Origin of the sequence: Nonomuraea sp. CA-218870 (genome assembly GCF_050936535.1) — a bacterium.
In the GTDB taxonomy this organism is placed as follows: domain Bacteria; phylum Actinomycetota; class Actinomycetes; order Streptosporangiales; family Streptosporangiaceae; genus Nonomuraea; species Nonomuraea corallina.
The window spans coordinates 998,680-1,053,386 of sequence record NZ_JBNJMN010000001.1; the positions used below are offsets into that span (position 1 = coordinate 998,680).

Annotated in this window: 61 protein-coding genes (2 of these 61 only partly in view); 41 read left to right on the top strand and 20 right to left on the bottom strand. The window is 70.8% G+C overall.

The genetic code is table 11. The features are described 5' to 3' along the window. The 6 genes from clpB to ACQEUU_RS05030 form a co-directional block, all read right to left on the bottom strand. Positions 1-794, bottom strand: partial view of an ATP-dependent chaperone ClpB gene (gene clpB, locus ACQEUU_RS05005; protein ID WP_433060909.1) — the beginning only. It extends 1,777 nt beyond the left edge of the window; 794 of the gene's 2,571 nt are visible here — the first part of the coding sequence; the start codon lies at positions 792-794; the stop codon falls past the left edge of the window. Continuing rightward, on the bottom strand, positions 795-1,145 hold the full coding sequence (locus ACQEUU_RS05010; RefSeq protein ID WP_433060912.1) for a heat shock protein transcriptional repressor HspR: 351 nt from the start codon (positions 1,143-1,145) through the stop codon (positions 795-797). A 4-nt stretch (positions 1,146-1,149) separates the two neighbouring features. Next, positions 1,150-2,328 (bottom strand): molecular chaperone DnaJ, encoded by a 1,179-nt coding sequence (gene dnaJ / locus ACQEUU_RS05015; protein WP_433060914.1) that lies wholly within the window; start codon positions 2,326-2,328, stop codon positions 1,150-1,152. Between the two features lie 19 nt (positions 2,329-2,347). Beyond that, positions 2,348-2,953, bottom strand: a complete 606-nt coding sequence (gene grpE / locus ACQEUU_RS05020) for a nucleotide exchange factor GrpE (protein ID WP_433060917.1) — start codon at positions 2,951-2,953, stop codon at positions 2,348-2,350. Then, on the bottom strand, positions 2,950-4,821 hold the full coding sequence (gene dnaK / locus ACQEUU_RS05025) for a molecular chaperone DnaK (RefSeq protein ID WP_433060920.1): 1,872 nt from the start codon (positions 4,819-4,821) through the stop codon (positions 2,950-2,952). The genes grpE and dnaK overlap by 4 nt, the downstream gene beginning before the upstream one ends. Before the next feature lie 207 nt (positions 4,822-5,028). After that, the gene (locus tag ACQEUU_RS05030; protein WP_433060923.1) at positions 5,029-5,493 is read right to left on the bottom strand and encodes a hypothetical protein; all 465 of its coding nucleotides are present in this window, start codon (positions 5,491-5,493) and stop codon (positions 5,029-5,031) included. 104 nt (positions 5,494-5,597) lie between these two features. Here ACQEUU_RS05030 and ACQEUU_RS05035 point away from each other — a divergent pair, with 104 nt between their 5' ends. Both ACQEUU_RS05035 and proC read left to right on the top strand, forming a co-directional pair. Further along, a complete protein-coding gene (locus ACQEUU_RS05035; protein ID WP_433060925.1) occupies positions 5,598-6,479 on the top strand; it encodes a proline dehydrogenase family protein in 882 nt (293 codons plus the stop codon). 52 nt (positions 6,480-6,531) lie between these two features. Continuing rightward, positions 6,532-7,326, top strand: coding sequence for a pyrroline-5-carboxylate reductase (gene proC / locus ACQEUU_RS05040; RefSeq protein ID WP_433060928.1), 795 nt, complete (start codon positions 6,532-6,534; stop codon positions 7,324-7,326). 12 nt (positions 7,327-7,338) lie between these two features. On the opposite strand, the gene ACQEUU_RS05045 is transcribed toward proC, so the two are convergent. From ACQEUU_RS05045 to ACQEUU_RS05060, 4 genes are all read right to left on the bottom strand, one after another. Next, entirely contained in the window at positions 7,339-8,079 is a 741-nt protein-coding gene (locus ACQEUU_RS05045; protein WP_433060931.1) for an ABC transporter permease, read from the bottom strand. Next, on the bottom strand, positions 8,076-8,966 hold the full coding sequence (locus tag ACQEUU_RS05050; RefSeq protein WP_433060933.1) for an ABC transporter ATP-binding protein: 891 nt from the start codon (positions 8,964-8,966) through the stop codon (positions 8,076-8,078). The genes ACQEUU_RS05045 and ACQEUU_RS05050 overlap by 4 nt, the downstream gene beginning before the upstream one ends. A gap of 81 nt (positions 8,967-9,047) precedes the next feature. After that, a complete protein-coding gene (locus ACQEUU_RS05055) occupies positions 9,048-9,713 on the bottom strand; it encodes a response regulator (RefSeq protein ID WP_433060935.1) in 666 nt (221 codons plus the stop codon). Then, positions 9,710-10,849, bottom strand: coding sequence for a sensor histidine kinase (locus ACQEUU_RS05060; protein WP_433060938.1), 1,140 nt, complete (start codon positions 10,847-10,849; stop codon positions 9,710-9,712). Before ACQEUU_RS05060 ends, ACQEUU_RS05055 begins: the two co-directional genes overlap by 4 nt. 107 nt (positions 10,850-10,956) lie before the next feature. Between ACQEUU_RS05060 and ACQEUU_RS05065 the strand changes: the two genes are divergently transcribed. The 8 genes from ACQEUU_RS05065 to ACQEUU_RS05100 all read left to right on the top strand — a co-directional run bounded on the left by ACQEUU_RS05065 (position 10,957) and on the right by ACQEUU_RS05100 (position 17,311). Further along, complete coding sequence (locus tag ACQEUU_RS05065) at positions 10,957-12,120, top strand: acetoin utilization protein AcuC (RefSeq protein WP_433060940.1); 1,164 nt, start codon at positions 10,957-10,959, stop codon at positions 12,118-12,120. 9 nt (positions 12,121-12,129) lie between these two features. Next, the gene (locus ACQEUU_RS05070) at positions 12,130-12,912 is read left to right on the top strand and encodes a phosphatase (protein WP_433060943.1); all 783 of its coding nucleotides are present in this window, start codon (positions 12,130-12,132) and stop codon (positions 12,910-12,912) included. Positions 12,913-13,224: 312 nt separating this feature from the next. Then, the gene (locus ACQEUU_RS05075; protein ID WP_026214222.1) at positions 13,225-13,428 is read left to right on the top strand and encodes a helix-turn-helix domain-containing protein; all 204 of its coding nucleotides are present in this window, start codon (positions 13,225-13,227) and stop codon (positions 13,426-13,428) included. Positions 13,429-13,602: 174 nt separating this feature from the next. Then, positions 13,603-13,701, top strand: a complete 99-nt coding sequence (locus ACQEUU_RS05080; protein ID WP_018654693.1) for a 30S ribosomal protein bS22 — start codon at positions 13,603-13,605, stop codon at positions 13,699-13,701. A 22-nt stretch (positions 13,702-13,723) separates the two neighbouring features. Continuing rightward, a complete protein-coding gene (locus tag ACQEUU_RS05085; protein ID WP_433060946.1) occupies positions 13,724-14,719 on the top strand; it encodes an NAD-dependent epimerase/dehydratase family protein in 996 nt (331 codons plus the stop codon). Continuing rightward, positions 14,716-15,636 (top strand): lysophospholipid acyltransferase family protein, encoded by a 921-nt coding sequence (locus tag ACQEUU_RS05090; RefSeq protein ID WP_433060948.1) that lies wholly within the window; start codon positions 14,716-14,718, stop codon positions 15,634-15,636. The genes ACQEUU_RS05085 and ACQEUU_RS05090 overlap by 4 nt, the downstream gene beginning before the upstream one ends. A gap of 92 nt (positions 15,637-15,728) precedes the next feature. After that, positions 15,729-16,313 carry an RNA polymerase sigma factor gene (locus ACQEUU_RS05095; RefSeq protein WP_433060950.1) on the top strand — a complete coding sequence of 195 codons (585 nt, stop codon included), beginning with the start codon at positions 15,729-15,731 and terminating at the stop codon, positions 16,311-16,313. 2 nt (positions 16,314-16,315) lie between these two features. Then, a complete protein-coding gene (locus ACQEUU_RS05100) occupies positions 16,316-17,311 on the top strand; it encodes an LCP family protein (protein ID WP_433060952.1) in 996 nt (331 codons plus the stop codon). On the opposite strand, the gene ACQEUU_RS05105 is transcribed toward ACQEUU_RS05100, so the two are convergent. The 3 genes from ACQEUU_RS05105 to ACQEUU_RS05115 all read right to left on the bottom strand — a co-directional run bounded on the left by ACQEUU_RS05105 (position 17,308) and on the right by ACQEUU_RS05115 (position 19,630). Then, positions 17,308-18,180 carry an HAD family hydrolase gene (locus ACQEUU_RS05105; RefSeq protein ID WP_433060955.1) on the bottom strand — a complete coding sequence of 291 codons (873 nt, stop codon included), beginning with the start codon at positions 18,178-18,180 and terminating at the stop codon, positions 17,308-17,310. The genes ACQEUU_RS05100 and ACQEUU_RS05105 overlap by 4 nt on opposite strands. Positions 18,181-18,190: 10 nt before the next feature. Then, complete coding sequence (locus ACQEUU_RS05110; RefSeq protein ID WP_433060958.1) at positions 18,191-18,916, bottom strand: DUF5667 domain-containing protein; 726 nt, start codon at positions 18,914-18,916, stop codon at positions 18,191-18,193. A 66-nt stretch (positions 18,917-18,982) separates the two neighbouring features. After that, on the bottom strand, positions 18,983-19,630 hold the full coding sequence (locus ACQEUU_RS05115; RefSeq protein ID WP_433060961.1) for a sigma-70 family RNA polymerase sigma factor: 648 nt from the start codon (positions 19,628-19,630) through the stop codon (positions 18,983-18,985). 178 nt (positions 19,631-19,808) lie between these two features. Between ACQEUU_RS05115 and ACQEUU_RS05120 the strand changes: the two genes are divergently transcribed. Next, positions 19,809-21,260, top strand: a complete 1,452-nt coding sequence (locus ACQEUU_RS05120) for an antibiotic biosynthesis monooxygenase (protein WP_433060964.1) — start codon at positions 19,809-19,811, stop codon at positions 21,258-21,260. A 3-nt stretch (positions 21,261-21,263) separates the two neighbouring features. On the opposite strand, the gene ACQEUU_RS05125 is transcribed toward ACQEUU_RS05120, so the two are convergent. Beyond that, positions 21,264-21,500, bottom strand: coding sequence for a glutaredoxin family protein (locus ACQEUU_RS05125; RefSeq protein ID WP_433060967.1), 237 nt, complete (start codon positions 21,498-21,500; stop codon positions 21,264-21,266). 130 nt (positions 21,501-21,630) lie between these two features. On the opposite strand from ACQEUU_RS05125, the gene ACQEUU_RS05130 reads away from it, so the two are divergent. The 7 genes from ACQEUU_RS05130 (at position 21,631) to hemL (ending at position 29,052) form a co-directional block, all read left to right on the top strand. Further along, positions 21,631-22,308 (top strand): redox-sensing transcriptional repressor Rex, encoded by a 678-nt coding sequence (locus tag ACQEUU_RS05130; RefSeq protein ID WP_270153980.1) that lies wholly within the window; start codon positions 21,631-21,633, stop codon positions 22,306-22,308. Then, positions 22,305-23,561 (top strand): glutamyl-tRNA reductase, encoded by a 1,257-nt coding sequence (locus ACQEUU_RS05135; protein ID WP_433060970.1) that lies wholly within the window; start codon positions 22,305-22,307, stop codon positions 23,559-23,561. The genes ACQEUU_RS05130 and ACQEUU_RS05135 overlap by 4 nt, the downstream gene beginning before the upstream one ends. Beyond that, a complete protein-coding gene (hemC, locus tag ACQEUU_RS05140) occupies positions 23,558-24,472 on the top strand; it encodes a hydroxymethylbilane synthase (RefSeq protein WP_433060973.1) in 915 nt (304 codons plus the stop codon). The genes ACQEUU_RS05135 and hemC overlap by 4 nt, the downstream gene beginning before the upstream one ends. Further along, complete coding sequence (locus ACQEUU_RS05145) at positions 24,469-26,013, top strand: uroporphyrinogen-III synthase (RefSeq protein WP_433060975.1); 1,545 nt, start codon at positions 24,469-24,471, stop codon at positions 26,011-26,013. Before hemC ends, ACQEUU_RS05145 begins: the two co-directional genes overlap by 4 nt. Further along, positions 26,010-26,993: a porphobilinogen synthase gene (gene hemB / locus ACQEUU_RS05150; protein WP_433060977.1), complete on the top strand. Its 984-nt coding sequence runs from the start codon at positions 26,010-26,012 to the stop codon at positions 26,991-26,993. Before ACQEUU_RS05145 ends, hemB begins: the two co-directional genes overlap by 4 nt. A gap of 130 nt (positions 26,994-27,123) precedes the next feature. After that, positions 27,124-27,753 carry a bifunctional DNA primase/polymerase gene (locus tag ACQEUU_RS05155; protein ID WP_433060980.1) on the top strand — a complete coding sequence of 210 codons (630 nt, stop codon included), beginning with the start codon at positions 27,124-27,126 and terminating at the stop codon, positions 27,751-27,753. Between the two features lie 9 nt (positions 27,754-27,762). Next, on the top strand, positions 27,763-29,052 hold the full coding sequence (hemL, locus tag ACQEUU_RS05160) for a glutamate-1-semialdehyde 2,1-aminomutase (RefSeq protein ID WP_433060982.1): 1,290 nt from the start codon (positions 27,763-27,765) through the stop codon (positions 29,050-29,052). A gap of 59 nt (positions 29,053-29,111) precedes the next feature. Here the strand turns inward: hemL and ACQEUU_RS05165 are convergent, their stop codons facing one another. Further along, entirely contained in the window at positions 29,112-29,726 is a 615-nt protein-coding gene (locus ACQEUU_RS05165; RefSeq protein ID WP_433060985.1) for an ATP-binding protein, read from the bottom strand. A gap of 242 nt (positions 29,727-29,968) precedes the next feature. After that, entirely contained in the window at positions 29,969-30,865 is an 897-nt protein-coding gene (locus ACQEUU_RS05170; protein ID WP_433060988.1) for an EamA family transporter, read from the bottom strand. 204 nt (positions 30,866-31,069) lie between these two features. On the opposite strand from ACQEUU_RS05170, the gene ACQEUU_RS05175 reads away from it, so the two are divergent. After that, complete coding sequence (locus tag ACQEUU_RS05175) at positions 31,070-31,990, top strand: LysR family transcriptional regulator (protein ID WP_433060990.1); 921 nt, start codon at positions 31,070-31,072, stop codon at positions 31,988-31,990. Here the strand turns inward: ACQEUU_RS05175 and ACQEUU_RS05180 are convergent. After that, entirely contained in the window at positions 31,983-32,843 is an 861-nt protein-coding gene (locus ACQEUU_RS05180; protein WP_433060993.1) for an EamA family transporter, read from the bottom strand. The genes ACQEUU_RS05175 and ACQEUU_RS05180 overlap by 8 nt on opposite strands. Before the next feature lie 88 nt (positions 32,844-32,931). Here ACQEUU_RS05180 and ACQEUU_RS05185 point away from each other — a divergent pair, with 88 nt between their 5' ends. From ACQEUU_RS05185 to ccsB, 5 genes are read left to right on the top strand one after another with little or no spacing between them, the layout of a single operon-like run. Next, positions 32,932-33,573: a histidine phosphatase family protein gene (locus ACQEUU_RS05185; protein WP_433060995.1), complete on the top strand. Its 642-nt coding sequence runs from the start codon at positions 32,932-32,934 to the stop codon at positions 33,571-33,573. Between the two features lie 55 nt (positions 33,574-33,628). After that, positions 33,629-34,195, top strand: coding sequence for a TlpA family protein disulfide reductase (locus tag ACQEUU_RS05190; RefSeq protein WP_433060998.1), 567 nt, complete (start codon positions 33,629-33,631; stop codon positions 34,193-34,195). After that, positions 34,188-34,910, top strand: a complete 723-nt coding sequence (locus tag ACQEUU_RS05195) for a cytochrome c biogenesis CcdA family protein (RefSeq protein ID WP_433061001.1) — start codon at positions 34,188-34,190, stop codon at positions 34,908-34,910. Before ACQEUU_RS05190 ends, ACQEUU_RS05195 begins: the two co-directional genes overlap by 8 nt. Next, positions 34,910-36,469, top strand: coding sequence for a cytochrome c biogenesis protein ResB (gene resB / locus ACQEUU_RS05200; protein WP_433061004.1), 1,560 nt, complete (start codon positions 34,910-34,912; stop codon positions 36,467-36,469). Before ACQEUU_RS05195 ends, resB begins: the two co-directional genes overlap by 1 nt. Continuing rightward, entirely contained in the window at positions 36,459-37,499 is a 1,041-nt protein-coding gene (gene ccsB / locus ACQEUU_RS05205) for a c-type cytochrome biogenesis protein CcsB (RefSeq protein WP_433061006.1), read from the top strand. The genes resB and ccsB overlap by 11 nt, the downstream gene beginning before the upstream one ends. A 140-nt stretch (positions 37,500-37,639) precedes the next feature. On the opposite strand, the gene ACQEUU_RS05210 is transcribed toward ccsB, so the two are convergent. After that, on the bottom strand, positions 37,640-37,936 hold the full coding sequence (locus ACQEUU_RS05210; RefSeq protein WP_433061009.1) for a PLDc N-terminal domain-containing protein: 297 nt from the start codon (positions 37,934-37,936) through the stop codon (positions 37,640-37,642). Positions 37,937-38,055: 119 nt separating this feature from the next. Here ACQEUU_RS05210 and ACQEUU_RS05215 point away from each other — a divergent pair, with 119 nt between their 5' ends. Together ACQEUU_RS05215 and ACQEUU_RS05220 are read left to right on the top strand one after the other, a co-directional pair. Beyond that, complete coding sequence (locus ACQEUU_RS05215; protein ID WP_433061011.1) at positions 38,056-39,033, top strand: hypothetical protein; 978 nt, start codon at positions 38,056-38,058, stop codon at positions 39,031-39,033. 10 nt (positions 39,034-39,043) lie between these two features. Next, a complete protein-coding gene (locus tag ACQEUU_RS05220; RefSeq protein WP_433061013.1) occupies positions 39,044-39,286 on the top strand; it encodes a hypothetical protein in 243 nt (80 codons plus the stop codon). Positions 39,287-39,460: 174 nt separating this feature from the next. Here ACQEUU_RS05220 and ACQEUU_RS05225 read toward each other — a convergent pair whose 3' ends face one another. Continuing rightward, complete coding sequence (locus ACQEUU_RS05225) at positions 39,461-39,682, bottom strand: BldC family transcriptional regulator (RefSeq protein ID WP_026214226.1); 222 nt, start codon at positions 39,680-39,682, stop codon at positions 39,461-39,463. Positions 39,683-39,939: 257 nt separating this feature from the next. Here ACQEUU_RS05225 and ACQEUU_RS05230 point away from each other — a divergent pair, with 257 nt between their 5' ends. Continuing rightward, a complete protein-coding gene (locus tag ACQEUU_RS05230) occupies positions 39,940-40,158 on the top strand; it encodes a DUF4229 domain-containing protein (RefSeq protein ID WP_270153962.1) in 219 nt (72 codons plus the stop codon). On the opposite strand, the gene ACQEUU_RS05235 is transcribed toward ACQEUU_RS05230, so the two are convergent. Continuing rightward, entirely contained in the window at positions 40,155-41,360 is a 1,206-nt protein-coding gene (locus ACQEUU_RS05235) for a hypothetical protein (protein ID WP_433061016.1), read from the bottom strand. The genes ACQEUU_RS05230 and ACQEUU_RS05235 overlap by 4 nt on opposite strands. A 78-nt stretch (positions 41,361-41,438) precedes the next feature. Here ACQEUU_RS05235 and ACQEUU_RS05240 point away from each other — a divergent pair, with 78 nt between their 5' ends. The 14 genes from ACQEUU_RS05240 to nuoL all read left to right on the top strand — a co-directional run. After that, positions 41,439-42,167, top strand: coding sequence for a demethylmenaquinone methyltransferase (locus ACQEUU_RS05240; protein WP_433061019.1), 729 nt, complete (start codon positions 41,439-41,441; stop codon positions 42,165-42,167). Positions 42,168-42,313: 146 nt separating this feature from the next. Next, positions 42,314-43,570 carry a geranylgeranyl reductase family protein gene (locus tag ACQEUU_RS05245; RefSeq protein WP_433061022.1) on the top strand — a complete coding sequence of 419 codons (1,257 nt, stop codon included), beginning with the start codon at positions 42,314-42,316 and terminating at the stop codon, positions 43,568-43,570. A 76-nt stretch (positions 43,571-43,646) separates the two neighbouring features. Then, the gene (locus tag ACQEUU_RS05250) at positions 43,647-44,042 is read left to right on the top strand and encodes an NADH-quinone oxidoreductase subunit A (protein WP_148036370.1); all 396 of its coding nucleotides are present in this window, start codon (positions 43,647-43,649) and stop codon (positions 44,040-44,042) included. A gap of 1 nt (position 44,043) precedes the next feature. Then, the gene (locus ACQEUU_RS05255; protein WP_270153958.1) at positions 44,044-44,595 is read left to right on the top strand and encodes a NuoB/complex I 20 kDa subunit family protein; all 552 of its coding nucleotides are present in this window, start codon (positions 44,044-44,046) and stop codon (positions 44,593-44,595) included. Next, positions 44,592-45,296, top strand: coding sequence for an NADH-quinone oxidoreductase subunit C (locus tag ACQEUU_RS05260; protein ID WP_433061026.1), 705 nt, complete (start codon positions 44,592-44,594; stop codon positions 45,294-45,296). The genes ACQEUU_RS05255 and ACQEUU_RS05260 overlap by 4 nt, the downstream gene beginning before the upstream one ends. Beyond that, positions 45,293-46,618 carry an NADH-quinone oxidoreductase subunit D gene (locus ACQEUU_RS05265; RefSeq protein ID WP_433061028.1) on the top strand — a complete coding sequence of 442 codons (1,326 nt, stop codon included), beginning with the start codon at positions 45,293-45,295 and terminating at the stop codon, positions 46,616-46,618. Before ACQEUU_RS05260 ends, ACQEUU_RS05265 begins: the two co-directional genes overlap by 4 nt. Next, a complete protein-coding gene (gene nuoE, locus ACQEUU_RS05270) occupies positions 46,615-47,271 on the top strand; it encodes an NADH-quinone oxidoreductase subunit NuoE (protein WP_433061030.1) in 657 nt (218 codons plus the stop codon). Before ACQEUU_RS05265 ends, nuoE begins: the two co-directional genes overlap by 4 nt. Then, a complete protein-coding gene (gene nuoF / locus ACQEUU_RS05275; protein ID WP_433061033.1) occupies positions 47,268-48,557 on the top strand; it encodes an NADH-quinone oxidoreductase subunit NuoF in 1,290 nt (429 codons plus the stop codon). Before nuoE ends, nuoF begins: the two co-directional genes overlap by 4 nt. Beyond that, on the top strand, positions 48,554-50,938 hold the full coding sequence (locus tag ACQEUU_RS05280) for an NADH-quinone oxidoreductase subunit G (protein WP_433061035.1): 2,385 nt from the start codon (positions 48,554-48,556) through the stop codon (positions 50,936-50,938). Before nuoF ends, ACQEUU_RS05280 begins: the two co-directional genes overlap by 4 nt. After that, positions 50,935-52,251 carry an NADH-quinone oxidoreductase subunit NuoH gene (nuoH, locus tag ACQEUU_RS05285; RefSeq protein WP_433061037.1) on the top strand — a complete coding sequence of 439 codons (1,317 nt, stop codon included), beginning with the start codon at positions 50,935-50,937 and terminating at the stop codon, positions 52,249-52,251. Before ACQEUU_RS05280 ends, nuoH begins: the two co-directional genes overlap by 4 nt. Next, on the top strand, positions 52,238-52,753 hold the full coding sequence (gene nuoI, locus ACQEUU_RS05290) for an NADH-quinone oxidoreductase subunit NuoI (protein WP_270153951.1): 516 nt from the start codon (positions 52,238-52,240) through the stop codon (positions 52,751-52,753). Before nuoH ends, nuoI begins: the two co-directional genes overlap by 14 nt. Then, a complete protein-coding gene (locus ACQEUU_RS05295; RefSeq protein ID WP_433061039.1) occupies positions 52,746-53,504 on the top strand; it encodes an NADH-quinone oxidoreductase subunit J in 759 nt (252 codons plus the stop codon). The genes nuoI and ACQEUU_RS05295 overlap by 8 nt, the downstream gene beginning before the upstream one ends. After that, positions 53,501-53,797: an NADH-quinone oxidoreductase subunit NuoK gene (nuoK, locus tag ACQEUU_RS05300; RefSeq protein ID WP_270153949.1), complete on the top strand. Its 297-nt coding sequence runs from the start codon at positions 53,501-53,503 to the stop codon at positions 53,795-53,797. The genes ACQEUU_RS05295 and nuoK overlap by 4 nt, the downstream gene beginning before the upstream one ends. A 58-nt stretch (positions 53,798-53,855) precedes the next feature. Further along, positions 53,856-54,707, top strand: partial view of an NADH-quinone oxidoreductase subunit L gene (gene nuoL / locus ACQEUU_RS05305; RefSeq protein WP_433071739.1) — the start only. It continues 999 nt past the right edge of the window; 852 of the gene's 1,851 nt are visible here — the first part of the coding sequence; the start codon lies at positions 53,856-53,858; its stop codon lies beyond the right edge, outside the window.

The window sequence follows — 54,707 nt, forward strand, 5'->3', positions numbered from 1 at the left end:
TCGGAGAGCACCGCCTTCAGCCGCTCCTCGAACTCGCCGCGGTACTTGGCGCCCGCGACCATCGCGCCCAGGTCGAGCGCGATCAGCCGCTTGTTGCGCAGCGACTCCGGCACGTCACCGGCCACGATGCGCTGGGCCAGGCCCTCGACGACGGCCGTCTTGCCGACGCCGGGCTCGCCGATCAGCACCGGGTTGTTCTTGGTGCGCCGGCTGAGCACCTGCACCACCCGCCGGATCTCGGAGTCGCGGCCGATGACCGGGTCGAGCTTGCCCGCTCGGGCCCGCTCGGTCAGGTCGACGCCGTACTTCTCCAGCGCCTGGTAGGTGTCCTCGGGCGTCTCACTGGTGACCCGGGCGTGACCGCGTACCTTCTCGAACGCGTCGAGCAGCGCCTGCGGCGTGGCCCCCGCGGCCTTGAGCAGCTCGGCGGCCTGGCCGCCGTCCGCCGCGAGGCCGACCAGCAGGTGCTCGGTCGAGACGTACTGGTCCTCCAGCCGGTTGGCGTGCTGGGCGGCGGTGTTCATGACCGTGAGCAGCTGGCGGGAGCTCGTGGGCGCCCCCACCGTCGCGCCCTGCGCCTTGGGCAGCGCCGCCAGCCGCTCCTCGGCCTTGGCCCGCAGCGCCTTCCAGTCGACGCCGACCGCCTCCAGCAGCGGGACGGCGGTGCCGCCGGTCTGCGCGAGCAGCGTGGTCAGCAGGTGGATCGGAGAGATCTCGGGATTGCCGTCGGCGGCGGCCCGCCGCATGGCTCCCGAGAGCGCCTCCTGACTTTTCTGAGTGAGCTTGTATTCCATCTACGCCCCCGGTGGCAACTCGTAGCGGATCAGCGCCTTCATCATCTGGAGTTCGGCGCGCAGCCGGTGAACCTCCTCGCGCAGCCGCAGCGACTCGTTCTCCAGCTCCAGAATCCGCTTGATGCCGGCGAGGTTGATGCCCTCCTCCTGGGAGAGCCGCTGGACCTCGCGCAGCTGGATGATGTCTCTGGTCGAGTAGAGGCGGCCGCGCCCCGCCGTGCGGCCAGGGCAGACCAGACCGAGCCGGTCGTACTGCCGCAGTGTCTGCGGATGCAGCCCCGACAGCTGCGCGGCCACCGAAATCACATAAACAGGAGTGTCATCGGACAGGTCGAAGTAGTTGGCGTCCATCGGCTCACTCGCTTCTGGCTCTCAATATGAGCTCGGCCCGCGGGTCCTCGGCCGCTGTGGCGGTGTTGAACTCCGTGAGCAGCTCCCGCGACTTGTCGTCGAGCGTCTTCGGCACCACGACCTCGACGCTGGCGAGCAGGTCGCCCTTGGTGCCGTCCTTGCGGGTGACGCCCCGGCCGCGGACGCGGAAGGTGCGCCCGTTCGGCGTGCCCGCGGGGATGCGCAGGGTCACCGGCATTCCCTTGAGCGTCGGCACCTTGATCTCGGCGCCGAGGGCCGCCTCCGTGAACGTCACGGGAACCGTGACGGTCAGATTGTCACCCGACCTGCCGAACACGGGGTGCGGCTTGACGTGCGTCACGATGTAGAGATCACCGGCCGGACCGCCGTTCTCGCCGGGCGCTCCCTTGGCCTTGAGCCTGACCCGCGCCCCGTCGGACACCCCCGCGGGGATGCGGGCCTGGATCGTGCGGATGCTCTTGGCCCGGCCGCTGCCCTCGCAGACGGGGCAGGGGTCGTCGACCAGCAGCCCGCGACCCTTGCAGTCGCGGCAGGGCTCGGAGAAGGCGAAGTTGCCCAGGTTGCGGCTGGCCGCGCCGGTGCCCTCACAGGTCGGGCAGACCCGCGGGGTGGTGCCGGCCTTGGCGCCCGTCCCGCTGCACGCGGTGCACGCGGCGGAACTGGTCAGCCTGAGCGAAACCGTGGTGCCCTCGGCAGCCTCCGTGAACGACAGCGTGACCTCTGACTCGATGTCCTGTCCGCGCCGCGGCCTGGTGGCGGAGGTGGTGCGGGTCGTGCTCCCGCCCCGGTTGAACAGCCCGCCGAACAGGTCGCTGAAGCGGTCGCCCGCCCCGGCACCGGTCTGCTGACCGGTGCCGCCGAACAGGTCGCCGAAGTCGAAGCCGAAGTTGCCGCCACCACCCGGACGCTGGCCGCCCACCCCGGACCCGAACAGTGTGCGCGCCTCGTCGTACTCCTTGCGGCGCTTGCTGTCGGACAGGACGTCGTAGGCCTCGGAGACTTCCTTGAACTTCTTCTCCTTGGCCGAGTCGCCCTGGTTGGTGTCGGGGTGGTACTGCCTGGCCAGCTTCCGGTACGCCTTCTTGATCTCGTCGGCGGTGGCTGACTTGGGCACACCAAGGACGGCGTAGTAGTCCTTCTCCAGGTAGTCCTTGGTGCTCATCTACGGCCCTTCGTCCTTGTCAGTTGTCGTCGTCATCGGACGCGGGCGCGTCCCCGGGCTCGGCCACGGCCACGCGCGCCGGACGCAGCACCCGCTCACCCATCCGGTAACCCAGCTGCAGCACCTCGATCGCCGTCGGCTCGGTCACCTCGGGCGAGTAGGTGTGCATCAGCGCCTCGTGGACCATCGGGTCGAACGGGTCGCCCTTCTGGCCGTAGGCGCTGAGACCCAGCTTGGTGAGCACCGCCTCCAGCGACTCCGCCACCTTCGCGAAACCCCCGGTGAGCTCGCCGTGCTCGCGGGCCCTGCCGATGTCGTCGAGCACCGGCAGCAGCTCCGCCAGCACCGCGGCGGTGGCCTGCTCGCGCACGGCCACCCGGTCGCGCTCCACGCGGCGGCGGTAGTTCTGGTATTCGGCCTGGACGCGTTGCAGGTCGGCGGTCCGCTCGTCCAGCTGGGCCCGCAGCTCGGCGTCGGCCGGAGCGGACTCCGCCGGCGCCTGCTGCTGATCCTGCTTGGGCGAATCGTCCTCGGGGCGCACCCTAACCTCCCCCGTCTCCGGGTCGATCTTGCGGTTGTCGCGGATCACCGGCTCCTCATGCCCGTTCTCACGCAACGGCCTCACTTGTCCTTCTTCGGCTCATCGTCCACGATCTCGGCTTCGACGACGTCCTCGTCGGCCTTCTGCTCCTGGCCGGCGGAGGCGTCCTGGGGAGCGCCCTCCGGGCCGCCCGCGGTCTGGCCCTGGTTCTGCGCGTAGATCGCCGAACCCATCTTCTGGCTGACCGTGGCGAGCTTCTCCGCCGAGTTGCGGATCGTGTCGGTGTCGGTGCCCTCCAGAGCCTTCTTCAGCTCGGCGAGCGCGTCGTTGACCTCGGCCTTGATGTCGCCGGGAACCTTGTCGTCGTTCTCGCGGAGGAACTTCTCCGTCTGGTAGGCGAGCCCGTCGGCGTTGTTGCGGACCTCGGCCTCCTCGCGGCGCTTGCGGTCCTCCTCGGCGTAGGACTCGGCCTCGCGCATCATGCGCTCGATGTCGTCCTTCGGCAGCGCGGAGCCGCCGGTGATCGTCATCGTCTGCTCCTTGCCCGTGCCCAGGTCCTTGGCGGAGACGTTGACGATGCCGTTGGCGTCGATGTCGAAGGTGACCTCGATCTGCGGGATGCCGCGCGGCGCCGGCGCGATGCCGGTCAGCTCGAAGGTGGCCAGCTTCTTGTTGTAGGCCGCGATCTCGCGCTCACCCTGGAAGACCTGGATCTGCACCGACGGCTGGTTGTCCTCGGCCGTGGTGAAGACCTCGGAGCGCTTGGTCGGGATCGTCGTGTTGCGCTCGATGATCTTGGTGAAGATGCCGCCCTTGGTCTCGATGCCCAGCGACAGCGGGGTCACGTCGAGCAGCAGGACGTCCTTGACCTCGCCCTTGAGCACGCCGGCCTGCAGGGCGGCGCCGATGGCGACGACCTCGTCCGGGTTGACGCCCTTGTTGGGGTCCTGGCCGCCGGTCAGCTCCTTGACCAGCTCGGTGACGGCGGGCATCCGGGTCGAGCCGCCGACCAGCACCACGTGGGCGATGTCGGAGACCTTGATGCCGGCGTCCTTGATGACCTGGTGGAACGGGCCCTTGCAGCGCTCGAGCAGGTCGGCGGTGAGCCGCTGGAACTCGGCGCGGGTCAGCTTCTCGTCGAGGTGCAGCGGGCCCTCGGACGAGGCGGTGATGTAGGGCAGGTTGATCGAGGTCTCGGACTGGGCCGACAGCTCGATCTTGGCCTTCTCCGCGGCCTCGCGCAGGCGCTGGAGGGCCATCTTGTCCTTGGACAGGTCGACGCCGTGCGCGTTCTGGAAGCGCTTGACGAGCTCGTCGACGACGCGCTGGTCCCAGTCGTCACCGCCGAGGTGGTTGTCGCCGCTGGTCGCCTTGACCTCGACGAAGCCGTGGCCGTCCTCCTGGCCGACGTCGAGCAGGGACACGTCGAAGGTGCCGCCGCCGAGGTCGAAGACCAGGATCGTCTGGTCCTGCTCCTTGTCGAGGCCGTACGCGAGCGCGGCCGCGGTCGGCTCGTTGATGATGCGCAGAACGTTGAGACCCGCGATCGTGCCGGCCTCCTTGGTGGCCTGGCGCTGCGCGTCGTTGAAGTAGGCCGGGACGGTGATCACCGCGTCGGTGATCTTCTCGCCCAGGTAGGCCTCGGCGTCCTGCTTGAGCTTCTGCAGGACGAAGGCGCTGATCTGCTGCGGCGAGAACTTCTTGCCGTCGATCTCCTGGGACCAGGTGGTGCCCATCTCCCGCTTGACCGATCGGATCGTCCGGTCGACGTTGGTGACGGCCTGCCGCTTGGCGACCTCGCCGACGAGGACCTCGCCGTTCTTCGCGAAGGCGACCACGGACGGCGTGGTCCGCGAGCCCTGCGCGTTGGCAATGACGGTGGGCTCACCGCCCTCGAGAATCGAGACGACGGAGTTGGTCGTCCCCAGGTCGATACCTACCGCACGTGCCATGAGTACGTCCTTGTAGTCAAAGTTGAGTCGGTTAAGCTCAACGTACGAATTCGAGCAGGCTTTGTCAAACGACTTGAGCCTACTCGACTCAACCCCTGACAAGGGCGTTTTGTTCCCTGAGATGTCCCTTAGGGGTCCGCCTCCGGGTACGCCCCACCGGCCGTGCGCGGCGGGTCTCCCGGGGGCGGAGGGCAGGGGAACGGGGTGTCAGCTCTTGGCGCCGTCTACGATCTTCCGCTTCCCGAGTGGGGACTTGAGCTTGACCGTCGTGGTCTTCTCGATGGCGATCATGATGCAGGAGACGTTCCTGGCCTTCGCCGACGGGCCCTCGTACAGGGTGATCGTGACCCGCTTCCTCGTCTCCTTGACCTTCACCCGGTCCAGCACCGTGCACGGCTCCACGCCCGACCACCAGGTCAGCCGGACCTGACGGCCCTTCGACACCGGCGTCGCCTTGGTGAAGCGCACCTTCCGGGGGTTGACCGCGTCACCCGTCGGCTTCACCGGCTTGGGCTTGACCGTCGGCGCGGGCGTCACCGCGTCCGCCACCGGTGAGCTGGACACCGGCGTGTCGGGGCCCTGGGACGCGGCCTGCTCGGCGGGCCGCTCCGCTCCGCACCCGGCGGTGAGGAGGAGACATCCGGCTATGAGAGTCGCTGTCGCTGTGCGCATACCCTTACGACGGATATGACAGGTCTCCGGTTCAGCCGGTCGGGTCCGAGGCGGGACACCCCGGGCGGGGCGGCGGGGGGAGCCCGGGTGAGTAGGGTTGAGCCGTGCTGCGTCAGGCCCTACTCGCCGTGTCCAGGAGCGCGCGCGCCGAGCGCGTCATCTCCACCTCGCCGCTGACCCGCGCCGTCGTCAGACGCTACGTCGCCGACGACATCGCCCGCACGGTCACCGAGCTGACCCGCAGGGGCCTGCTCGTCACCGTCGACCATCTCGGCGAGGACGTCCACGACAGGGCGCAGGCGGAGGGCGCCGTGCGCGCCTATCTCGACCTGCTCAGGGTGCTGCCGGAGGGCTCCGACGTGTCGGTCAAGCTCACCGCGCTCGGGCTGCGGCTGTCGGAGCAGCTCGCCCTCGACAACGCCGCCACCATCTGCGAGGCCGCCGCCCCGCGGGGCATCACGCTCACCCTCGACGCCGAGGAGCACGACACCATCCCCGGCCTCCACTCCATCCACGCCACCCTCCGCAAGGAGCACCCGAGCGTGGGGGTCGTGGTCCAGGCCTACCTGCGCGACGCCGCCGAGCGCTGCGCCAAGCTCGACGGGGCCAGGGTGCGGCTGTGCAAGGGCGCCTACACCGCGCCCGGCGCCCACACCTCGGCGGCCGACATCGACCGCTCGTACGCGCGCTGCCTCAGGGTGCTGATGAGCGGCACCGGCTACCCGATGGTCGCCACCCACGACCCTCGGCTCCTGTCCGTCGCCGCCACCCTGGCCGTCCTGGAGGGCCGCGACCACAACGGGTTCGAGTATCAGATGCTGTACGGGGTGCGGCCCGACGAGCAGGAGCGGCTGGCCGCGCAGGGGGCCAGGATGCGGGTGTACGTCCCCTACGGCGCCGACTGGTACGCCTACCTCATGCGCAGGCTGGCCGAGCGTCCCGCCAACCTGGCGTTCTTCGCCCGCTCCCTGCTGTCGCGGGGCTGACCTCGGCGCGCCGGTAGGCTGCGACCGGGCGTCTACTGCGTGAGGACAACACATGATCGCGATTCTCGGCACCGGCAAGATGGGCGAGGCCCTGCTGTCGGGGTTGCTCCGGGCCGGGTTCAAGCCGGGCGACGTGCTGGCCACCGTGCGCCGGCCGGACCGGGCGCGGGCGCTGACCGAGAGCTACGGGGTGCGGGCCGTCTCCAACGCCGAGGCGGCCAAGTCGGCCGACACGCTCATCCTGGCCGTCAAGCCGCAGGACATGGGCGCGCTGCTCGCCGAGATCGCCCCCCACCTGCCCCCCGGCCGCCTGGTGATCACCGCCGCGGCGGGCATCACCACGGCCTTCGTCGAGCAGCGGCTGGGGGCCGAGACCGCGGTGGTCAGGGTCATGTCCAACACTCCCATCCGGTTCGACGAGGCGATGAGCGTGATCTCCGCGGGCGCGTACGCGGGGGAGGAGCACCTGCGGCGCACCGAGGACCTGCTGCGGCCGGTCGGCAAGGTGCTGCGCATCCCCGAGTCGCAGCAGGACGCCGCCACAGCCCTGTCGGGCAGCGGCCCGGCCTACTTCTTCTATCTGGTGGAGGCCATGGTCGACGCCGGGATCCTGCTCGGCATGCCGCGCGCGGCGGCGCTCGACATGGTCACCCAGTCGATCGTGGGCGCGGCCGTCATGCTCCGCGACTCGGGCGAGCACCCGGTGATCCTGCGCGAGGCGGTGACCTCGCCGGGCGGCACCACGATCGCGGCCATCGCCGAGCTGGAGCGCCACAGCGTGCGGGCGGCCTTCCTGGCGGCCATCGAGGCGGCCCGCGACCGGGGCCGCGAGCTCGCCTCCGGCTGACGCCCGCGCGTTCTAGGCGTCGCGGCGGCGCATCAGCACGGCTCCGGCCAGCATGGCGGCGGTCACCCAGGCGAGGTAGACCGCGAACCCGCTCCACGGGCCCAGCGAGCCGTTGTCCTGGTTGGACACGATCAGCAGGCCGGCGTTCGTGGTGAAGTAGTCGGCCACGGTGGTTCCCCACGCGCCCGGCAGCTGGGTCATCATGGGAGGGAGCACCATGATCAGCCCGATGGCCGACACGATCGCGCCCGCCGTGTGCCTGATCAGCGTGCCCAGTCCCAGCCCGAACAGCCCGCACGCGGTCAGGTAGAGGGCGGAGCCGAGCGCGGACCGCGCCACGTCGGCCGCCTCGACGGACGGCGGCTGCATGATCGCCACGCCGACGGCGATCGCGCCGGCCGACGCGACCAGGCAGACGGCCAGCGAGACAGCGGTGAACACGATGATCTTGGCGCTGAGCAGGGTCAGGCGCCGGGGCACGGCCATGAGAGAGACGCGGATGGCCTCGGTGCGGTATTCGCTGGAGATCATCAGGACGCCGAGAGCGGCCATGGCCAGCGCGGCGATCATGCCGCCGGACAGGCTGGTGGTCACCGCCTGATCGCCCGGGATCGGCCCTTCGGCCACGCTCTTGTTGGAGGCGCTGATGAGGGCGGAGAAGCCCAGCATCAGCACGGCGGTGGTGGCGAGGGTCCACACCGTGGACCGCACCGACCGCATTTTGATCCACTCGGACCGGATGACGTCGATCATGAGGTGTACTCCAGGCTGTCCTTGGTGAGCTCCATGTAGGCGGCTTCGAGCGAGGGCTTGACGTACGTCAGCTCCTCCAGCGGCAGCCCCGCCCTGGCGGTGATCGTGCCGATCTCCAGCGGCGACACCCCGGTCACCCGCAGGTGGTCGGCGTGGAGTTCGCCCACCTTGACCAGCTCGGCCACCTCGGCCAGCCGGGGCGAGCGGACCCGCACGTAGCTCTGCGAGCTGCGTCCGATGAACTCCCGCACGCTCGTGTCGGCGATCATCCGCCCCTTGCCGATGACGATGAGATGGTCGGCGGTCTGCGCCATCTCGCTCATCAGGTGACTGGAGACGAACACGGTGCGGCCCTCAGCGGCCAGCCCGCGCATGAACGTGCGGATCCACAGGATGCCGTCGGGGTCGAGCCCGTTGACCGGCTCGTCGAAGATCAGGATCTCCGGGTCGCCGAGCAGCGCGGCGGCGATGCCGAGGCGCTGCGCCATGCCCAGCGAGAAGCCGCCGATGCGGCGCCGGGCAACGCCGGCCAGGCCGACGATCTCCAGCACCTCCTCGACCCGGCCGGCCGGGATGCCGTTGCTCTGCGCGATGGCCAGCAGGTGGTTGCGGGCGCTGCGCCCGCCGTGCACGGCCTTGGCGTCGAGCAGCGCGCCCACCTTGCGCAGGGGGTGGCGCAGCTCCTGGTAGGGCTTGCCGTCGACCAGCACGGACCCGCCCGACGGGTGGTCGAGGCCGAGGATCATGCGCATGGTCGTCGACTTGCCCGCGCCGTTGGGTCCCAGGAACCCGGTCACCTGGCCGGGCTCCACGTCGAACGACAGGCCGGCCACGGCCGTGGTCCTGCCGTAGTGCTTGGTCAGGTCGGTTGCCCGAATAGCGGTCATGGGTTCCAGCATGATCGCCGTGAAGATCGTTATCGTCCCCCCGAGGTACGGTCCGCGACCGGCCTCCGTAGGACCCTGGTCCTACTCTCCGGGACTGATCAGCGCGGCCTCGTACGCGAAGATCACCGCCTGCGCCCGGTCCCGCGCGCCGATCTTGGCGAACAGGCTCGTCACGTGGTTCTTGATCGTGGACGGGGAGACGCCCAGCTCGCCGGCGATCTCCGCGTTGGACAGGCCGCGCGCGATCAGCCTCAGGATCTCCCGCTCGCGGTCGGTGAGCGCGTCCAGCCTGACGGACCGGCGGGCCGAGGCGCGCGGCGGCTCGGGGGCGCGCACGAACGTGCCGATCAGCCGGGTGAGCAGCCGGGGCGCCAGGGCCGCCTCACCGGCGTGGACCACCCGCACGCCCTCCACCAGTTCCTCGGGTGAGACGTCCTTGGGCAGGAAGCCGCAGGCGCCCGCGCGCAGCGCCGCGACCACGTTCTCGTCGAGGTCGAACGTGCTCAGCGCGAGCACCCGCACGTCCGGCAGGCCCTCGGTGATCAGCTCGGTGGCGCGGACCCCGTCCAGCTCGGGCATGTGCAGGTCCATCACCACCACGTCGGGCCGCAGCTCCGCGCTGAGCCGCACCGCCTCCGCGCCGTCGCCCGCCTCGCCCACCACGGTGAGGTCGGGCTGCGCGTCCAGCATCAGCCGGAAGCCCTTTCGGACCAGGGCGTGGTCGTCCACCAGCAGTACCGAGATCACGTCTTCTCCAGGGGGATGCGGGCGTGCACGCGGAAACCGCCCTCCTCGCGGGGGCCGGTCGACAGCAACCCTCCGCACAATGCCACGCGCTCGGCCATGCCGCCGAGCCCGAAGCCGGCCGGACCGGGTGACGGCCGGGCCGTGCCGTCGTCGAGCACCTCGACCTCGATCGCGGCCCGCTCGTACGACAGGCGCACGGTCGCGCGGGCGCCCGCCGCGTGCTTGCGCGTGTTGGTGAGCGCCTCCTGCACGATCCGGTACACGGCGTGGTCGACCGCGGTGGGCAGCGGCACCGGCTCGCCCAGCACCGTCAGGCGGGCGGGCAGCCCCGCGGTCCCCGCCTCCTCGACCAGCGCCGGCAGCCGGGCGGCGCCCACCCCCGTCGCCGCGTCGGCGCCCCCGCCGTCGTCGGCCCGCAGCACGTCGAGGAGCTGGCGCATCTCCGCCAGCGCCTGGCGGGCCGTATGCTCGGCGCCCTGGAGCGCCTCCCGGGCGACGTCCTGTCCCGGCGGGAGCGTGGCCCTGGCGCCGCCCACCAGCGCGTTGATCACGCTCAGGTGGTGGGCCACCACGTCGTGCAGCTCGCGGGCGATCCGCCGCCGCTCGGCGCGCACCGCGGCGTCGGCGGCCTCCCGCTGCGCCCGCTCCCGCAGTTCGGCGCGGATCCTGACGAACTGCCCCAGCCCCACCGGGACCGCGACGAGCATCAGACCGGACACCCAGAGTCCCAGCGGGTCGGGCTGGGGGTTCAGCGCGGCTGTGAGGTTGATCCCGGCCGCGTACAGGAGGGCGCCGGCGCCGCCGGCCACGGCGGCCCTGCGCCCGTCGGAGTAACGTCCCAGGCTGTAGAGGCCGATCATCATGACCGGGCTGCCGAAGGGGACCCTCAGGTACGAGGCGGCGATCTCCAGCCCGAGCAGCAGGGCGACGGTGAGGATCGGCCGCTCGCGCCGCATCAGCAGCGCCAGGACGGTGCTCAGGTAGATCGCGGTGAAGGACAGGTCGCCACCGCTGAGCCAGGTGGCGATGCCGCCGACGACTCCCGGCACGGCGAGCGCGATCACGAGGGCGACGTCGAAGACCCGCGGGCGCCGGAGGAACAGCCAGACGTCCCGGATCCGCCGCCGAATCCCCATGATCTGAGATTAGGGGAAATTTCTCCGGTATTGCGGGGAAGGCGGCTGGACCGCCGCCGTTGACGCTGCGGTAACGTCACCTCAAGGCGAGGGAAACGGGAGCATGCATGAGCCAGCCGGCGCGGGTCATCTGGGACGACGCCCTCACCTCCTACGACTTCGGCCCCGACCATCCGCTCGCGCCCGTCCGGGTCGAGCTCACCATGGCGCTGGCGCGGGATCTCGGCGTGCTCGACAAGGTCGAGGTGACGCCCTGCGCGCCCGCCACCGACGACGAGCTGGCGATGGTGCACGACCCCGGCTACGTCGAGGCCGTCAAGCGCGTCTCCGCCACCGGGCGGCCCGATCTGTCGGCCGGGCTCGGCACCACCGACAACCCCGCGTTCGCGGGCGTGCACGAGGCGTCCGCGCTGATCGCCGGCGCCTCGCTCGCCGCCGCCCGCGCGGTCTGGGAGGGCGCCGCCGAGCACGCGGTCAACGTGGCCGGCGGCCTCCACCACGCCATGGCCGCCACCGCCAGCGGGTTCTGCGTCTACAACGACCCCGCCCTGGCCATCGCCTGGCTGCTGCGGCAGGGCGCGTCGCGCGTCGCGTACGTGGACGTGGACGTCCACCACGGCGACGGCGTGCAGGCGCTGTTCTACGACGACCCGCGGGTCCTGACGATCAGCCTGCACGAGAGCCCCCGCACGCTCTTCCCCGGCACCGGGTTCCCCGGCGAGACCGGCGCCGACGGCACCGCGGTCAACGTGGCGCTCCCGGCCGGCTGCGGCGACGGGGGCTGGCTGCGCGCCTTCCACGCGGTGGTGCCGCCGCTGCTGCGCGAGTTCAGGCCCGACGTCCTGGTCACCCAGCACGGCTGCGACAGCCACGCCCTCGACCCGCTCGCCCACCTGATGCTCAGCGTCGACGGCCAGCGCACCGCCTACTCCCACCTCCACCGGCTGGCCCACGAGACGGCGGGCGGCCGCTGGATCGCGACCGGCGGCGGGGGCTACGAGCTGGTCCAGGTGGTGCCCAGGATCTGGACCCACCTGATCGCCGAGGTCTCCGGTCACCCGGTCGATCCGGCCACGCCGACCAGCGAGGCCTGGCGCCGTCTCGTACGCGAGCGCACGGGCGAGCTGCCGCCGCTCACCATGACCGACGGGCGCAGCGCGGAATTCCAGGATCTCTCCGGAGGTTATGACCCAGCGGACCCCATCGACCGTGCGATCATGGCGACCAGAAACGCGGTGTTCCCTCTGCACGGCCTCGATCCGATGCCCTAAGGAAGACCAGTGCTGAGCCGCGATCGACTCCGTGAGCATCTCGTCCAGACCCGCATCGCCGGGAACGTCGCGACCTCCCGCGAGAACAACCTGGACCACTACAGCTCGCTCGCCAACCGCGACCCCTATTACATGCTCGGGCTGACCTTCGAGCAGCCGTGGCGCTTCCGGGACGTGCTCGCGCTCATGTCCAAGGCGGCCGGGGTGGTCGCCGACCCGGGCCACCGCTGGGGGCAGGACACCATCGACCCCGATCTCACCATCGACGCGCTCGACGCCATGGCCGACCGGATCGCCGCCGCGCTGTCGGGGCCGAACCCCCGGCTGCTGTTCGCCACCGGCCACCCCACCGGCCTGCTGGCCGTCCACCTGCCGCTCGCCCTGATGGCGCTGGAGCACGGCGCGACGCTGCTGGCCCCGGCGGAGGGCTGGACCTACGCGGGGTCCGGCTTCGGCCGCCCGCGCCGTCTGCGCTACCTGGGCGAGGTGGCCATGCTCGACGACAAGGGCGCGTTCGTGCACACCCACGACGCGGCGCCGATGGAGCACATGCTGGCCGAGCTGGGAGACGAGCGGCCTGATCTGGTTATCGCCGACCACGGGTGGGCAGGGGCAGCGGGAGAGGCGGGAGTGCCCACTGTGGCCTTCGCCGACAGCAACGACCCCGGGCTCTTCGTGGGAGAGGCCGAGGGCAAGATCGAAGTGGTGGTGCCGCTCGATGACAACGTGCTACCGCGCTACTACCAGCCGCTCACACAGCGTCTCGTCACACGAGTCACAACAGCCCTATGAGTCGAAATCGGTCATCCTCATACCGTCGTTTCGCGCCTGCATTCCGAGAGACTCGCAGCCCCTTCGCCAACTTGTGATGAGGCCTGGGCGACTCTTATGTATGACAGTTTGGACAGTTCCAGCGACTGGCTGAGCAGCCGGAAACCGTGGCTGGCCAGCGTTTTCGCGGATTCTCCTGACAGACGGATCCTTCGACTGGGAAACTAGGGGGTTTGCGCACTCCGAGTCCCGACTTACGCTGACGGCAGTACACGTGCGTGAGCAATGGCACCAGTGGGGATAACCCGGAAACACGTGCGGAAGAGGCGTCCGATGGGTGCAGGCGAAAGACCTCTCAGCGAGGTGAAGTTCCTGACGGTGGCTGAAGTGGCCACGGTCATGCGAGTGTCGAAGATGACTGTCTACCGACTGGTGCACTCGGGAGAGCTGCCGGCCATCCGTGTCGGCCGCTCGTTCCGAGTGCCGGAGCAGGCGGTGCACGACTATCTTCGCGAGGCCTACATCGAGGCCGGGTGAGTCACGGGTAGCGGCGCGCCACGGCGCGCCGTGAGTGCAGGCGCGGGAGAGGCCCGGCCGCGGCGCGGCCGGGCACTCACCCCCGAGGGGCGATCTACCATGGATCGCCGGTAGTCTGTGAGCCTGCGTGCGCTCGCACGCGATTCTGACGTGCTACCAAGACCTGGGGGTCCCGTGGGCTCTGTGATCAAGAAGCGCCGCAAGCGGATGGCCAAGAAGAAGCACCGCAAGCTGCTCAAGAAGACGCGCATCCAGCGGCGTAACAAGAAGTAGACGACGCAGCTGCGAGGCGCAGATGACCCACACCGTGCTCGTCACCGGGGTCTCGCGCCACATCGGCGCCCGGCTGGCGAGCGTCCTGGCCGCTGATCCCGAGATCGGCCGTGTCATCGGAGTGGACACCGTGCCGCCCCCCTCGTTCACCCGAGACGGCGGCATCCCCCTCGGCCGGACCGAGTTCGTCCGGGTGGATCTGCGCAGCCCCGACATCGCCCAGGTGATCGCGGCCGCCGACATCGACACCGTCGTGCACATGAGCCTGGTGAGCGCTCCGTCCAGGAGCACCGGCCGGGCCGCCATGAAAGAGCACAACGTCATCGGCACCATGCAACTGCTCGGCGCCTGCCAGCGGTCGGCGACCGTGCGGCGCGTGGTGGTCCGTTCGACGACGGCCGTCTACGGCTCCTCGCCGTACGATCCCGCGGTGTTCACCGAGGATCTGGAGCCGCACCACAGCCCGGACCACGGATACGCCAAGGACGCCGTGGAGGTCGAGGGCTATGTGCGGGGTTTCGCGCGCCGGCGTCCGGACGTCTGCGTGTCGCTGCTGCGCTTCGCCAACTTCATGGGTCCTGGCGTCGACTCGCCGCTGACCCGCTACTTCACCCAGCCGCTGCTGCCGACGGTGCTCGGCTTCGACCCGCGGCTGCAGTTCGTCCACGAGGACGACGCGGTCGAGGTGCTGAGCCGGATGGCGACGGAGGACCACCCCGGCACGTATAACGTGGCCGGGTCCGGCGTGCTGCTGCTGTCGCAGTGCGTGCGCAGGGCGGGGCGGCCGGCTCTGCCGCTGCCGTCGCCCGCGTTCCGGCTGCTGGGCAACGCCGTGCGCGGCGCCGGGCTGGTCGAGTACTCGCCCGAGCAGCTGCGCCTGATGAGCCACGGCCGCGCGGTGGACACCAGCGCGCTGGAGTCCGAGCTGGGCTGGCGGCCCAAGTTCACCACCGCCGCGGCGTTCGACGACTTCCTGCGCTCGCGCGGGCTGTACGCGCTCGGAGGTGCGCGCCGGTGAGCGTTCCCCACGACGACGGGCAGGCCCCGGTCGTCCCGATCAGCGCGGCTCCTTCCTACTCCGCCGACGGCGGCGGCGACGTCCCCGATCCGGTCGCGGAGCTGCTGGCGTTCCTGCGGCGGCGGGTGACCGGCGACTACGAGGTCGACGAGTTCGGCTACGACGCCGAGCTGACCGACAAGGTGCTGCTGGAGCTGCTGCGGCCGATCTACCACCACTGGTTCAGGGTCGAGGCGCTGGACCTGAAGAACGTCCCCGAGGAGGGCGGCGCGCTGGTCGTGGCCAACCACGCCGGCACGCTCCCGGTCGACGCGCTGATGATGCAGGTGGCCCTGCACGACGAGGCGGGCAGGGCGCTGCGGCTGCTCGGCGCCGACCTGGTCTACAAGCTGCCGCTGTTCAGCCACCTGTCACGCAAGACCGGCCACACCCTGGCCTGCCGCGAGGACGCCGACCGGCTGCTGCGCAGGGGCGAGCTGGTCGGGGTGTTCCCCGAGGGCTTCAAAGGCGTCGGCAAGCCGTTCTCCGAGCGCTACAAGCTGCAGCGGTTCGGCCGCGGCGGCTTCGTCGCCTCCGCCATCAGGGCAGGGGTGCCGATCGTGCCGACGGCGATCGTGGGCTCGGAGGAGATCTACCCGAAGATCGGCGAGGTGCCGTTCGTGGCGCGGCTGCTCGGGCTGCCCTACGTGCCGATCACGCCGTTCTTCCCGCTGCTGGGCCCGCTCGGGCTGGTGCCGCTGCCGTCGAAGTGGCTGATCGAGTTCGGCGAGCCGATCCGTACGGACGAGTTCGATCCCGGCGCGGCCGACGACCCGATGCTGGTGTTCAATCTCACCGACCGGGTCCGCGAGGTCATCCAGCAGATGCTCGACCAGCTCCGACTGCGTCGCGGCCACGCCTTCCCGCCGTTCCTCTAGCGGGCGCCGTAGTAGGCGCCGCCGTCCGGCGTGAACCCGGACGGCGGGTTGTGGCGAGACATCTCCGACCGATCCCCCACAGAAGGGCGGAGATGATTACTCAACCCGCCACCCGGGATGCGGACGCCCAGCTCATCAGCGCCTCGCTGACCGAACCAGAGGCCTTCGCCGAGCTGTTCGACCGCTATTCGGGCATGCTCTACCGGTACGTCTCACGCCGTCTGGGCCCCGGCCCCGCCGCCGAGGATCTCGTCGGCGAGACGTTCCTGGTGGCCTTCTCCCGGCGCCGGAGCTACGACCTGGCCTATCCCGACGCCAGGCCGTGGCTGTTCGGCATCCTCACCAAGCTCGTCTCCCGGCACCACCGCACCGAGGCCGCCCGCTACCGGGCTCTGCTGCGCGCCCCCGTCGACCCCGACGTGGAGTCGCCGGCCGACCGAGTGGCGGCCGGGGTGACCGCGCAGGCCACCCGGCCCCACCTGGCCGGCGCGCTGGCCGCGCTGCCCGCCAAGGACCGCGACGTGCTGCTGCTCGTCGCGTGGGGTGATCTCACGTACGAGGAAGCCGCGCGGGCGCTCGGCATCCCGATCGGGACCGTGCGCTCCCGCCTCAACCGGGGCAGGCGGAAGGTTCGCGCGGCCCTCGGCGACGCCAACCCGATGCTGGGAGAGGAGTGACGATGGACGACCTCAAGCTGCTCAGGGACTTCGGCAGGCAGCTGGAGCACGAGCCGGCGGCGACGCTGGAGCGCCAGCGGGCGCGGCTGGTCCAGGCCGGGTCGCGCCGGCGCTGGTTCGGCTGGATGGCGGCCGGGCTGGTGGCCGCCGCCACCGTGGCCACGGTCGCCGCCGTGGCGGTGCCGGCGCTGTTGCTCGGGGACTCCCAGCGGAAGGTGGGGCACCCGGTGGGAGCCCGGCCCGCCAAGATGACAGACGCGGTGAACGTGCTGCTGGTGGGCGTCGACAAGGGGGCGAACCGCGGCGTGCCCGACGAACCCGTCCGCACCGACTCCATCATCCTGCTGCACCTGCCCGCCGACCGGAAGCGGCCCACGGCGGTCAGCATCCCGCGCGACTCACTGGTCGAGCTCCCGGCCTGCGGATCGGCGCCCGCCCGCACCGACCTGATCAGCTCCGTGTACGGCAAAGGAGGGCTGACCTGCACCGTGAAGGCCGTGGAGAGCCTGACGGACGTGCGGATCGACCACATGGTGGAGGTGGACTTCGTCGGGTTCGGACGGCTCGTCGACGCGCTCGGCGGCGTCGAGGTGAACCTGGAGCGGGCCGTCGACGATCCGAGGTCCGAGCTGAAGCTCCCGGCGGGCAGAAGCCTGCTGAACGGCGAGCAGGCCGTCGGCTACATGCGGCTGCGCAACTACGGCGACGGCTCCGACATCTCCCGGATCAGACGCCAGCAGGTCGTCGTCGCGGCCATGGTGAGGAAGGCCGAGCGGATCCTCGCCGATCCGGCCCGGCTCCGGGAGTTCATGTCCGTGGTGGCGGAGTCCGTCACGACCGACACCGCGCTCGACCTGGACCGGATGACCACGATCGCCACGACGTCGCAGGGCGGCGTGAAGCTGGTCACGGTGCCGTGGACCAGGCACCCGGCCGACCCGAACCGGCTCGCCTGGAAGCAGCCCGAGGCCGGGCGGTTGTTCGCCTCGCTGCGCTAACGGTCGCGGTAGAGCCTGCGCAGCGCGATGCCGGCGGCGACCCCGCCGGCCACCGCGCCCAGCCCGGCGGCGATCGGCAGCGCCGTCATCGTCGCCTTGCGTCCGGTGCGGAAGTCCTTGATCGGCCAGTCGTGCTTCCTGGCGTGCTCGCGCAGCTCGCTGTCGGGGTTGATGGCCACCGGGCTGCCGACCAGCGACAGCATCGGCAGGTCGTTGGCCGAGTCGCTGTAGGCGGTGCAGCGGGTCAGGTCGAGGCCCTCGCGGCGGGCCAGCGCCCGCACCGCCTCGGCCTTGGCCGGACCGTGGAGCAGGTCGCCGACCAGCCGGCCGGTGTAGACGCCCTCGCTGGTCTCGGCGACGGTGCCGAGCGCGCCGGTCAGGCCCAGCCGCTGGGCGATCACCCGGGCCAGCTCGACCGGCGTCGCGGTCACCAGCCACACGCGCTGGCCCCGGTCGAGGTGGCTCTGCGCGAGCGATCGGGTGCCGGCCCAGATGCGGTCGGCCATGACCTCGTCATAGATCTCCTCGCCGAGCCGCACCACGTCGTCGACCTTCGCGCCCGCGACGAACGCCAGCGCGGTCTCGCGGGCGACCGCGATGTGCTCGGGGTTCTCGCTGCCGCGCATCCGGAACGCCGCCTGGCCGATCGCGAACTTGAACAGGTCGCTCGTGGTGAACATGCCGCGGGTGGCCAGTCCCCTGGCGAAGTGGTAGATCGAGGCCCCGCGCATCATCGTGTTGTCGACGTCGAAGAAGGCAGCCGCCTCCAGGTCGGGCTCGCTCGGCGGCACGACCACCGCTGCCGCGGCCGCGGCCTCACCGGCGATCTCGGCCTGGACTCCGTGCCGTCGTCGTATTCCCCGCCACATGCGCTTCAGCTTACCTAGACGGCGGGACGAGCCCTTCGATGTAGTGGAGGTACCCGACGGCCTGGTCGTGCTCGTCCCCGTCGAGTTTCTCGATCATCGGCTCGACCCTGTTCCGCTGCGTCTCGGCGAACTCGCCGATCTTGGGGGAGCGCGGTTCCGCCCGTTCCAGCCGGGTGACGCCGGCCCGGGTCGACTGCTCCATCTCCCTGAGCGTCCTGCCCACCAGGGCGCCCTCGCCGGTCTCGCCGAGCAGCTGGGCCACCTCCCTGGCGCGCGTCTCGGCCGACACCAGCTCGCGTTCGGCCCGTACCACGTCGTCGGTGCTCAGCCGGACCAGCGTGCTCTCGGTGGCGCGCTTGAGCGGGTACAGCGGGTCGCCCGGCACCGCCCGGTAGGTGGCGATCGTGGACAGCAGCATGACGGCGGCCACCCCGCTGGAGGCGAGCTGCGACGCCAGCCGCCGCCTGCGGCGCGGCCGGCGGTGCGCGGGCCGGGCGTGCCGGGGCGACGAGCCGGCGGCGGGCTGCGCCGTACGGTCGGCGGCGCGGTCGGCGGTGCGGTGGGCGGTGCGGTGGGCGGTGTGGTCGGCGGCGCGGTCACCGGTGCGGTCGGCGGTGGCCAGTTCGGCGCGCAGGCGCTCGCGGAAGGTCGGGTCGGGGCCGCCTCCGAGCGGGAGCCCGCTCAGCTCGGTGAGGTGGCCGAGCACCCGTTCGCGCGATCTGCGCGCCCTTTTCATGACCGCTCCCTCGACGCCTGGAGGCGCTGCCGTGACACCTGCCTAACGACGGTCCGTGGCAGCGGGTTACGCAAGGTCGTGTTTGAGTGCTCTGGCCAGTGCGCGCACGGCCCGGAACTGGAGGGCTTTGATCGCTCCACTCTTCTTCCCCATGATCAGCGCGGTCTCCGCGAGGGACAGGCCGTGCAGGAAGCGCAGCACCACGCACTCCTGCTGTTCCGGGTTGAGGTCACGGACCGCGCGCAGCACCCGGTCGTTGATGATGGCGCTGACCACGGCGTTCTCCGGGATGTGGGGGCCGTCGAGGGGGACGTCGATCACCTCGCCGGTGGACACTTCCAGCCGGTAGCGGCTCGATTTGTAATGATCTGTCACCAAATTTCGGGCGATCGTCACGAGCCAAGCGCCGAAATCGCGGCCCTGCCAGGTGAAGTCGGTGATCCGCCGCAGCGCCCGCAGGAAGGTCTCACTGGTCAGATCCTCGGCGAGCGGGTGCGAGCCGACCCGGAAGTAGATGTAGCGGTAGACCAGGTCCACGTATCGGTCGTAGAGCGTGCCAAAGGCGTCCGAGTCCCCGGTCTTGGCGTGCAGCACCAGGGTACGCAGATCGTCGTCGGCGGCGTCACGGTCTTCGCGCACGTCAGGCTCGGTCGTCCGGGTCGGCGCGGCGACTGCTGTCGCGAGCAACCCGGAGAACGGCCACGAGTCAGGCATCCGGTATCCCTACGGGTAAGGGGTGCGGCGTGCTCGAACACTCTAGAAATCAACCGTAATTTGCACAATCCACTTGCCCTTGGCATGACATCCAGTAAGCGGCAGATACGGTGTGGACCAACCCGTTCCCTCTTCGGCTACCGGCTCGGAGGCTTTGTCCGGCAGCATTGGAGACACCATGGAGATCCTCGTTGCCGTCATCGCTTTCGCAGGTGCGCTCCTGGCCGCCGTCGCGGCCGGAGCCCTGGTCAGGCGGTTGCGTGAGGAGCCAGAGGGCTGGCTGATCGCCTGGGCCGCCGCGGCCTGCCTGCTGTGCGTGTCGCTCGGCGTGATCGGCGTCGGCCATCTGGTCGGCTTCGGGGCGGTCACCTTCAAGGTCTTCCAGCTGACGGGGTCGCTGCTGGCGCCGCTCTGGCTGGCCATCGGCCTGATCCAGCTCCTGGCGGAGAAGGCGCCGCCGAAGTTCGCGGCGTGGCTGTTCGGCATCGGCTTCACGGTCACCGCGTCGGTGATCCTCCTCATGGACCCGCTCAGGTCCGAGGAGATGGGCAAGAGCCTGCCCGACGCGCGCGTGCACTGGGCGATCATCCCGGACTACCTGCTGCTGGCCGCCCACGTGGTCGCCGCCCTCATCATGGCGGGCGCCGTGGTGGTGGCCGCGCTCCGATGGCGCGATGGCGACGAGTACGACACCGACAACCTGCACGCCTGCCTGGTGATCGTGCCGTCCGGGCTGGCCCTGATGGGGGCGATGCGGTTCGCGGTGCCCGGCGTGTTCACGACCGTGCTGCTGATCGTCGTCGCCGCCGCGATCTGGTACACCGTGCTGCGCCCTCTGGCCCCGTACGAGGACGACGACGAGTACGACGACTTCGACGCCGAACCGAGCCAGGAGCGGCGGCCGATGGGGCGCCGGGCGGAGCCCGAGCCCGTCACCGCGAGCCCGCAGGGCCCGGCCACGGGCCCGGCGCCGCCGCGCCGGTCGGGGCTGGGCGACCTGGTGGCCGAATACCGCGCCACGGGGGAGACCGACTACGCGGCCCGGATGTCGCCGGGCGACCGCGGCCCGGCCACCGGGGAGACCGGTCACGCCTCGCGCAGGCCGGCGCCCGACCCCGGCCCGTCCACCGGATACGTGATGAACGGCCGCCACCTCGACCACGTGACGCCGGCGGCCGCCTCCGACGGGCCCGCCACCGGCGCGATCTACCCGGCCGCCGACGTGTTCACCCCGCGCGTGCCGGCGACCGGCCCGCAGCCTGTCGTCCCGCCGGTCCCGCAGGGCCCGTCGGCGAAGCTGTCGCCGAACATCTACGGCATGCTCACGGTCTTCACGCTCATGGACGGCGCCGGGGCAGCCTTCGACCGGCTGGCCGAGCAGACCGTCGAGGCGGTGCGCAGGGGCGAGCCGGACACCCTCGTGTACGCCTGCCACGCGGTCAAGTCGGCGCCGCTGCAGCGCATCGTCTACGAGATCTACCGCGACGAGGTGGCCTACCGCGACCACCAGCGGCAGCCGCACGTCGAGCGGTTCATCAGCGAGCGCCAGGCCATGGTGCTCGCCACCAACGTCATCGAGCTCGACATCAACGCGGCCAAGGTCGTGCCGCTGCCGACGGTGAGGTTCTAGCCGCTAGTCGGCCAGCGCGGCGCGCAGCCGGTCCTCGGAGACGCGCCAGAAGTCGTGCTGGACCCCGTCGATCAGCGTCACCGGGATCATCTCCCAGTAGCGTTCGCGCAGCTCGTCGGAGGTCTCGATGTTCACCTCCGACCAGGGGACGCCCAGCTCGCCGGCCACCCGGGCGATGATCTCCCGGGCGTCCTCGCAGAGGTGGCAACCGGGCTTGCCGATGAGGGTGATGCGATGCATGTCACCCACCGTAGCGCCACTTGCCAGGGTGCCTACTTTGTGCATCGGTTCACAAAGGGATTAACCTGAAAGGCGGTTCGATTTCAAGCCACGCGGCCCACGGTCGCCCGTTCCCCTGGAGCTCCCGCACGTGAAGAGCCCGTCCCACCCCCGCGATCGTGGCATCCCCGAGGCTACGGTCGCCAGGCTGCCGCTCTACCTGCGGGCGCTGCACGGGATGGCTGAGCGCGGGATCGCGACGGTCAGCTCCGAGGACCTGGCCACGGCGGCCGGGGTCAACTCGGCCAAGCTCCGCAAGGACCTCTCGCACCTGGGCTCCTACGGCACCCGCGGCGTCGGCTACGACGTGGAGTATCTCGTCTACCAGATCTCCCGCGAGCTCGGCCTGACCCAGGACTGGGCCGTGGCCATCGTCGGCGTCGGCAATCTGGGGCGCGCCCTGGCCAACTACGGTGGGTTCGTCTCCAGGGGCTTCCACGTCGCCGCCATGTTCGACGCCGACCCCGACGTCGTGGGCGACACCATCGCGGGGTTGAATGTTGAACATATTGACGCACTGGAAGCCGTGATCAAGCGGCGTGGAGTTTCGATCGTGGTTCTGGCGACACCTGCGGCAGCCGCACAGGAAGTGTGCGATCGTGTCGTTGCCGCTGGGGTGACCAGCATCCTCAACTTCGCGCCGGTCGTCCTCTCCGTTCCCGGCTCCGTCGACGTGCGGAAGGTCGACCTTTCCATCGAACTGCAGATTCTCGCGTTCCACGAACAACGCAAGGCGGGGGGGCCACTCATGGCAGTGGACACGCAATGAGTGTTCTGGCGATCGGGCTCAGCCACCGGACCGCGCCGGTGGCCATGCTGGAACGCGTGTCGGTCACCGGCGAGGCACTGACCAAGCTCCTGCACGACGTGCGGCAGGAGGCGTGCGTGGCCGAGACCTTCGTGGTCTCCACCTGCAACCGGGTCGAGGTCTACACCGCCGTCGACCGCTTCCACGCCGCCGTCACCGTCGTCACCGAGCTGCTCAGCCGCCACTCCGGCGTGCCCGTCGACGAGCTGACGCCGCATCTGTACGTGCACTACGAGGAGCGGGCGGTCGAGCACCTGTTCTCGGTCGTGTGCGGCCTCGACTCCATGGTCGTCGGCGAGGCCCAGATCCTCGGCCAGGTCCGCCAGGCGCTCAAGCTCGCGCAGAAGCACGGCACCATCGGCGCCACGCTGAACGAGCTGGCCCAGTACGCCCTGCGCGTCGGCAAACGGGCCCAGACCGAGACCGGCATCGACAAGGCGGGCGCGTCCCTGGTGAGCGCGGGGCTCGCGCTGGCCGGCGACGTGACCGGCCGGCGCGCCCTGGTGGTCGGGGCGGGCTCGATGAGCTCCCTGGCCGCCGCCACCCTGGCGCGCGCCGGGGTGAGCGACATCGTCATCGCCAACCGTACGTTCGAGCGCGGCGCCCGCCTGGCCGCCTCCGTCGGCGGGCGGGCGGTGGAGTTCGCCGCGGTCGGCCGCGAGCTGGCCGACGCCGACCTGGTCATCACCTGCACCGGCGCCGGGCGCCACGTGATCACCGCCGACATGATGACGCGCGGAGCGTTCCTGCTCGATCTGGCGCTGCCGCACGACATCGACCCGGCCGTGCGCGCCGTCCCCGGCGTCACCCTCGTCGACCTGGAGACGATCCGCGAGTCCGGCATCGGCTCCCACGAGGACGACGCGGTGCGCGCGTCCCGCTGGCTCCTCGCCGAGGAGCTGACCGCCTACCTCGAGGCCGCCCGCGCCTCGCGGGTCACCCCGACCGTGGTGGCGCTGCGCAGCAAGGCGGCGAGCGTGGTCGAGTCCGAGCTGGGCAGGCTGATGATGAGGATGCCCGACCTGGACGACAAGACCAGGGACGAGGTGACGCTGACCGTGCAGCGCGTCGTCGACAAGCTGCTCCACGAGCCCACTGTGCGTGTCAAGCGGCTCGCCACCTCGCCGGGAGGCGATCATTATGCCGAAGCGCTGCGCGAGCTGTTCGACCTGGATCCGAAGATGCCCGAAGCCGTAAGGGAGGTAGAGCTGTGATCTCGCGGTCCCTGAAGCTGGGCACCCGTCGTAGCCTGATGGCCACCACGCAGTCGCGGATGGTGGCCGACGCCTACACCGAGCTCACCGGACGCGCCATCGAGCTGGTCGGCGTCACGACGTTCGGCGACGTGAGCAAGGCCCACCTCGCCCAGCTCGGCGGCACCGGCGTGTTCGTCAGCGCGCTGCGCGACAAGCTGCTCGAAGGCGAGATCGACTTCGCGGTCCACTCGCTGAAGGACCTGCCGACCAAGGCGGACCCGCGCATCGAGCTGGTCGCGCTGCCCGCCCGCCACGACCACCGCGACGCGCTCGTCGGCCCGGTCCCGTTCGCCGACCTGCCCGCGGGCGCCCGCGTCGGCACCGGCTCGCCGCGCCGCGTCGCCATGCTCCGCGCGCTCCGGCCCGACCTGGAGTACGTGCCGATCCGCGGCAACGCCGAGACCCGCATCGGCAAGATCGCCGCCGGTGAGCTGGACGCGGTCGTGCTGGCCGCCGCCGGGCTCAACCGGATCGGGCGCACCGCCGAGATCGCCGACCTCTTCGGGATCGACCAGCTGCTGCCGGCCCCGGGCCAGGGCGCGCTGGCCGTCGAATGCCTCTCGGACCGGGCCGACCTGGTCGAGTTCCTGTCCGTGCTGGACGATCCGCGGACCCGTTCCGCGGTGTCCGCCGAGCGCACCATCCTGGCCGCCCTCGAAGCCGGCTGTTCTGCCCCTGTGGGTGCTTTCGGGCTCGATGACGGGCAGACTCTTCACCTGACCGCCGCGGTCGTCGCCATCGACGGCCGTCAGGCGGTGCGCAAGTCCACCGCCGGCTCTCCTTCGGAGGCGGAAGATCTGGGTCGCCGGCTCGCGGCCGAGATGCTTCACGAAGGGGCCGACAGATTGATGGGGGAGCAATCCCATTGAGCTCCGATAGTCCTACCTCCGGTTTCGTCGCGTTCGTGGGCGCCGGGCCCGGTGATCCCAATCTCCTCACCCTGCGCGGCGCCGAACTGCTCGCCAAGGCCGACGTCGTCGTGCCGGGCGAGGAGGCGCACCGCGCGCTGCTGCGCCACAGCCGGCCCGAGGTGGAGGTGGCCGAGGGCGACTACCTCCACCACGCCGCCGCCGGCCGGCTCGTCGTCCGCCTGTGCGAGGGCGACCCGATGCTGTTCTCCACGGTGGCCGAGGAGGTCGCGGCCTGCGCCGCGGCGGAGGTGGACTTCGAGATCGTGCCCGGCGTGCCGTCCGCGACCGCCGTGCTCGCCTACGCCGGCATCCCGTCGGCGGTGTCGGTGCCCGAGTTCCGCGTCGTCGACGCCGCCAGGGAGCAGGACTGGTCGTCCCACGCCGCCTGCCCCGGCACGCTCGTCATCTACCACGGCCTGGCCGACGTCGTGGCCATCGGCAAGGCGCTGGTCGCCGGGGGCAAGCCCGACACCACGCCGGTGGCCGTCACCTCCTCCGGCACCACCACCGAGCAGCACACCGTGGTGTCCACGCTCGGCAGGCTGCAGGCCGACCTCAAGCACGCCGGGCTCGCCGAGCCCGCCCTGGTCGTCGTGGGCGAGGCCGTCGGCCGGCGCGACACGCTGTCGTGGTTCGAGACCAAGCCGCTGTTCGGCTGGCGGGTGCTGGTCCCGCGTACCAAGGAGCAGTCCCGGTCGCTGTCGGAGCAGCTCGTCTCGTACGGGGCGGTGCCGGAGGAGGTGCCGACCATCTCGGTCGAGCCGCCGCGCACCCCGCAGCAGATGGACCGCGCCATCAAGGGCCTGGTCACCGGCCGTTACGAGTGGGTGGCCTTCACCAGCGCCAACGCCGTCAAGGCGGTGCGCGAGAAGTTCGAGGAGTACGGCCTCGACGCGCGGGCCTTCGCCGGGCTCAAGGTCGCCGCGGTCGGCGACGCCACCGCGCGGGCGCTGGTCGAGTTCGGCGTCAGGCCCGACCTGTTGCCGTCCGGCGAGCAGTCGTCGGAGGGCCTGGTGGCCGAGTGGCCGCCGTACGACTCGATGCTCGACCCGATCAACCGGGTGCTGCTGCCCAGGGCCGACATCTCCACCGACACGCTCGTCGCCGGGCTGACCGAGCTCGGCTGGGAGTGCGACGACGTCACGGCCTACCGCACCGTGCGGGCCGCGCCGCCACCCGCGCCGATCCGCGAGGCGATCAAGGGCGGCGGGTTCGACGCCGTGCTGTTCACCTCGTCCTCGACCGTGCGCAACCTCGTCGGCATCGCCGGCAAGCCGCACAACGTCACGGTCATCGCGGTGATCGGGCCGCAGACCGCGAAGACCGCCGAGGAGTTCGGGCTGCGCGTGGACGTCATGGCCGACCGGCCCTCCGCCTCGGCGCTGGCGGCGGCGCTGGCCGAGTACGGCGCCAAACAGCGGTCGGCGGCGCTCGCCGCGGGCGACACGCCGCGCCGGCCGTCCCAGACCCGCCGAGGCGCCAGGAGGAGAGTCAAGTGAGCGCCCAGTTCCCCGTGGCCCGTCCGCGCAGGTTGCGCCGCACCCCCGCGCTGCGCGCGATGGTGGCCGGCACCAGGCTGCACCCCGCCGACCTGATCCTGCCCCTGTTCGTCAAGGAGGGCATCACCGAGCCGCACCCGGTCGGCTCCATGCCCGGGGTCAGCCAGCACAGCCGCGACTCGCTGCGCAAGGCCGCGCACGAGGCCGCCGAGGCCGGGGTGGGCGGGCTCATCCTGTTCGGCGTGCCCGCCGTCAAGGACGCCCGCGGCTCGGCCGGCGACGACCCCGACGGCATCCTGCAGGTGGCGCTGCGCGACGTGACCGCCGAGGTCGGCGACGCCATCGTGGTGATGGCCGACACCTGCCTCGACGAGTTCACCGACCACGGCCACTGCGGCATCCTCACCGAGAGCGGCGAGGTCGACAACGACGCCACCCTGGAGCGCTACGCCGCCGTCGCGGTCGCGCAGGCCAGGGCCGGCGCCCAGATGGTGGCGCCGAGCGGCATGATGGACGGCCAGGTCGCGGTCATCAGGAAGGCGCTCGACGCCGAAGGGTTCGCCGGGGTGCCGATCCTGGCCTACTCCGCCAAGTACGCCTCCGCCTTCTACGGGCCGTTCAGGGACGCCGCCGAGTGCGCGCCGCAGTTCGGCGACCGGGCCGGACACCAGCAGGACCCGGCCGGGCCGCTGGAGGAGGCGCTCCGCGAGGTCAGGCTCGACCTGGCGGAAGGCGCCGACGCCGTCATGGTCAAGCCCGCGCTCGCCTATCTCGACGTCATCCGCCGCTTCCGCGACGAGGTGGACGTGCCCGTCGCCGCCTACCAGGTGAGCGGCGAGTACGCGATGATCGAGGCCGCCGCCGCCAACGGCTGGGTCGACCGCGACCGCATGATCATGGAGTCGCTGGTGTCCATCAAGCGCGCCGGGGCCGACCTCATCCTCACCTACTGGGCGACCGAGGTGGCGCGCCGTCTCTAACCCGGGGGTTTCCCGTCAACTCCTGAGACGTGTGCGTTAGAGTGCCATAAGAAGTGCTGGTGTGTCCCGCGTGCGCGTCAGGCCAGGAGAACGGGGCTGCCTCGGGCACGGAATCGTGACGGGAGACACCATGGTGGGGGTACCTCTGGCTCGCCGTACCAGGAAACGGTCGCGGCACACCCGGCTGGACGCCGTGCTCGGCTACGCCGCTCTGGGGTGGCCGTCGGTGCCCGGCGCCCACCCGCTGCGCAGCGGCCCCCGGGCCTGCTCGTGCGACCGCGTCGGCTGTCCCGACCCCGGCGCCCACCCCGTCTCGCCCGCCTGGAACATCCAGGCCACGACCGACACGGCCCAGCTCACCCGCTGGTGGCGGTACGACCCCGAGGCCAACGTCATCCTGCCCACCGGCCGCGTCTTCGACGTGTTCGACGTACCCCTGTCCACCGGACTGTCGGCCCTGGCCAGGATCGACGCCACCGAAACCCCCTCAGGCCCGGTCGCCGCCAACGGCGACCGGGTCTTGTTCTATGTCGCCACCCGGGGCAACCCCGAGGACGAGGACGAATGGTGGTCCTGTCAGCTCGACTGCGACCCGGCCACCATCGAGGACACGCCCGGCCTGCGCTGGCACTGCCGTGACAGCTACGTCCTGGCCCCGCCCTCCACCCTCACCACCGGTCAGCCCGTCTCCTGGCTGCGGCCCCCCGACGGCCGCCCGCTCCCCGACCCGCTCCGCGTCCTGGAGTGGCTCGCCGACTAACCTGTTCGCGTGAGCCGTACACAGAACTCCGAGGACCTGTTCGCCCGCGCCTGCGCCGTCGTGCCGGGAGGGGTGAACTCGCCGGTCCGCGCGTTCGGCGCGGTCGGCGGCACGCCGCGATTCATGGTCTCCGGCCAGGGGCCCTACATCACCGACGCCGACGGCAACCGCTACGTCGACCTGGTGTGCTCGTGGGGTCCGATGATCCTCGGCCACCGGCATCCGGCGGTCGTGGAGGCGGTGGCCGAGGCGGCCGCGCACGGTTTCTCGTACGGGACCGCGACCCCGGGAGAGGTGGCGCTGGCCGAGGAGCTCGTGGCCCGGGTGGCGCCCGTGGAGAAGGTGCGGCTGGTCAGCTCCGGCACCGAGGCCACGATGAGCGCGGTGCGGCTGGCCCGCGGGTTCACCGGCCGGTCCAAGGTGATCAAGTTCGCCGGCTGCTACCACGGCCACGTCGACGCGCTGCTGGCCTCGGCCGGGTCAGGGGTGGCGACGTTCGGGCTGCCCGACACGCCCGGCGTGACCGGCGCCTCGGCGGCCGACACGATCGTGCTGCCCTACAACGCGATCGACCTGGTCGAGCAGGCCTTCGAGGCGGCGGAGATCGCCTGCGTCATCACCGAGGCGTGCCCGGCCAACATGGGCATCGTGCCGCCGCTCGACGGCTTCAACAGCCGCCTGCGCGAGCTGTGCACCCGGCACGGGGCGCTGCTCATCGTGGACGAGGTGCTGACGGGCTTCCGCGTCTCGCCTTCCGGCTGGTACGGGCTGGACCCGGTCGACGCCGACCTGATGACGTTCGGCAAGGTCATGGGCGGCGGGCTCCCGGCGGCGGCCTTCGGCGGCCGGGCCGAGGTCATGGCCTACCTGGCTCCCGAGGGGCCCGTCTACCAGGCGGGCACGCTGTCGGGCAATCCGCTGGCCTGCGCCGCCGGCCTGGCCACGCTGCGGGCGCTCGACGCCGACGCCTACGCCAGGGTCGACGCCGCCGCCGGCGCGGTGGCCGGGGCCGTCGCCGCCGCGCTGACGGCCGCCGGGGTGCCGCACCGGCTGCAGACGGCGGGCAGCCTGTTCTCCGTCTTCTTCACCGACCGGCAGGTGACGTCCTTCGCCGACGCCCAGACGCAGAACACGGACGCCTACCGGGCGTTCTTCCACAGCATGCTGGACCAGGGCGTCTATCTGCCGCCGTCGGCGTACGAGGCGTGGTTCCTGTCGGCCTCCCACGACGACGAGGCGCTGTCCAGGATCGCCGACGCCCTCCCGGCCGCCGCCAAGGCCGCCGCCGCGGTCCTCTGACGGCCACCGGGCGCGGGCTCCTCTCAACGGGGAGCCCGGCCCCCCGGAGGTGAGGCGGTTCAGGCAGGCAGACGTGGGGTGAGACCCTCCGGAGCGGCGTGACCCCACAGGGCCGACAGCGGGGTGAAGAATATCCGGTCGCCTGACGGCAGGTTGGTGTCGCCGAGGTGGAGCACGTAGCCGGCGCGGAAGCGGTCGCCCAGGTTGTCTCTCAGCCAGCGCAGGTGCCGGGCGTCGTCCGGTTTGGGGGTGGCCGAGGCCTTGACCTCGATGCCGATGACGGTGCCGTCCCGGCGTTCCAGGATGAAGTCGACCTGGCGCTTGTCGCGGTCTCGATAATGGCGCAGGGTGACGTGCCGCTGGGTGAACGTCGCCAGTTTGAGCAGCTCGGCGAAGACGAAGGTTTCGAGCAGCCCGCCGAGAGCCGGGTGGCCGGGTGCGCGCAGGGCTTCGGCGTCCACGTCGAGCAGGTAGGCGGCCAGGCCACTGTCGGTGACGTAGGTCTTCGGGGCATGGGTCACCCGAGAGGAGAAGTTGTTCGACCAGGCGGGGGCGGAGGCGACGAGGAAGACCGTCTCCAGGTAGGCGAGATAGGAGCGGACGGTCGCCGCATCGAGCCCGAGACTGTTGGCGAGCTGGGCCAGGACGAGCTGTCCGCCCGCGCGCGCGGCCACGAGAGCGATCAGGTCGATTGCAACAGGGTCGTCTTGCCGCACTGGCGGGGACCGTTGACCACGACGATCCGCAGCTCGTCGAGCAGTTCCTTCAGCCGGCCTGCGGCGAGCCGGGGCACGAGATCCATCGAGCCTCCCACGTGGTCATTCGCGGTCTGCGAACAACAATCTCCCAGGTCTGCCGGAGATCGATTCCCTGATTCGCGGTCGGCCTTCTCGCTGATCTGCCGGGCGGGGAGTCGCTATTTCGCGAGGGCGGTTCTCCCCGGTTCGCGGGCCGGCGGCTCGGGGGTGCGGCGGCGGGTGCCGGCGTACAGGACGCCGGTGACGATGAGGACGGCGGCGGCGACGCGGAGCCAGGTGAGGGGCTCGCCGGTGAAGAGGGCGGCCGTGCTCATGCCGAAGACGGGGACGAGGAGCGTGTACGGGGCGACGGTGGAGGCGTCGTAGCGGCGCAGCAGGAAGCCCCAGACGCCGAAGCCGCCGAGTGTCGAGACGAAGGCCACGTACAGCAGGGACAGCCAGCCCTCCAGCGGCGCGGCGAGATTGGGCACGCCCTCCAGCCACAGCGACAGGAGCAGCAGCGGCGGGGACGACAGGGCGCTGACCCAGACCATGAAGCGGAGGGAGTCGGGCGGGGCGGCCCTGCGCTGGGCGACGTTGCCGAGGCCCCAGGCCGCGGCGGCGGCGACGCAAAGGGCGAAGGCGCCGATCGGGCCGGAGCCGCCGAAGTCGGCGGCGACCAGGGCCAGGCCGCCGAAGGCGGCGGCCAGCCCGGTCACGCGGCGTGCGGTGAGGCGCTCGCCGAGAAGCGTCACCGCGAACAGGATCGTGAACAGCACCTGCATCTGCAGGACCAGCGAGGTCAGCCCGGCGGGCATGCCGGCCCGCATGCCCACGAGCAGGAGGGCGAACTGCCCGGCGCCGAGCGTGGCCGCGACGGCGGCGATCCACCGCCACCGCACCGCCGGACGGCCGACGAGGAGCAGGGCGGGGAAGGCCGCCATCGCGAAGCGCAGGCCGGCGTAGAGCAGGGGAGGGAAGTGCTCCAGCCCCACTTGCATGACGACGAAGTTCACGCCCCACACGGCGGCCAGCCCGATGGCGAGCGCCAGGTGGAGGGGGCGGAGGGTGGTCACCGCGACCCTGACCGGGGCGCGGCTCAGGCGGCTCTGCGGTGGCGGGCGCGCTGCTGCCTGGCCTGCTCGGCGAGGGTCTTCAGGTAGGAGGTGGACTGGTACGGCTGCTTCTTCTGCTTAAGGATTCGCATGCAACTATTTTCCAGTGCTTCAGAATGAAGGACAAGCGAGACTTTCTTGGGTGCACGCTTTAGACTCGCTTACATGTTGGACCTGAACCGGCTCAAGGCCCTCCACGCGGTGCACGTGTACGGCTCGGTGGGAGCCGCCGCCGACGCGCTGATGGTCACCCCCTCCGCCGTGTCGCAGCAGATAGCCAAGCTGGAACGCGAGACCGGCGCGCGGCTGGTCGAGCGCAACGGGCGCGGGGTCCGGCTGACGGACGCGGCCGGACTGCTCGCCGAGCACGCCGAACGCATCCTCGCCCTGGTCGAGACCGCCGAGGCCGACTTCGAGGCGCTACGCGGCCAGGTCGTCGGCCGGCTCAACGTGGCCGCGTTCCCCACCGCTGCCCGCGGCCTGATGCCCGGCGCGCTCGCCGAGCTCCGCCGGCGCCACCCCGACCTGTCGGTGAACCTGTACGAGCGCGAGCCCGAACGGATGATCCGCGAGGTGGCCAGGGGAGAGCTCGACCTGGTCCTCGTGCAGGACTGGATCAACCGGCCGATGCCGATCCCCGACGGCCTGTCCAGGAAGACGCTGCTCGACGACATCGCGGACGTGGCGCTCCCCGCGGGCCACCCGCTGGCCGCCGGCAAGGAGGTCGAGCTGTCCTCGCTCTGCGGCGAACGGTGGATCAGCTCCTCGCCGGGCACCGTCTGCCACGACTGGCTGGTGTTCACCCTGCGCAGCGCCGAGCTGGAGCCCGTGATCACCGCCATGGCCGACGAGTACCCGACCCAGCTCGCGCTGGTCGCCGCCGGGCTCGGCTGCGCGATCGTGCCCCGGCTGGGCCGCGACCTGGTGCCGGAGGGCGTCCGGATGGTGCCTCTGTTGCCCCGGCAGAGCCGCCGGATCTACGCGCTCTGGCGCAACGACGCCGCCCGCCGCCCCGCCATCCGGGCCACGGTCGACGCGCTCGTCCAGGCCAGCAGCGGCGAGGAGAACGGCTGGGCGGTCAACTGAGCGCGATGGCCACCACGCCGCCGACGATCACGCCCGCGGCCGCCAGCCGATGGCGCACCCCGTCCTCGGCCAGCAGCCGCCCGCCCAGCACGACCGCGATCAGCACGCTGATCTCACGCGCGGGCGCGACCAGGCTGACCGGAGCCCTGGTGAAGGCCACCAGCACCAGCAGGTAGGACACGAACGCCAGCACCGCGGCCGCCACGATCGTGCGCCGGTGCGCCCGCCAGGCGGGCGCCACCAGCGCCCGCCGCCGCCCGCGCAGCACGAACGGGGCCAGCGCGATCGCCCGGCCCGCCTCGCCCAGGTAGTTCAGCAGGATCGGCGCCACCGCGAAGGCGCTCACCACCCGCGAGTCCCAGACCGTGTAGGCGGCGATGAACACGCCGGTGACCAGCCCGAACGCGACGCCCTTCAGGTTCGCCTGACCGACGCCCCCGCTCATCAGGAACACGCCGGCGCCCACCAGGAGGATCCCCGCGATCCCCACCGGCGACGGCCGCTCGGCCAGGAACAGCACCGCCACCAGGCTCGCCAGCATCGGGCCCGTGCCGCGCGCCACCGGGTAGACGACCGACAGGTCGCCGCTGCCGTACCCGCGCTGCAGGAGCACGAAGTACCCCAGGTGGATCGCGGTGCTCACTCCGATCACCGCCAGGTCCTGCCACCCGACCCGGGGCCGCGCCACCAGCAGGAACCCGGCGAACAGCGGACTCCACACCACCGCGCCCGCCGCCGCCACGAGCCAGACGAACACCAGGCTGTCGACGTGGGCGGCCTTCTTGCTCAGCAGGTTCCACGACGCGTGCGCCACGGCCGCTGTCAGGACGAGCGCCAGGGCTAACGGGTCCAATCGGACGACTCCTTCCGAAACCAGACTCTACTCCCGGGCGATCGACCCTGGCGATCAGGTGCGGGTGAGCGGTTAAGCTGAGGCCACCATGGCTGAAACCACCGTCGTTCATCTGCTGCGCCACGGTGAGGTGCACAACCCGGGCGGCATCCTCTACGGCAGGCTGCCGGGCTATCACCTGTCCGAGACCGGCGAGCTCATGGCCAAGACCGTCGCCAAGGCGGTGTCCGGCCGCGACATCGCGGCCGTCTACAGCTCGCCCCTGGAGCGCGCGCGAGAGACCGCGGCGCCCGTGGCGGCCGCGCACGGGCTGGAGATCCAGATCGACGAGCGGCTGGTGGAGGCCGGCAACCTGCTCGAAGGCAGGACCGTCGGGCAGGGGCTGCACATCCTGCGCAGCCCGCGCAACTACCGCTACTTCTGGAACCCGATGCGCCCCTCCTGGGGCGAGCCCTACCCGGTGATCGTCGCGCGCATGCGGGCCGCCATCGACGAAGCCAGGGAGGCTGTGCGCGGCCACGAGGTCGTCATGGTCAGCCACCAACTGCCCATCTGGGCCGTCAGGATGGCGGCGGAGGGCCGCCGCAGGCTGTGGCACGACCCCAGGCGACGGCAGTGCGGCCTGGCCAGCCTGACCACCTTCACGTTCGAGGGCGACCGGCTCGTCAGCGTCGGCTACAGCGAGCCCGCCGGGTCGCTGCAGCGGGGCCCCAGCGTGCCGGGCGCCTGACGGCGCCGGTACAGTTGCAACTCTACCGGTTGTAGTACAAGGAGATCTTCCTCCCGTGCGCGCGAAGTCCATCTCCCTGCTCCTTATCGCTGCTCTGGTGACGGGGTGCGCCGGCAGCCAGAGCGGGCAGCCGCAGGCGGGCGACACCCGGTTCGTCGCCGGTGACGGGAAGATGCAGGTGTTCGAGGCCGCGGAGCGCAAGCCCGCGCCCGCGATCGAAGGCCCCACCCTTGACGGCGGCACGGCCTCGCTGGCCGCCCACAAGGGCAAGGTCGTCGTGCTCAACTTCTGGGCGTCCTGGTGCGCCCCCTGCCGGGCCGAGGCGCCCGTGCTCAAGGAGGTCGCGGCCGAGACCAAGGCCGGCGGCGTGGAGTTCATCGGCGTCGACTTCAAGGACCGCAAGGCCGACGCGCTGGCGTTCGAGCGCACCGAGAACCCCGGCTACCCGAGCATCTACGACCAGCCGGGCAAGGTCGCGCTGGCCTTCCAGGGCACGGTCCCGCCCGCCGCCATCCCGTCCACGCTGATCATCGACAGGCAGGGCAGGATCGCCGCCAGGGCGCTCGGCGCGGTCCGCTACACCGACCTGAAGAACGCGGTGCTCAAGGTGCGCGATGAATGACGTCGTCGCCTCCGGCTCCCTGCTGCTGGCGGTGCCGATCGCGGCTCTGGCGGGGCTGGTGTCGTTCCTGTCGCCGTGCGTGCTGCCGCTCGTCCCGGGCTACCTCTCGTACGTGACGGGCATGAGCGACGACCCCAAGCGGGGGCGGCTGGTGCTCGGCACCACGCTCTTCGTGGCCGGGTTCGCGGCGGTGTTCGTGCTCAGCGGCGCGCTGTTCGGGCAGCTCGGCCAGGTCCTGCTGGTCAACGCCGACGTGATCACGCGGGTGCTCGGCGTGCTGACGATCCTGCTCGGGCTGGTCTTCATGGGCGTCTTCCCGTGGCTGATGCGCGACGTGCGCGTCCACAAGCTGCCCGCCGCCGGACTCGCCGGGGCGCCGCTGCTCGGCGTGGTGTTCGGTCTCGGCTGGACGCCGTGCATCGGGCCCACCCTGGCCGTGGTGCTCACCCTCGGGCTCAACGAGGGCAGCGCCTCGCGCGGCGCGTTGCTGGCCGTCGCCTACGCGCTCGGGCTCGGGCTGCCGTTCGTCGCCGCCGCCCTGGCCTACAGCAAGGCGCTGCGCACCTTCCGCGCGATCCGCCGGCACTCCCTCCTGATCACCAGGGTCGGCGGCGGCATGATGGTGGTCGTCGGCGTGGCCCTGGTGACGGGCCTGTGGGGAGAGATGATCGCGACCATGCAAGGGCTGATCGGCAGCTTCAGGCCGGTGATCTGATGACCGTCTCCGAGCTGGAGCGCGAGCGCGAGCAGCGCAGACCGGCGGGGGCCGGGCCGCTGGGCTGGCTGCGCTGGGGCTGGCGCACGCTCACCTCGATGAAGACGGCGCTGATCCTGCTGTTCCTGTTCGCGCTGGCCAGCATCCCCGGCTCGCTGCTCCCGCAGCGCGGCGTCGAGCCCGAACGGGTGGCGCAGTTCTACCAGCAGAACCCCGCACTCGCCGAGCTGTACGACCGGTTCCAGCTCTTCGACGTCTTCAGCTCCGTCTGGTTCGCCGCCATCTACCTGCTGCTGTTCACCTCGCTGGTCGGCTGCATCATCCCGCGTACCGCCGCCTACCTGCGCGAGCTGCGCCGCAAGCCGCCCGCGGCACCGCGCAACCTGTCCCGGCTGCCGCACCACGCGTCCTTCGCGAGCGACCTGACCGTCGAGGAGGCCGCCAGGCGGCTGCGCAAGCTGCGCTTCCGCGTCCACGCCGGCGACGGCTGGGTGGCCGCCGAGAAGGGCTACCTGCGCGAGACCGGCAACCTGCTCTTCCACATCGCGCTGCTCGGCCTGCTGGCGGCCGTCGGCGTCGGCTCCGTCTACGGCTACCGCGGCAACGTGCTCGTGGTCGAGGGCGACGGGTTCGCCAACACCGTCGCCGCCTACGACCGCTACATGCCGGGGGCGCGGGTCAACGCCGAGTCGCTGGAGCCGTTCGCGTTCGAGCTGAGCGACTTCCAGGCCACCTACCAGGTCGGCGGCCGGAACTCCGGCCAGGAGCTCGACTACTCCGCCCACCTCAAGGTCAACGACTCGCCCGGCGCGCCCGCCCGCGACTACGCGCTGAAGGTCAACGAGCCGCTCGTGGTCAACGGCACCCAGACCTACCTCATCGGCCACGGCTACGCCCCCGTCTTCCGGGTCACCGACGGCAAGGGGCAGGTCGCCTTCGAGGGGCCGGTGCCCTGCCTCATCGAGGACAAGCCCACGCTCACCTCCGGCTGCGTGGTCAAGGTGCCCGACGCCGAGCCGTCGCAGCTCGGGTTCCTGCTGCGGTTCCTGCCGACCAGCACCCCGCTGAAGGACGGCGGTCACGCCTCGTCCTTCCCCGGGGCCGTCGTCCCCGAGGTGCAGGTCCTCGGCGCCTTCAGCGGCGACCTGGGGCTGCGCTCCGGCACACCGCAGTCCGTGTACGAGCTCGCCCCTCCCGAGATCCTCAAGAAGCTCCAGCCTCTGGTGATGGGCGAGGCCGCGGGCGACCCGCTGGCCGTGGGCAAGGCGCTGGAACTGCCCGACGGGGCCGGCAGACTGGAGTTCACCGGCGTCAAGGAGTGGATCACCCTCCAGATCGCCTACGACCCCGGCAGGCTGCCCGCGCTGCTGGCGGCGGCCACGGCCACCATCGCCATCGTGTTCTCGCTCACCATCCGCCGCCGGCGGGTGTGGGTACGGATCAAGGACGGCACGGCCGACGTGGGCGGGCTCACCCGGACCGAAGGGTCCGCCGCCGGGTTCGCCGAGGAGTTCGACGACATCGTGAAGCAACTGGCAGGAGACAAGGATGTCCGCTGAGACACTCGCAGAGCTGAGCGACCTGCTCGTGCTCGCCGCTGTCCTGCTCTATCTGGGGGCCATGATCGGGTTCGCGGTGGAGCTCGCGTTCGGCAAGGCGCGTGCCGACACCCCCAGGTCGCGGGCCGGCGCCCGGGTCCCGGTGGGCGTCGGCGCGGCCGCGGAGCCGGTCGAGAGCGGGTCGGACGCCTCCGGGAGCGGACCGGACCCGGCGGCCGAGAGCCGGACGGACGTCCTGGCGTCCCCGGGCGGGCCCGCGGCCGGCGACGTGGAGCGGGCCGAGGAGGGCCCCGAGCCGCCGGCCTGGGCCCGTACGGCCGGCCTGGTCGCCGTGGCCGTCGCCTGGCTCGGCTGGGCCGCCAACCTCGCCGCCATCGCCACGCGCGGCCTGGCGGCCGACCGGTGGCCGTGGGGCAACATGTACGAGTTCGTGGTGGCGATCTGCTTCGCCGCCGTGACCGCGTTCCTGGTCACCAACGTGCGGCAGAACATCCGCTTCCTCGGCGCCTTCGTCATGGTCTCGGCCGCGCTCGGGCTCGGGCTGGCGGTGCTCAAGTTCTACACGGCGGCGGGGCCGGTGGTGCCGGCGCTCAACTCGTACTGGCTCGCCATCCACGTCTCGGCCGCGATCCTGGCCGGCGGCCTGTTCACCCTGGCCGGCGCGGCGGGGGTGCTCTACCTGGTCCGCGGTGACGGGCTGTCGCGGCTGCCGTCCCGCGCCGACCTGGAGAAGGTGGCCCACAAGGCGATCGTCGTGGCCTTCCCGCTGTGGACGTTCGCCGTCATCGCCGGCGCGCTCTGGGCGGACAAGGCGTGGGGCCGCTACTGGGGCTGGGACCCCAAGGAGGTCTGGTCGTTCATCACCTGGATCGGCTACGCGGCCTACCTCCACGCCCGCGTCACCGCGGGCTGGCGCGGCAACCGCGCGACCGTCGTCCAGCTCATCGGGTTCGCGTGCCTGCTGTTCAACCTGTTCGGCGTCAACATCCTCTTCCCCGGCCTGCACAGCTACGCCGACGTCGGCGGCTGACCTCCTGCCCTCGGGGCTCCCCCGGGCACGGCCGTGAGGGACGCCCGGCCCGATGATGAGGCGCGGGGTTTCGGGCCGGCCGGCCTGGACCCAGGGCGGACCCGGAGGGCGTCCCGGGCCGGAAGGCGGCCGGAGGGGTGTCAGGCCTCGGACTCGCCGCGGAGGCGGCGGTCGAGCTCCTGCAGGAAGTCGGGGTCGTCGTCCGGGCCCTTCGGCGCCGGGCGGCTTTCGGCGGGCGGCGGTCCTGCCGTGACGACCGTCCTGGGACGGCCGCGCATCATCCAGAAAGCGCCCCCGACGAGGGGGACCGCCGCCACGATGATCAGCCATACGGCCTTGGGGGAGTGCCGGACCTCTTCTTCGGGGGTGGTGATGACGTCGAACAACGAGAACAGCCAGAAGGCCAGAAGCGCCAGGCCGATTAGAACACCTGCCATGCCCCGAACTGTAAGCCATCTTCGGACTGATCGTGCCACCTGATGCCCCATTCCAGGTGACTGAGGAAGATCTGCGTCGTACCGTGGAACCCGGTTCTCACCGGCAGGCGAGAGGTGCGATGGCCATTTCCAGTGACAAGGGACGCCATCGGCGGGGCCGATGGTGGCGGCGCGGTTCCTACCTCTTCTCCCGGCGCACCGAGGCTCCCCCCGAGGCCGAGCGCTCGTTCTGGGCCAGCCGCCTGGAGAAGGGCCGCCTGGAGAAGGACCGCCTGGAGAAGGACCGTCCGGAGAAGGATCGTCCGGAGAAGGACCGTGCCGGCAGCCGGGATCAGGGGCGGGAGAAGCCGCGCGAGAAGGACCGGCCGCGGCGCTGGGAAGGGCGTGAGCGGCTGTCGGCGGCGGTCGTCGAGGAGCCGCGCTACACCTGGCACGACTTCGAGTTGCAGGACGCCGCACCCCGGGCACAGCCCAACCGGCCCGATCTGCCGCCGATGGGCGACGGGCTGCCCCACTGCGGCAAGCTGGAGCGCATCCTGCACCGTCAGTGGGACGCCCGGCTGGGGCCGCCGTCGCCCGAGGTGGTGCGGGCGGTGGAGAGCCTGGCCCGGCTGCCCGACCGGCTCAAGGAGAAGCTGGCCGCGGGCCTGGAGGGCATCTACGTCGGCCCGGGCGGCGTCCCCGACCTGGACGACATGGGCTACCTGCGCGGCGCGCCGCTGCCGTCCGGCCGCGCCACGTGGGACATCTGCGCCGGCGCGTACGGTGAGCGCAAGATCGTGGTGGGCGATCGGCCCTCGCCCACGCCTGACGTGATGATGCACGAGGTGGGGCACGCCATCGACGACATCGACTCGGCGTTCGGCGAGTGGGTGTCGGACTCGCCGGAGTTCGCGGCGCTGTACCGGAGGGTGGAGCCGCTGCTGGTGTCCTCGTTCCACCGGCAGGGCGGCGGGCTGGGCCGCAAGGAGTTCTTCGCCGACGCCTTCGCCGCGATCGCCGCGCGTCAGCGTCCGGCCCTGGTCGACATGCTCGGCGGCAACACGCGGCCGGCGCTCGACGTCATGCTGTTCTTCAACAGGCGCTACGGAATCTAGGTGGTAGGCCATGTACGTCATCCGGCTCGCTGACGGCACCCTCAGGGTGCCGCGGAGCCTGGCCAGCGAGGACCGGCGCCTGATCGGCAACGGCTACGTGGAGGTCGGGCCGGACGACCCCGAGTACGGCCGGTGGCTGCCCGAGTCGGTGACCGAGGAGGAGGCGGCCGAGCGCCGGCGCCGCTGGGTGGAGGAGAACGACGCGCTGGAGCGGGAGTTCCTGGCTTTCAAGGCGGACCAGGACGAGGCGTGAGAGCCCGGGAGATGGGGAGAGCGGGCAGAAGGGCTCGGCGGCCTGGCAGGCGCCAGCCACGATCGGCGGTTGGCGCCTTTCACCGTGCTCGGCCGCGGGTTCAACCAGTGAGCACGCGGACGGAGGTCCCGTCTCGGTGATCCTGACGGGCAGGATCACCGACCGGACGGCACGTCAGACGCGCGGGGACTCACCTGCCGGCCTGTCGGCCGTAAGAACGTCCTCGCCTCGGAGGAGGGCGTGCACTTCCGATTCGCGGAAGCGCCGGTGCCCTCCGGGGGTGCGGATACTGCTGATGCGGCCTGCCGCAGCCCAGCGCGTAACCGTCTTTGGGTCTACCCGGAAGAGGGCGGCAACCTCTCCAGGGGTCAGCAGACGCTCGCTGCTACTCTCCACCAATCTCTCCCCCTCGCATCCCGCTTCCTGCCAGCGGGCGGACAGGTAACCAGTGTGTCGAGCGAAGCCTGATTTATCCGTGGTTTTGTGCAAAGATCACGGGTTGTTATCAGCTGACTGCCCGATTGTTATATGATAGAGCCTCTTTGGGGCTCTCGTGGGTGTTTCTTTACGAAACACCCTAACTGGGAACAGTAGCAGCGCTCGCGCCGGATGCGAAGAGCGAGCGGTCCGACGGGCCGAGTAATCTCGACCTCGTGCATCCCGTTCTCGTTTACACCGCGTCGCGGATCGGCCTGTTCATCATTGCCCTCGGCGTGTTGTGGCTGACCGGACTGGAACACCCCGTGCTGCTGATCGGAGGGGCGTTCCTGGTCAGTGGATTCGCCAGTTTGGTCCTGCTGTCCAAGCAGCGGGACGCGATGAGCGCCCGCCTCACCGACAGGCTGGACCGTCCCAAGCCGCAGGACGACTAGGGCAGAGGGAACATGCCAATCCGGGCATGGTACTCCCGCCCGAGTCTCGTTGTGTCACTACCGACAAGTAGTCCTCTGCTATGCGTGAAAAACGCCTTCACGCCGATGCCGCGCTCCCGCCCCGGATTCCAACTCAGGGCCTTTCCCGTACGCGGATGAATGGCCGCGATGCCCTCGCGCGCCACCGCCCCCGGACCAGCGGAGTCGCGGCCCCGCGGATTGTTCAGCCAGCGCAGGTGGCCGCCCACGTACACGGCGGCGCCGGTGACCGCGACCGAGTAGAGCGAGTCGCCGCCGGTGTGGTTGACCCAGGTGGGCTCGATGTCCTCGCCGCTCGCGTACGTCTCGAACCGGGCGGCGGTGTCGCACATGCCGCGGCGCGGTCCGCCGGTGGTCACCACCACGAAGTAGCGGCCGTCCGGCGAGACGTCGAGCCCTCGCACGTACGAGGGGAACACGTCCTTGCACTCGGCCGCGTAGACGCCGGTGCGCCAGGGGGCGACGGCGGCGACGGGGCGGCTCACGTCCACGACGCCGACCTGCGGCCGCGAGTGGCCGTTGAGGGTGGTGAAGCTGCCGTCGAGCACGAGCCGGTCGCCGGCCACGGCGAGCGCGTGCACCCGCACCTTCCGGGTGAGCGGCCTGGCGGGGACGACGCGGAAATCGGCGTCGGCCGCGCCGGTGGCCGCGTCGAGCCGGGCCAGGGCGACGCGCGGGCGGGTGAAGTCGCCGCCCACGTAGAGGTGGGAGCCGCTGCGGGCGAGCGTCGCGACGGCGCCGCCGGACACGCCGGGCGAGAAGGAGCGCAGAGCCTGGCCGGTGGCCAGCTCGACGCGGGCCAGCGCGCGGGCCGGGGTGAAGCCGACGGCGGAGAAGTCGCCGCCGACGTAGACCGTGGCGTCCGGGCCGGGGGCGAGGCTGTGGACCGTTCCCCGGACGTCGGGGGAGAAGCGGGTCAGCACGCTGCCGGTCCTGAGGTCGTAGGCGAACAGGTTGGCGCGGGCGTACCTGACGGTGCGGGACGCGTCGGCCACCTCGCTGAAGGAACCGCCGACGACGACGGTGTCGCCGATCACGGTGATGGCGTTGACGATGCCGTCCAGTACGTGAGGGGTGCTGTCGACAGGGTCGGCCGAGACCACGCCGGAATGCGCGGTGGGGGCCGAGGCGATGATCGCCGCCAGGGCGACTCGGGCAAGCATTCGACAATTCATAGCAGACAGTAGGTAGTCTCGCGGCTACTTTCCGTCACTTGTCGGGATGGCCCTAGGCTTGGACACATGACGCGCGCGCAGCTTGACAAGAAGCCGGACGAGGTCGCGGCGATGTTCGACCGCACCGCCCGGCGCTACGACCTGGTCAACGACGTGATCTCCCTCGGGCAGGTCAGACTGTGGCGCAAGGCCGTGGCCCGCGCCGTCGACGCGGGTCCCGGCGAGCTCGTCCTCGACCTCGGGGCCGGCACCGGCATGTCCACCGAGTCCTTCACCGAGCTGGGCGCGCGGGCGATCGCCTCCGACTTCTCGCTCGGCATGCTCCAGGTGGGGGTGCGCCGCCGCGGCGGCAACGGACTGACGGGCGGCGGCATCCCGTTCATCGCGGGTGACGCGCTGCGGCTGCCCTTCGCCGACGGCGTCTTCGACGCGGTGACGATCTCGGTCGCGCTGCGCAACGTGCACGACACCGGGCAGGCGCTGCGCGAGATGCTCAGGGTGACCAGGCCCGGCGGTCGGCTGGTGGTCCTGGAGTTCTCCCACGTGACCGCGCCCGCGCTGGACCGCGTCTATCGCGAGTATCTGATGCGGCTGCTGCCGAAGGTCGCCCGGGTCTTCGGCTCCAACGACGACTCGTACGAGTATCTCGCGGAGTCGATCAGGGACTGGCCCGACCAGCGGACGCTGGCGCGTACGATTCAAGATGCCGGCTGGCAGCGCGTCGCCTGGCGCAACCTGACCTGCGGCATCGTGGCCGTTCACCGGGGCTTCAAGCCGCCCGCCTCGAAAGAGTGACCGCGGGCGTGATCTACTGGGTCATGAGGGCCCCCCGGCTGCCACTTTGTCCTGGAAAAGGGTTAGACTGACGGGCCGGAAAGTTTGTGAAGAGGTTCACAAAGGACCACCTCGGAAAACACCCCGTGTAGGACAGGACCAGGCCCGTGACCGTGCCAGCAGCCCGCAAGGCTGACGCCGACGTCATCGTCGTCGGCGCCGGTCCCGCCGGTTCCGCGACCGCCTTCTATCTCGCCAGGGCCGGGCTCGACGTGCTCGTGCTGGAGAAGACCCGGTTCCCCAGGGAGAAGGTGTGCGGCGACGGCCTGACCCCGCGCGCCGTGAAGCAGCTGCTCAACATGGGCATCGACGTCGACGCCCCCGGCTGGGTGCGCAACAAGGGCCTGCGCGTGGTCGGCGGCGGCCTGCGGTTCGAGCTCGACTGGCCCAAGCTGGAGCGCTTCCCCGACTTCGGCCTCGTCCGCACCCGCCAGGACTTCGACCAGATCGTCGCCGCCCACGCGGTCAAGGCCGGCGCGCGCCTGATGGAGGGCGTCACCGTCACCGGCCCGGTCCTCGACGACCGCAGCGGCCACGTCACCGGCGTGACCACCAAGGACGGCACGGTCCACCGCGCCCGCCTGGTGGTGGCCGCCGACGGCAACAGCACCCGCCTGGCCCTCGGCATGGGGCTCCACAAGCGCGAGGACCGCCCGATGGGCGTGGCGGTGCGCACCTACTTCGAGAGCCCCCGCCACGACGACGACTACCTCGAGACCTGGCTGGAGCTGTGGGACGAGGAGACGCTGCTGCCCGGCTACGGCTGGGTGTTCGGCGTCGGCGACGGCACCGCCAACGTCGGCCTGGGGCTGCTCAACACCAGCGCCCACTTCGGCAACATCGACTACCGCGAGCTGCTCAAGCGGTGGTGCCGGGCCATGCCCGCCGAGTGGGGCTTCAACGAGGACAACATGACGGCCCCGATCCGCGGCGCCGCCCTCCCCATGGCCTTCAACCGGCAGCCTCACTACACCCGCGGTCTCGTCCTGGTCGGCGACTCCGGCGGCTCGATCAACCCGTTCAACGGCGAGGGCATCGCCTACGCGATGGAGACCGGCGAGATCGCCGCCGAGGTGATCACCCGGGCGCTCTCCCCCCGCACCACCGCCGCCCAGCGCGAACGCGCCCTGCGCGACTATCCGCGCGTGCTCAAGGACGCCTACGGCGGCTACTTCACCTTGGGCAGGTTGTTCGTCGAGGCCATCGGGAAGCCGGGCGTGATGAGCTTCGCCACCAGGCACGGACTTCCCCACCCCAGGCTGATGCGCTTCGCGCTCAAACTCCTTGGTAATCTCACCGACCGGCGAGGCGATGCGTCAGACAAGATCATCAACGCACTCTCGAAGGTCGCGCCACGAGCATGATTCCCACCATCACCCGGCAAACACATAGATCTCGCCACGCGCCCGCGCGCGCGGCGGCGCAAGAGGAGGCGTAGCGATGGACCTGTACGTGCCCATCCTGGTGCTCGCCGTTCTCGCGGGGGGCTTCGCGATCTTCTCGGTCGCCATCGCTCCCTTCACCGGTCCCAAGCGCTGGAACCGCGCCAAGCTCGACGCGTACGAATGCGGCATCGAGCCGACGCCCCAGCCAGTCGGTGGCGGACGGTTCCCGCTGAAATACATGGTCACGGCGATGCTCTTCATCGTCTTCGACATCGAGATCATTTTCCTCTACCCGTGGGCGGTCTCCTTCGCGCCGCTCACCAACGACGCCGGACAGGTGATCGCCTCGGGCCTGGGCGTGTTCGCGCTCGTGGAGATGCTGCTGTTCATCGTCACCGTCCTGGTCGCCTACGCGTACGTATGGCGCCGCAAGGGTCTGGAGTGGGACTGACATGGGACTCGAAGAGAAACTCCCCAGCGGGTTCATCCTCAGCACGGTCGAGCAGGCCGCCGGCTGGGCCCGTAAGAACTCGGTGTGGCCGGCCACGTTCGGCCTCGCCTGCTGCGCCATCGAGCTGATGGCCACCGGCGCCTCCCACTACGACCTCGCGCGCTTCGGCATGGAGCGCGCTTCGGCGTCTCCGCGGCAGGCCGACCTGATGATCGTCGCCGGCCGGGTGTCGCAGAAGATGGCGCCGGTGCTGCGCCAGATCTACGACCAGATGGCCGAGCCCAAGTGGGTCATCGCGATGGGCGTGTGCGCCTCCAGCGGCGGCATGTTCAACAACTACGCGATCGTCCAGGGCGTCGACCACGTCGTGCCGGTCGACATCTACCTGCCCGGCTGCCCGCCGCGCCCGGAGATGCTCATCGACGCGATCGTCAAGCTGCACGACAAGATCCAGAACATGAAGTTCGGCGCGCACCGCGCGAAGCAGATCGACGAGCTCGAACTGCGGGCGCTGCGTACGCTGCCGCTGATCGACCAGGGGGCGACCAAGTGACCTCGCCCGACAACCTTCCCGAGGTCCCCGACGCGAACGTGCCCGAGGAGGCGCGGACGCCGGAGCCGGTCGAGGCGCCGGTGATCAGGCACGGCATGTTCGGGACGCACGACACCGGCGACACCTCCGGCTTCGGCGGGCTGGTCGTCCGCCGTCAGCCGCAGCTCGCCACGCCGCGCCCGTACGGCGGCTACTTCGACGAGATCGTCGACGCCCTCGCCATGGACGACGCCATCGAGCGCGTGGTCGTCGACCGCGGCGAGCTGACGCTGCACGTCAAGCGGGAGCGGCTGGTCGAGGTCTGCCAGAAGCTCCGCGACGACCCGGCGCTCCGCTTCGAGCTGTCGCTCGGCGTCAGCGGCGTGCACTACCCGCACCTGGAGGGCGAGGAGCTGCACTCGCTCATCCACCTGTGCTCCCTGACCCACAACCGCCGGGTGCGCGTCGAGACGAGCTGCCCCGACGCCGACCGGCACATCCCGTCGACCGTCGGCGTCTACCCGGCGAACGACTGGCACGAGCGCGAGGCGTACGACTTCTTCGGCATCGTCTACGACGGTCACCCCGCGCTGACCCGCATCATGATGCCCGACGACTGGGACGGCCACCCGCAGCGCAAGGACTACCCGCTGGGCGGCATCCCGGTCGAGTACCGCGGCGCGACGATCCCCTCGCCGGATCACAGGAGGAGCTACTCATGAGCACCGCTTATGACGAGGCGACAGAAGGCAAGGTCTACTCGGTCACCGGCGGCGACTGGGACGAGGTCGTCACCGGCGTCCGCGAGGGCGACGACGAGCGCCTGGTCGTCAACATGGGCCCGCAGCACCCGTCGACCCACGGCGTGCTCCGCCTGGTCCTCACCCTCGACGGTGAGACGGTCACCGAGGCGCGCAGCGTCATCGGCTACCTCCACACCGGCATCGAGAAGAACATGGAGTACCGCACGTGGACCCAGGGGACCACGTTCGTCACTCGCATGGACTACCTGTCGCCGATCTTCAACGAGACGGCCTACTGCCTGAGCGTCGAGAAGCTGCTGGGCATCGAGGACCGGGTGCCCGACCGGGCCCAGGCGATCCGCGTGATGATGATGGAGCTCAACCGGATCTCCTCCCACCTGGTCGCCATGGGCACGTTCGGCATGGAGCTGGGCGCCACCACGCCGTTCCTGTTCGGCTACCGTGACCGCGAGATGGTCATGGACCTGTTCGAGTACATCACCGGCCTGCGCATGAACCACGCCTACGTACGGCCGGGCGGCGTGAGCGTCGACCTGCCCGCGGGCGCGGTCGACAAGGTGGGCGAGTTCCTCAAGGAGATGCCCAAGCGGATCCACGGCATCCGCAAGCTCCTCGACGAGAACCCCGTCTACGTCCGCCGCACGCGCGACGTGGCCTACCTCGACGTGACCGGCTGCATGGCGCTCGGCGTCACCGGGCCGATCCTGCGGGCCGCCGGCCTGCCGTGGGACCTGCGCAAGTCGCAGCCCTACTGCGGCTACGAGACCTACGAGTTCGACGTCGCGGTCGAGAAGGGCTGCGACGTCTACTCCCGCTACCTGGTCCGCATGAGGGAGATGGAGGAGTCCCTCAAGATCATCGAGCAGGCGCTCGACCGCATCGCCGGTCCGCTCAAGGGCGACCCGGTGATGATCGAGGACAAGAAGATCGGCTGGCCGGCGCAGCTCGCGCTCGGCCCCGACGGGCTCGGCAACTCCCCCGACCACATCGCGCACATCATGGGCAGCTCCATGGAGGCCCTCATCCACCACTTCAAGCTGGTGACCGAGGGCTTCCGGGTGCCGGCCGGGCAGGCGTACGCGCCGATCGAGTCGCCCAAGGGCGAGCTCGGCGCGGTCGTCGTCAGCGACGGCGGCACCCGCCCCTACCGCGTCCACTTCCGCGAGCCGTCCTTCAACAACCTGCAGGCCGTCCCCGCCATGGCGGAGGGCGGGCAGGTCGCCGACGTGATCGCCGCGGTGGCATCTATCGACCCCGTCATGGGAGGTGTGGACCGGTGAGCTACGCACCGGAAGTCCGGGAGCGTCTGGAAAGGGACGCCAAGGAGATCATCGGCCGCTACCCGAAGTCGCGCTCGGCCCTGCTGCCGCTGCTCCACCTCGTGCAGTCGGAGGACGGCTACGTCTCCGACGACGGCCACGAGTTCTGCGCGGAGATGCTCGGCCTCAGCAAGGCCGAGGTCGTCGGCGTGTCGACGTTCTACACGATGTACAAGCGCAGGCCGGCCGGCGACTACCACGTCGGCGTGTGCATCAACGCGCTGTGCGCGGTCATGGGCGGCGACGAGATCTGGGAGGAGCTGTCGCAGCACACCGGCGTCGGCCACGACGAGACCACCCCTGACGGGAAGGTCTCGCTGGAGCGCCTGGAGTGCAACGCGGCCTGCGACTTCGCCCCGGTCATGATGGTCAACTGGGAGTTCTTCGACAACCAGACGCCCGAGTCGGCCAAGCAGCTCGTCGACGACCTGCGCGACGGCAAGGACGTGCGGCCGACCCGCGGACCGAAGCGCCTGTGCACGTTCAAGGAGGCCTCGCGCGTGCTGGCCGGGCTGCCCGACGACCTGGCCGGCGAAGGCCCCTCGGCCGCCGGCGCCTCGCTCGAAGGGCTCAAGGTCGCCAAGGCCAACGGATGGAAGGCCCCAGAGGCATGACTACTACCCTTACTCCGGTTCTGACCGCGAGCTGGGACAGGCTCGACTCCTTCACCATCGACGGCTACGGCCCGTACGAGGCGGCCAAGAAGGCGCTGGGCATGGACCCCGACGCGGTCATCCAGGCCGTCAAGGACTCCGGACTGCGCGGCCGCGGCGGCGCGGGCTTCCCCACCGGCATGAAGTGGGGGTTCATCCCGCAGGGTGACGGCAAGCCGCACTACCTCGTCGTCAACGCCGACGAGTCGGAGCCGGGCACCTGCAAGGACATCCCGCTGATGATGGCCAACCCGCACGCGCTGGTCGAGGGCGTCATCATCACCTCGTACGCGATCCGGGCCAACCACGCCTTCATCTACGTGCGCGGGGAGGTGCTGCACGTCATCCGGCGGCTGCACGCGGCCGTGCGCGAGGCGTACGAGAAGGGCTATCTCGGCACCGACGTCTTCGGCTCCGGCTACGACCTGGAGCTCGTCGTGCACAGCGGGGCGGGCGCCTACATCTGCGGCGAGGAGACCGCGCTGCTCGACTCGCTGGAGGGCTTCAGGGGTCAACCGCGGCTCAAGCCTCCGTTCCCGGCCGTGGCGGGACTTTACGCCTCGCCGACTGTTGTGAACAACGTGGAGTCTGTGGCGAGTGTTCCCAGCATCATCGCCAATGGCGCCGACTGGTTCGCCTCGATGGGCACCGAGAAGTCCAAGGGCTTCGGCATCTTCTCGCTGAGCGGCCACGTCACGCGGCCCGGCCAGTACGAGGCCCCGCTCGGCATCACGCTGCGCGAGCTGCTCGACATGGCGGGCGGCGTCCGCGAGGGCCACCAGATCAAGTTCTGGACCCCCGGCGGCTCGTCCACGCCCATCTTCACCGACGAGCACCTCGACGTCCCGCTCGACTTCGAGGCCGTCGGCGCGAAGGGCTCCATGCTCGGCACCCGCGCGCTGCAGATCTTCGACGAGACCACCTGCGTGGTCCGCACCGTGCTGCGCTGGACGGAGTTCTACGCCCACGAGTCGTGCGGCAAGTGCACGCCGTGCCGCGAGGGCACCTACTGGCTCAAGCAGGTGCTCAAGCGCCTGGAGGCCGGCCAGGGCACCGAGGAGGACCTGTCCACGATCACCGACATCGCGGACAACATCCTCGGCCGCTCCTTCTGCGCCCTCGGCGACGGTGCGACCAGCCCGATCCACTCGTCTGTGAAGTACTTCCGCGAGGAGTACCTCAAGCACTTCGAGGTCGGCGGCTGCCCGTTCGACGCGAAGAAGTCCACTGTGTGGGGTGACCGGTGACCACAACCGCTGTAGAGACGAACCTGGTGACCTGCACGATCGACGGGTTCCAGATCAGCGTCCCGAAGGGCACGCTGATCATCCGGGCGGCCGAGCTGCTGGGCATCCAGATCCCCAGGTTCTGCGACCACCCGCTGCTCGACCCGGCGGCCAACTGCCGCCAGTGCCTGGTCGACATCCCCGACGCGGGCAACGGCCGCGGCTTCCCGAAGCCGCAGCCGTCCTGCGCGATCGAGGTCGCCCAGGGCATGGTCGTGCAGACGCAGCTCACCTCGGCGGTCGCCGAGAAGGCGCAGCGCGGGGCGATGGAGTTCCTGCTCATCAACCACCCGCTCGACTGCCCGACGTGCGACAAGGGCGGCGAGTGCCCGCTGCAGAACCAGGCCATGTCCAACGGCCAGGGCGAGTCCCGCTTCCAGGAGAAGAAGCGGACCTTCCCCAAGCCGCTGCCTCTGTCCACGCAGGTGCTGCTCGACCGCGAGCGCTGCGTCCAGTGCGCGCGCTGCATCCGCTTCTCCGACCAGATCGCCGGCGACCCGTTCATCGACTTCTTCGAGCGGGGCGCCAAGGAGCAGGTCGGCGTCGCCGACGGTGAGCCGTTCCAGTCCTACTTCTCCGGCAACACCGTGCAGATCTGCCCGGTGGGCGCGCTGACCGGCGCCGCCTACCGGTTCCGGGCCCGCCCGTTCGACCTGGTCTCCACGCCCAGCGCGTGCGAGCACTGCGCCTCCGGCTGCGCCCAGCGCACCGACCACCGGCGCGGCCGGGTCACCCGCCGCCTGGCCGGCAACGACCCGCAGGTCAACGAGGAGTGGAACTGCGACAAGGGCCGCTGGGCGTTCACCTACGCCACCCAGCCCGACCGGCTCAGGACGCCGCTGGTCCGCGACGAGGAGGGCGTGCTCGTGCCCGCCTCGTGGCCGGAGGCGCTGAGCGTGGCGGCGCAGGGCCTGACGGCCGCCCGCGGCAAGGCGGGCGTGCTGATCGGCGGCCGGCTCACGGTCGAGGACGCCTACGCCTACGCCAAGTTCACCCGCATCGCGCTCGGCGGCAACGACATCGACTTCCGCGCCCGGCCGCACTCCGCCGAGGAGGCGAGCTTCCTCGCGCACGCGGTCGCCGGCACGGGCATCGAGATCTCCTACGCCGACCTGGAGAGCGCTCCCGCCGTCTTGCTCGCCGGGTTCGAGCCCGAGGAGGAGTCGCCGATCGTCTTCCTGCGCCTGCGCAAGGCGTGGCGCAAGCGCGGGCTCAAGGTCACCTCGATCGCCCCGTTCGCCACCAAGAGCCTGGCCAAGATGGGCGGCACGCTCATCCGCACCGCTCCCGGCGGCGAGGCCGACGCGCTCGGCGAGCTGGCCGCCACGCTCGTCCCCGGCACGATCGTGCTGGCCGGCGAGCGGCTGGCCACGGTCCCCGGCGCGCTGTCCGCGCTGGTGCGGCTGGCCTCCTCCGGCGCCAGGGTCGCCTGGATCCCGCGCCGGGCCGGTGAGCGCGGCGCCGTCGAGGCGGGCGCGCTGCCCAACCTGCTGCCGATCGGTCGGCCGGTCGAGGACGAGGCCGCCAGGGCCGAGGTCGCCCGCGTGTGGGGCGTCGCCTCGCTGCCGGCCGAGCCGGGCCTCGACACCGCGGGCATCCTCGCCGCCGCCCTGGAGGGCGAGCTCGACGCCCTGGTGGTGGCCGGAGTCGACCCGTACGACCTGCCCGATCCGGCGCTGGCGCTGGAGGCGCTGGAGCGGATGCCGTTCATCGTCAGCCTGGAGACGCGCGCCAGCGCGGTCACCGACCGGGCCGACGTGGTGCTGCCGGTCGCCACCGTCCAGGAGAAGGGCGGCACGTTCGTCAACTGGGAGGGCAGGGGCCGCTCGTTCGGCGCGCCGCTCAAGGTGCCCGGCCTGCAGAGCGACCTGGCCGTGATCGGCAACCTGGCCGACCGGATGGACGTCCACCTGGGACTGCCCGACGCGCAGGCCGCGCGCCGTGAGCTGACGTCCATCGGCGCCTGGCGCGGCGGCCGCGTCGCCGCCCCGTCCGTCGCCACCCGCGCCAGGCCCGTGCCCGGCGCCGGCGAGGCCCTGCTGGCGACCTGGCACCTGCTGCTCGACGACGGCCGGCTCCAGGACGGCGAGCCGTACCTCGCCGGCACCGCCCGCGCGCCCGAGGCCCTGGTCTCGGAGAGCACGGCGGCGGAGATCGGCGTCGCCGACGGTGACAAGCTCGTCGTCGGGGGCCGCGGCCCCAACGCCGTCACGCTGCCCGTCCGCATCGCCGACCTGCCGGACCGCGTGGTCTGGGTGCCGTCGAACTCGGGCGGCTGCTCGGTCACCCGCGACCTGGGCGCGGTGGCCGGCGACATCGTCACGATCGGGAGCGCCTCATGACCTTCGTTCTCGCGGCCGATCCGACCCTCGCCGACTTCGGCAAGGACCCGCTCTGGATCATCATCATCAAGGCCGTGATGCTCTTCGCCTTCATCATGGTGGGCATCCTGCTCGGCGTCTGGTTCGAGCGGAAGCTGATCGCCAGGATGCAGCACCGCTACGGCCCGAACCGGGCGGGCAAGTTCGGCATCCTGCAGTCCGTCGCCGACGGCCTGAAGATGGGGCTGAAGGAGGACCTGTTCCCGCGGACCGTGGACAAGGTGCTCTACCTGCTGGCCCCGATCATCATGGTGGTGCCGGCCTTCCTGGCCTTCTCCATCATCCCGTTCGGGCCGATGGTCAACCTGTTCGGCGTGCAGACGCCGCTGCAGCTGGTCGACCTGCCGGTGGCGGTGCTGTTCATGCTCGCCATGGGCGCCGTGTCCGTCTACGGCGTGGTGCTCGCCGGCTGGTCCTCGCGCTCGCCGTACGCGCTGCTCGGCGGCCTGCGCTCGGCGGCCCAGGTGGTCTCGTACGAGATCGCGATGGGCCTGTCGTTCGTGGCCATCTTCCTGTTCGCCGGGACGCTGTCCACCTCGGAGATCGTCGCGGCGCAGCAGCAGACCTGGTACGCGGTGCTGCTCATCCCGTCGTTCCTGATCTACGTGGTGTGCATGTTCGGCGAGGCGGCCCGCATCCCGTTCGACCTGCCCGAGGGCGAGGGCGAGCTGGTCGGCGGCTTCCAGACGGAGTACTCCTCCTCGCTGAAGTTCGCGCTGATCATGATGGGCGAGTACGTCCACACCTTCACCGCCTCCGGCATCGCCGTGACGCTGTTCCTCGGCGGCTGGCGGGCGCCGTTCCCCATCTCGCTGTGGGAGGGCGCCAACTCGGGCTGGTGGCCGGTGCTGTGGTTCCTCATCAAGTTCGTGCTGACGTTCTGCTTCATCGTGTGGGTGCGGGCCTCGCTGCCGCGCGTCCGCTACGACCAGCTGATGTCGCTGGGCTGGAAGGTGCTGATCCCGGTCAACCTGGCGTGGATCCTCCTCGTCGCCGCCGTGCGCAACGTGATCTTCGTCAACAACGGCACCTTCGAGGGCGACCTCTACATCTCCGCCGGCCTCGGCGCGATCGTCGTGATCGGCGCGCTGGCGATCTGGATGCGGTTCGACACCGTCAACCAGCGGCGCAAGGAGGCCATGAAGGCGGAGGTGGACGCCGAGTTCGAGACGCTGTCCAAGGAGCCGGCAGCCGGTGGCTTCCCTGTGCCGCCGCTCGACCTGCCGCACTACCACGGGGCGCAGCACAAGGAGATTCCCAGTGGGACTAACTGATTGGCTGAACCCCGTCAAAGGCTTCGGGGTCACCTTCCACACGATGTTCAAGAAGCCCGTCACGACCAACTACCCGGAGGTCAAGAAGCCGACGGCTCCGCGCTTCCACGGTCGCCACCAGCTCAACCGCTGGCCCGACGGCCTGGAGAAGTGCGTGGGGTGCGAGCTGTGCGCCTGGGCGTGTCCGGCCGACGCGATCTACGTCGAAGGCGCGGACAACACCGAGGAGGAGCGCTATTCTCCGGGCGAGCGTTACGGGCGCACCTACCAGATCAACTACCTGCGCTGCATCCTGTGCGGGCTGTGCATCGAGGCGTGCCCGACCAGGGCGCTCACGATGACCAACGAGTACGAGCTCGCCGACAGCAGTCGCGAGGCGCTGATCTTCACCAAGGAGATGCTCCTGGCCCCGCTCACGCAGGGGATGGAGCAGCCGCCGCACCCCATGCGCCTGGGCGAGACCGAAGAGGACTACTACCGGCTGGGACGGACCAATGGGTGAGACCATCACGTTCTGGGTGCTCGCCGTCGTGTCCGTCGGCGCCGCGCTCGGCATGGTCTTCAACAGGAAGGCCGTCTACTCGGCGCTGATGCTCGGCACCGTGATGCTCTGCCTGGCGGTCCTGTACGCGGTCCAGGAAGCGCCCTTCCTGGCGGCGGTGCAGATCATCGTCTACACCGGCGCCGTCATGATGCTGTTCCTGTTCGTGCTCATGCTGGTCGGCGTCGACAGCTCCGACTCGCTGGTCGAGACGTTGCGCGGGCAGCGGTTCTGGGCGGTCATCGCCGGGCTCGGCTTCGCCTCGCTGATCGTGCTGGCCGTCGGCAACGCGACCTTCGGCTCGCAGGCGGGGCTCGCCGCGGCCACCGCGCAGGGCGGTTACGTCCGCTCGATCGCGCTGCTGCTGTTCACCAAGTACGTGTTCGCGTTCGAGGTCACCTCAGCGCTGCTCATCACCGCCGCGCTCGCCGCGATGGTGCTGGCGCACCGCGAGCGGGTCGCCAAGAAGGCCACGCAGAAGGACCTGTCCCGGGCGCGGTTCCTCAGCGACCGGCCGACGCCGCTGCCGGGGCCCGGCACGTACGCCAGGGGCAACGCGGTCGACATGCCGGCGCTGCTCCCGGACGGGTCGGTGTCCGAGGAGTCGGTCAACCCCTACATCGCGCGCTATGACGTCGAGCAGGACCGGCTGCCCTCGGATCCGAAGTTCGCCGAGGCCATCCGGGCCCGGGCCGAGGAGGAGTCCGAGTGACCACGCAGTACCTCATCCTGTCCGGCCTGCTGTTCGCGATCGGCGCGGTCGGCGTGCTGATCCGGCGCAACGCGATCGTGGTGTTCATGTGCGTCGAGCTCATGCTCAACGCCTGCAACCTCGCCTTCGTCACCTTCGCCAGGCAAGTCGGCAACCTGGAAGGCCAGATCATCGCGTTCTTCGTGATGGTGGTGGCCGCGGCCGAGGTCGTGGTCGGCCTGGCCATCATCGTGACGATCTTCCGAACCCGCAGGTCCGCGTCCGTCGACGACGCCAACCTGCTGAAGTACTAAGAGGTGACTGGTGGATCCCGTTGAGATCATCCAGCACACCGCCGGTGGCGTGATCGGAATGTCCTGGCTGATGATCGCCTTCCCGCTGCTGGGGGCGACCATCCTGCTGGTGTTCAACCGCTACACCAACCGGTGGGGCCATCTGCTGGGCGTGGCCATGTCCCTCGCCTCGTTCGTCGTGGCGGTGCTGGCGTTCGTCCAACTGCTCGGACTGCCGGAGGCGCAGCGCCGTCAGGCGGTGCACCTGTGGGAGTTCATCCCGGGCATGGTGGACATGGGGTTGCTCGTCGACCCCCTGTCGATCGCGTTCGCGCTGCTGATCACCGGTGTCGGATCGCTGATCCACATCTACTCGATCGGCTACATGGCGCACGACCCCGACCGGCGCAGGTTCTTCGCCTACCTGAACCTGTTCGTCGCGGCCATGCTCCTGCTGGTCCTGGCCGACAACTACGTGGCCCTGTTCATCGGCTGGGAGGGCGTCGGTCTCGCCTCGTACCTGCTGATCGGGTTCTGGCAGTTCAAGCCGTCGGCGGCGGTCGCGGCCAAGAAGGCGTTCGTGGTCAACCGGGTCGGCGACTTCGGCCTGCTGGTCGGCATGTTCCTGATCTGGACCACGTTCGGCACGCTCGCCTTCGCCGAGCTGAAGCCCATCACGTCGGAGAACCCGACCACGCTGGCCATCGGCCTGCTCCTGCTGCTCGGCGCGTGCGGCAAGTCCGCCCAGCTCCCGCTGCAGTCCTGGCTCCTGGACGCCATGGAGGGCCCGACCCCGGTCTCGGCCCTGATCCACGCGGCGACCATGGTCACCGCCGGCGTCTACCTCGTGGTCCGCTCCGGCGCGTTCTTCTTCCCCGAGGGGTCGGCCGCCGCGCTCGCCGTCGCCATCGTCGGCGCGGCCACGCTGCTC

Excerpts from the sequence above, each read along its gene's own strand:
- ACQEUU_RS05100 (WP_433060952.1), top strand. The coding sequence starts at position 16,316 with ATGGACGACCTCAAGCTGCTCAGGGACTTCGGCAGGCAGCTGGAGCAC.
- ACQEUU_RS05185 (WP_433060995.1), top strand. The coding sequence starts at position 32,932 with ATGGCTGAAACCACCGTCGTTCATCTGCTGCGCCACGGTGAGGTGCAC.
- nuoH (WP_433061037.1), top strand. The coding sequence starts at position 50,935 with ATGACCTTCGTTCTCGCGGCCGATCCGACCCTCGCCGACTTCGGCAAG.
- resB (WP_433061004.1), top strand. The coding sequence starts at position 34,910 with ATGACCGTCTCCGAGCTGGAGCGCGAGCGCGAGCAGCGCAGACCGGCG.
- ccsB (WP_433061006.1), top strand. The coding sequence starts at position 36,459 with ATGTCCGCTGAGACACTCGCAGAGCTGAGCGACCTGCTCGTGCTCGCC.
- ACQEUU_RS05125 (WP_433060967.1), bottom strand. The coding sequence starts at position 21,500 with ATGCATCGCATCACCCTCATCGGCAAGCCCGGTTGCCACCTCTGCGAG.
- proC (WP_433060928.1), top strand. The coding sequence starts at position 6,532 with ATGATCGCGATTCTCGGCACCGGCAAGATGGGCGAGGCCCTGCTGTCG.
- dnaK (WP_433060920.1), bottom strand. The coding sequence starts at position 4,821 with ATGGCACGTGCGGTAGGTATCGACCTGGGGACGACCAACTCCGTCGTC.
- ACQEUU_RS05030 (WP_433060923.1), bottom strand. The coding sequence starts at position 5,493 with ATGCGCACAGCGACAGCGACTCTCATAGCCGGATGTCTCCTCCTCACC.
- ACQEUU_RS05255 (WP_270153958.1), top strand. The coding sequence starts at position 44,044 with ATGGGACTCGAAGAGAAACTCCCCAGCGGGTTCATCCTCAGCACGGTC.
- ACQEUU_RS05215 (WP_433061011.1), top strand. The coding sequence starts at position 38,056 with ATGGCCATTTCCAGTGACAAGGGACGCCATCGGCGGGGCCGATGGTGG.
- ACQEUU_RS05265 (WP_433061028.1), top strand. The coding sequence starts at position 45,293 with ATGAGCACCGCTTATGACGAGGCGACAGAAGGCAAGGTCTACTCGGTC.
- dnaJ (WP_433060914.1), bottom strand. The coding sequence starts at position 2,328 with ATGAGCACCAAGGACTACCTGGAGAAGGACTACTACGCCGTCCTTGGT.
- ACQEUU_RS05195 (WP_433061001.1), top strand. The coding sequence starts at position 34,188 with ATGAATGACGTCGTCGCCTCCGGCTCCCTGCTGCTGGCGGTGCCGATC.
- ACQEUU_RS05075 (WP_026214222.1), top strand. The coding sequence starts at position 13,225 with ATGGGTGCAGGCGAAAGACCTCTCAGCGAGGTGAAGTTCCTGACGGTG.
- ACQEUU_RS05295 (WP_433061039.1), top strand. The coding sequence starts at position 52,746 with ATGGGTGAGACCATCACGTTCTGGGTGCTCGCCGTCGTGTCCGTCGGC.
- ACQEUU_RS05135 (WP_433060970.1), top strand. The coding sequence starts at position 22,305 with ATGAGTGTTCTGGCGATCGGGCTCAGCCACCGGACCGCGCCGGTGGCC.
- ACQEUU_RS05085 (WP_433060946.1), top strand. The coding sequence starts at position 13,724 with ATGACCCACACCGTGCTCGTCACCGGGGTCTCGCGCCACATCGGCGCC.
- ACQEUU_RS05050 (WP_433060933.1), bottom strand. The coding sequence starts at position 8,966 with ATGACCGCTATTCGGGCAACCGACCTGACCAAGCACTACGGCAGGACC.
- ACQEUU_RS05115 (WP_433060961.1), bottom strand. The coding sequence starts at position 19,630 with ATGCCTGACTCGTGGCCGTTCTCCGGGTTGCTCGCGACAGCAGTCGCC.
- ACQEUU_RS05095 (WP_433060950.1), top strand. The coding sequence starts at position 15,729 with ATGATTACTCAACCCGCCACCCGGGATGCGGACGCCCAGCTCATCAGC.
- ACQEUU_RS05120 (WP_433060964.1), top strand. The coding sequence starts at position 19,809 with ATGGAGATCCTCGTTGCCGTCATCGCTTTCGCAGGTGCGCTCCTGGCC.
- ACQEUU_RS05065 (WP_433060940.1), top strand. The coding sequence starts at position 10,957 with ATGAGCCAGCCGGCGCGGGTCATCTGGGACGACGCCCTCACCTCCTAC.
- ACQEUU_RS05175 (WP_433060990.1), top strand. The coding sequence starts at position 31,070 with ATGTTGGACCTGAACCGGCTCAAGGCCCTCCACGCGGTGCACGTGTAC.
- ACQEUU_RS05110 (WP_433060958.1), bottom strand. The coding sequence starts at position 18,916 with ATGAAAAGGGCGCGCAGATCGCGCGAACGGGTGCTCGGCCACCTCACC.
- ACQEUU_RS05240 (WP_433061019.1), top strand. The coding sequence starts at position 41,439 with ATGACGCGCGCGCAGCTTGACAAGAAGCCGGACGAGGTCGCGGCGATG.
- ACQEUU_RS05010 (WP_433060912.1), bottom strand. The coding sequence starts at position 1,145 with ATGGACGCCAACTACTTCGACCTGTCCGATGACACTCCTGTTTATGTG.
- ACQEUU_RS05210 (WP_433061009.1), bottom strand. The coding sequence starts at position 37,936 with ATGGCAGGTGTTCTAATCGGCCTGGCGCTTCTGGCCTTCTGGCTGTTC.
- ACQEUU_RS05045 (WP_433060931.1), bottom strand. The coding sequence starts at position 8,079 with ATGATCGACGTCATCCGGTCCGAGTGGATCAAAATGCGGTCGGTGCGG.
- ACQEUU_RS05235 (WP_433061016.1), bottom strand. The coding sequence starts at position 41,360 with ATGCTTGCCCGAGTCGCCCTGGCGGCGATCATCGCCTCGGCCCCCACC.
- ACQEUU_RS05060 (WP_433060938.1), bottom strand. The coding sequence starts at position 10,849 with ATGGGGATTCGGCGGCGGATCCGGGACGTCTGGCTGTTCCTCCGGCGC.
- ACQEUU_RS05155 (WP_433060980.1), top strand. The coding sequence starts at position 27,124 with ATGGTGGGGGTACCTCTGGCTCGCCGTACCAGGAAACGGTCGCGGCAC.
- nuoF (WP_433061033.1), top strand. The coding sequence starts at position 47,268 with ATGACTACTACCCTTACTCCGGTTCTGACCGCGAGCTGGGACAGGCTC.
- ACQEUU_RS05250 (WP_148036370.1), top strand. The coding sequence starts at position 43,647 with ATGGACCTGTACGTGCCCATCCTGGTGCTCGCCGTTCTCGCGGGGGGC.
- ACQEUU_RS05220 (WP_433061013.1), top strand. The coding sequence starts at position 39,044 with ATGTACGTCATCCGGCTCGCTGACGGCACCCTCAGGGTGCCGCGGAGC.
- ACQEUU_RS05105 (WP_433060955.1), bottom strand. The coding sequence starts at position 18,180 with ATGTGGCGGGGAATACGACGACGGCACGGAGTCCAGGCCGAGATCGCC.